This window comes from Mesorhizobium monacense, from assembly GCF_056781675.1.
Window position 1 is genome coordinate 4,503,049 of the sequence record NZ_CM165567.1, and the last position, 54,953, is coordinate 4,558,001.

55 protein-coding genes and 7 pseudogenes (2 of these 62 only partly in view) are annotated in these 54,953 nt (G+C 61.5%); 39 read left to right on the top strand and 23 right to left on the bottom strand.

From position 1 onward, the window contains the following. From AC1RUK_RS21740 to AC1RUK_RS21750, 3 genes and pseudogenes are all read left to right on the top strand, one after another. Positions 1 to 767 carry the 3' portion of a family 16 glycosylhydrolase gene (locus AC1RUK_RS21740; RefSeq protein WP_481840103.1) on the top strand. The gene continues 1,282 nt to the left of window position 1, outside the view, so 767 of the gene's 2,049 nt are visible here — the last part of the coding sequence; its start codon lies off the left edge, out of view; its stop codon occupies positions 765 to 767. 199 nt (positions 768 to 966) lie between these two features. Further along, positions 967 to 1,221, top strand: a pseudogene (locus AC1RUK_RS21745) (leucine zipper domain-containing protein); the annotation flags it as partial. Positions 1,222 to 1,432: 211 nt separating this feature from the next. Next, positions 1,433 to 1,963, top strand: a complete 531-nt coding sequence (locus tag AC1RUK_RS21750; RefSeq protein WP_481839007.1) for a hypothetical protein — start codon at positions 1,433 to 1,435, stop codon at positions 1,961 to 1,963. A gap of 155 nt (positions 1,964 to 2,118) precedes the next feature. Here the strand turns inward: AC1RUK_RS21750 and AC1RUK_RS21755 are convergent, their stop codons facing one another. After that, the gene (locus AC1RUK_RS21755; protein WP_481839006.1) at positions 2,119 to 2,325 is read right to left on the bottom strand and encodes a hypothetical protein; all 207 of its coding nucleotides are present in this window, start codon (positions 2,323 to 2,325) and stop codon (positions 2,119 to 2,121) included. 116 nt (positions 2,326 to 2,441) lie between these two features. On the opposite strand from AC1RUK_RS21755, the pseudogene AC1RUK_RS21760 reads away from it, so the two are divergent. From AC1RUK_RS21760 to nuoG, 15 genes and pseudogenes are all read left to right on the top strand, one after another. Beyond that, positions 2,442 to 2,768: pseudogene (locus tag AC1RUK_RS21760) on the top strand (GYD domain-containing protein). A gap of 450 nt (positions 2,769 to 3,218) precedes the next feature. After that, positions 3,219 to 3,719: an NADH-quinone oxidoreductase subunit J family protein gene (locus AC1RUK_RS21765; protein ID WP_436174970.1), complete on the top strand. Its 501-nt coding sequence runs from the start codon at positions 3,219 to 3,221 to the stop codon at positions 3,717 to 3,719. Further along, on the top strand, positions 3,719 to 4,021 hold the full coding sequence (gene nuoK / locus AC1RUK_RS21770) for an NADH-quinone oxidoreductase subunit NuoK (RefSeq protein WP_481840104.1): 303 nt from the start codon (positions 3,719 to 3,721) through the stop codon (positions 4,019 to 4,021). The genes AC1RUK_RS21765 and nuoK overlap by 1 nt, the downstream gene beginning before the upstream one ends. 3 nt (positions 4,022 to 4,024) lie before the next feature. Beyond that, positions 4,025 to 5,479 carry a monovalent cation/H+ antiporter subunit D family protein gene (locus tag AC1RUK_RS21775; protein WP_481839005.1) on the top strand — a complete coding sequence of 485 codons (1,455 nt, stop codon included), beginning with the start codon at positions 4,025 to 4,027 and terminating at the stop codon, positions 5,477 to 5,479. Then, entirely contained in the window at positions 5,476 to 5,730 is a 255-nt protein-coding gene (locus AC1RUK_RS21780) for a hypothetical protein (protein ID WP_436174967.1), read from the top strand. The genes AC1RUK_RS21775 and AC1RUK_RS21780 overlap by 4 nt, the downstream gene beginning before the upstream one ends. Further along, positions 5,723 to 7,483, top strand: a complete 1,761-nt coding sequence (locus AC1RUK_RS21785; protein WP_481839004.1) for a Na(+)/H(+) antiporter subunit D — start codon at positions 5,723 to 5,725, stop codon at positions 7,481 to 7,483. Before AC1RUK_RS21780 ends, AC1RUK_RS21785 begins: the two co-directional genes overlap by 8 nt. An 8-nt stretch (positions 7,484 to 7,491) precedes the next feature. Beyond that, positions 7,492 to 8,967 carry an NADH-quinone oxidoreductase subunit M gene (locus AC1RUK_RS21790; RefSeq protein WP_481839003.1) on the top strand — a complete coding sequence of 492 codons (1,476 nt, stop codon included), beginning with the start codon at positions 7,492 to 7,494 and terminating at the stop codon, positions 8,965 to 8,967. Further along, positions 8,964 to 10,403, top strand: a complete 1,440-nt coding sequence (locus tag AC1RUK_RS21795) for an NADH-quinone oxidoreductase subunit N (protein WP_481839002.1) — start codon at positions 8,964 to 8,966, stop codon at positions 10,401 to 10,403. The genes AC1RUK_RS21790 and AC1RUK_RS21795 overlap by 4 nt, the downstream gene beginning before the upstream one ends. A gap of 154 nt (positions 10,404 to 10,557) precedes the next feature. Beyond that, on the top strand, positions 10,558 to 10,923 hold the full coding sequence (locus AC1RUK_RS21800; RefSeq protein ID WP_120018878.1) for an NADH-quinone oxidoreductase subunit A: 366 nt from the start codon (positions 10,558 to 10,560) through the stop codon (positions 10,921 to 10,923). Continuing rightward, complete coding sequence (locus tag AC1RUK_RS21805; RefSeq protein WP_111547966.1) at positions 10,911 to 11,414, top strand: NuoB/complex I 20 kDa subunit family protein; 504 nt, start codon at positions 10,911 to 10,913, stop codon at positions 11,412 to 11,414. The genes AC1RUK_RS21800 and AC1RUK_RS21805 overlap by 13 nt, the downstream gene beginning before the upstream one ends. Further along, positions 11,411 to 11,947 carry an NADH-quinone oxidoreductase subunit C gene (locus AC1RUK_RS21810; protein ID WP_481839001.1) on the top strand — a complete coding sequence of 179 codons (537 nt, stop codon included), beginning with the start codon at positions 11,411 to 11,413 and terminating at the stop codon, positions 11,945 to 11,947. The genes AC1RUK_RS21805 and AC1RUK_RS21810 overlap by 4 nt, the downstream gene beginning before the upstream one ends. 26 nt (positions 11,948 to 11,973) lie before the next feature. Next, on the top strand, positions 11,974 to 13,188 hold the full coding sequence (gene nuoD / locus AC1RUK_RS21815) for an NADH dehydrogenase (quinone) subunit D (protein ID WP_481839000.1): 1,215 nt from the start codon (positions 11,974 to 11,976) through the stop codon (positions 13,186 to 13,188). 16 nt (positions 13,189 to 13,204) lie between these two features. Beyond that, entirely contained in the window at positions 13,205 to 13,717 is a 513-nt protein-coding gene (locus tag AC1RUK_RS21820) for an NADH-quinone oxidoreductase subunit NuoE (protein WP_481838999.1), read from the top strand. A 4-nt stretch (positions 13,718 to 13,721) separates the two neighbouring features. Beyond that, positions 13,722 to 14,987, top strand: a complete 1,266-nt coding sequence (gene nuoF / locus AC1RUK_RS21825; protein WP_481840105.1) for an NADH-quinone oxidoreductase subunit NuoF — start codon at positions 13,722 to 13,724, stop codon at positions 14,985 to 14,987. A gap of 33 nt (positions 14,988 to 15,020) precedes the next feature. Next, positions 15,021 to 17,609, top strand: coding sequence for an NADH-quinone oxidoreductase subunit NuoG (nuoG, locus tag AC1RUK_RS21830; RefSeq protein WP_481838997.1), 2,589 nt, complete (start codon positions 15,021 to 15,023; stop codon positions 17,607 to 17,609). Between the two features lie 58 nt (positions 17,610 to 17,667). On the opposite strand, the gene AC1RUK_RS21835 is transcribed toward nuoG, so the two are convergent. Genes AC1RUK_RS21835 through nuoH form a run of 3 tightly spaced genes read right to left on the bottom strand, consistent with a single transcriptional unit; the run spans position 17,668 to position 19,740 of the window. Then, complete coding sequence (locus tag AC1RUK_RS21835; RefSeq protein ID WP_481838996.1) at positions 17,668 to 18,111, bottom strand: CBS domain-containing protein; 444 nt, start codon at positions 18,109 to 18,111, stop codon at positions 17,668 to 17,670. A 45-nt stretch (positions 18,112 to 18,156) separates the two neighbouring features. Beyond that, entirely contained in the window at positions 18,157 to 18,723 is a 567-nt protein-coding gene (locus AC1RUK_RS21840) for an NADH-quinone oxidoreductase subunit I (protein WP_481838995.1), read from the bottom strand. 30 nt (positions 18,724 to 18,753) lie between these two features. Then, complete coding sequence (nuoH, locus tag AC1RUK_RS21845) at positions 18,754 to 19,740, bottom strand: NADH-quinone oxidoreductase subunit NuoH (RefSeq protein WP_481838994.1); 987 nt, start codon at positions 19,738 to 19,740, stop codon at positions 18,754 to 18,756. Positions 19,741 to 20,107: 367 nt separating this feature from the next. Between nuoH and AC1RUK_RS21850 the strand changes: the two genes are divergently transcribed. The 7 genes and pseudogenes from AC1RUK_RS21850 to AC1RUK_RS21880 all read left to right on the top strand — a co-directional run bounded on the left by AC1RUK_RS21850 (position 20,108) and on the right by AC1RUK_RS21880 (position 23,020). Then, the gene (locus tag AC1RUK_RS21850) at positions 20,108 to 20,551 is read left to right on the top strand and encodes a YbhB/YbcL family Raf kinase inhibitor-like protein (protein ID WP_481838993.1); all 444 of its coding nucleotides are present in this window, start codon (positions 20,108 to 20,110) and stop codon (positions 20,549 to 20,551) included. Between the two features lie 443 nt (positions 20,552 to 20,994). Beyond that, positions 20,995 to 21,531 (top strand): annotated as a pseudogene (locus AC1RUK_RS21855) (oxygenase MpaB family protein); the annotation flags it as partial. Positions 21,532 to 21,721: 190 nt separating this feature from the next. After that, positions 21,722 to 21,958, top strand: a pseudogene (locus tag AC1RUK_RS21860) (SAM-dependent chlorinase/fluorinase); the annotation flags it as partial. After that, positions 21,915 to 22,082 (top strand): annotated as a pseudogene (locus AC1RUK_RS21865) (hypothetical protein); the annotation flags it as partial. The pseudogenes AC1RUK_RS21860 and AC1RUK_RS21865, both read left to right, overlap by 44 nt. A 30-nt stretch (positions 22,083 to 22,112) precedes the next feature. Continuing rightward, positions 22,113 to 22,445, top strand: coding sequence for an SAM hydroxide adenosyltransferase (locus AC1RUK_RS21870; RefSeq protein ID WP_481839433.1), 333 nt, complete (start codon positions 22,113 to 22,115; stop codon positions 22,443 to 22,445). Positions 22,446 to 22,483: 38 nt separating this feature from the next. Next, positions 22,484 to 22,639 carry a hypothetical protein gene (locus tag AC1RUK_RS21875; RefSeq protein WP_481838992.1) on the top strand — a complete coding sequence of 52 codons (156 nt, stop codon included), beginning with the start codon at positions 22,484 to 22,486 and terminating at the stop codon, positions 22,637 to 22,639. A 45-nt stretch (positions 22,640 to 22,684) separates the two neighbouring features. Beyond that, positions 22,685 to 23,020, top strand: coding sequence for a 4a-hydroxytetrahydrobiopterin dehydratase (locus tag AC1RUK_RS21880; RefSeq protein ID WP_481838991.1), 336 nt, complete (start codon positions 22,685 to 22,687; stop codon positions 23,018 to 23,020). 120 nt (positions 23,021 to 23,140) lie between these two features. Here the strand turns inward: AC1RUK_RS21880 and AC1RUK_RS21885 are convergent, their stop codons facing one another. After that, a complete protein-coding gene (locus tag AC1RUK_RS21885; protein ID WP_436174951.1) occupies positions 23,141 to 24,061 on the bottom strand; it encodes a complex I NDUFA9 subunit family protein in 921 nt (306 codons plus the stop codon). A gap of 1,332 nt (positions 24,062 to 25,393) precedes the next feature. Here AC1RUK_RS21885 and AC1RUK_RS21890 point away from each other — a divergent pair. The 4 genes from AC1RUK_RS21890 (at position 25,394) to AC1RUK_RS21905 (ending at position 26,964) form a co-directional block, all read left to right on the top strand. After that, the gene (locus AC1RUK_RS21890; protein ID WP_481838990.1) at positions 25,394 to 25,537 is read left to right on the top strand and encodes a hypothetical protein; all 144 of its coding nucleotides are present in this window, start codon (positions 25,394 to 25,396) and stop codon (positions 25,535 to 25,537) included. 121 nt (positions 25,538 to 25,658) lie between these two features. After that, the gene (locus AC1RUK_RS21895) at positions 25,659 to 25,862 is read left to right on the top strand and encodes a hypothetical protein (protein WP_192183193.1); all 204 of its coding nucleotides are present in this window, start codon (positions 25,659 to 25,661) and stop codon (positions 25,860 to 25,862) included. Positions 25,863 to 26,018: 156 nt separating this feature from the next. Beyond that, positions 26,019 to 26,207: a hypothetical protein gene (locus AC1RUK_RS21900; protein WP_481838989.1), complete on the top strand. Its 189-nt coding sequence runs from the start codon at positions 26,019 to 26,021 to the stop codon at positions 26,205 to 26,207. A 424-nt stretch (positions 26,208 to 26,631) separates the two neighbouring features. After that, a complete protein-coding gene (locus AC1RUK_RS21905) occupies positions 26,632 to 26,964 on the top strand; it encodes a hypothetical protein (protein ID WP_481838988.1) in 333 nt (110 codons plus the stop codon). Positions 26,965 to 27,496: 532 nt separating this feature from the next. Here the strand turns inward: AC1RUK_RS21905 and AC1RUK_RS21910 are convergent. Further along, positions 27,497 to 28,387 (bottom strand): adenylate/guanylate cyclase domain-containing protein, encoded by an 891-nt coding sequence (locus tag AC1RUK_RS21910; RefSeq protein WP_481838987.1) that lies wholly within the window; start codon positions 28,385 to 28,387, stop codon positions 27,497 to 27,499. Between the two features lie 776 nt (positions 28,388 to 29,163). Here AC1RUK_RS21910 and AC1RUK_RS21915 point away from each other — a divergent pair. After that, entirely contained in the window at positions 29,164 to 30,057 is an 894-nt protein-coding gene (locus tag AC1RUK_RS21915; protein WP_481839432.1) for an adenylate/guanylate cyclase domain-containing protein, read from the top strand. Here AC1RUK_RS21915 and AC1RUK_RS21920 read toward each other — a convergent pair. Both AC1RUK_RS21920 and AC1RUK_RS21925 read right to left on the bottom strand, forming a co-directional pair. Beyond that, positions 29,999 to 30,184: pseudogene (locus AC1RUK_RS21920) on the bottom strand (nucleotidyl transferase AbiEii/AbiGii toxin family protein); the annotation flags it as partial. The gene AC1RUK_RS21915 and the pseudogene AC1RUK_RS21920 overlap by 59 nt on opposite strands. Beyond that, positions 30,177 to 30,795, bottom strand: a pseudogene (locus AC1RUK_RS21925) (type IV toxin-antitoxin system AbiEi family antitoxin domain-containing protein). The pseudogenes AC1RUK_RS21925 and AC1RUK_RS21920, both read right to left, overlap by 8 nt. 153 nt (positions 30,796 to 30,948) lie before the next feature. On the opposite strand from AC1RUK_RS21925, the gene AC1RUK_RS21930 reads away from it, so the two are divergent. After that, positions 30,949 to 31,320, top strand: a complete 372-nt coding sequence (locus AC1RUK_RS21930) for a helix-turn-helix transcriptional regulator (protein ID WP_481838985.1) — start codon at positions 30,949 to 30,951, stop codon at positions 31,318 to 31,320. Positions 31,321 to 31,493: 173 nt separating this feature from the next. Here the strand turns inward: AC1RUK_RS21930 and AC1RUK_RS21935 are convergent, their stop codons facing one another. The 8 genes from AC1RUK_RS21935 to AC1RUK_RS21970 form a co-directional block, all read right to left on the bottom strand. Then, positions 31,494 to 32,822 carry an aspartate aminotransferase family protein gene (locus tag AC1RUK_RS21935; protein WP_481838984.1) on the bottom strand — a complete coding sequence of 443 codons (1,329 nt, stop codon included), beginning with the start codon at positions 32,820 to 32,822 and terminating at the stop codon, positions 31,494 to 31,496. A gap of 52 nt (positions 32,823 to 32,874) precedes the next feature. Beyond that, complete coding sequence (locus tag AC1RUK_RS21940; protein WP_481838983.1) at positions 32,875 to 34,020, bottom strand: phosphotransferase enzyme family protein; 1,146 nt, start codon at positions 34,018 to 34,020, stop codon at positions 32,875 to 32,877. A 103-nt stretch (positions 34,021 to 34,123) separates the two neighbouring features. Beyond that, a complete protein-coding gene (locus tag AC1RUK_RS21945; RefSeq protein ID WP_481838982.1) occupies positions 34,124 to 34,792 on the bottom strand; it encodes a haloacid dehalogenase type II in 669 nt (222 codons plus the stop codon). 265 nt (positions 34,793 to 35,057) lie between these two features. Beyond that, positions 35,058 to 35,696 carry a 3-oxo-tetronate 4-phosphate decarboxylase gene (otnC, locus tag AC1RUK_RS21950; RefSeq protein ID WP_481838981.1) on the bottom strand — a complete coding sequence of 213 codons (639 nt, stop codon included), beginning with the start codon at positions 35,694 to 35,696 and terminating at the stop codon, positions 35,058 to 35,060. After that, positions 35,693 to 36,961 (bottom strand): 3-oxo-tetronate kinase, encoded by a 1,269-nt coding sequence (gene otnK, locus AC1RUK_RS21955; RefSeq protein ID WP_481838980.1) that lies wholly within the window; start codon positions 36,959 to 36,961, stop codon positions 35,693 to 35,695. Before otnK ends, otnC begins: the two co-directional genes overlap by 4 nt. Then, on the bottom strand, positions 36,961 to 37,650 hold the full coding sequence (locus AC1RUK_RS21960) for an aspartate/glutamate racemase family protein (protein WP_481839431.1): 690 nt from the start codon (positions 37,648 to 37,650) through the stop codon (positions 36,961 to 36,963). Before AC1RUK_RS21960 ends, otnK begins: the two co-directional genes overlap by 1 nt. A 104-nt stretch (positions 37,651 to 37,754) precedes the next feature. Next, the gene (locus tag AC1RUK_RS21965; protein WP_481838979.1) at positions 37,755 to 39,080 is read right to left on the bottom strand and encodes an NAD(P)/FAD-dependent oxidoreductase; all 1,326 of its coding nucleotides are present in this window, start codon (positions 39,078 to 39,080) and stop codon (positions 37,755 to 37,757) included. A 283-nt stretch (positions 39,081 to 39,363) separates the two neighbouring features. Next, positions 39,364 to 40,251 (bottom strand): LysR family transcriptional regulator, encoded by an 888-nt coding sequence (locus AC1RUK_RS21970; RefSeq protein WP_481838978.1) that lies wholly within the window; start codon positions 40,249 to 40,251, stop codon positions 39,364 to 39,366. 73 nt (positions 40,252 to 40,324) lie between these two features. On the opposite strand from AC1RUK_RS21970, the gene AC1RUK_RS21975 reads away from it, so the two are divergent. The 7 genes from AC1RUK_RS21975 (at position 40,325) to AC1RUK_RS22005 (ending at position 46,445) form a co-directional block, all read left to right on the top strand. Further along, positions 40,325 to 41,371 (top strand): four-carbon acid sugar kinase family protein, encoded by a 1,047-nt coding sequence (locus AC1RUK_RS21975; protein WP_481838977.1) that lies wholly within the window; start codon positions 40,325 to 40,327, stop codon positions 41,369 to 41,371. Beyond that, positions 41,368 to 42,360, top strand: coding sequence for a 4-hydroxythreonine-4-phosphate dehydrogenase PdxA (gene pdxA / locus AC1RUK_RS21980; protein WP_481838976.1), 993 nt, complete (start codon positions 41,368 to 41,370; stop codon positions 42,358 to 42,360). Before AC1RUK_RS21975 ends, pdxA begins: the two co-directional genes overlap by 4 nt. A gap of 20 nt (positions 42,361 to 42,380) precedes the next feature. Beyond that, positions 42,381 to 43,445 (top strand): cupin domain-containing protein, encoded by a 1,065-nt coding sequence (locus AC1RUK_RS21985; protein WP_481838975.1) that lies wholly within the window; start codon positions 42,381 to 42,383, stop codon positions 43,443 to 43,445. A gap of 60 nt (positions 43,446 to 43,505) precedes the next feature. After that, positions 43,506 to 44,225, top strand: a complete 720-nt coding sequence (locus AC1RUK_RS21990) for a cupin domain-containing protein (RefSeq protein ID WP_481838974.1) — start codon at positions 43,506 to 43,508, stop codon at positions 44,223 to 44,225. Between the two features lie 20 nt (positions 44,226 to 44,245). Next, entirely contained in the window at positions 44,246 to 45,571 is a 1,326-nt protein-coding gene (locus AC1RUK_RS21995) for an NAD(P)/FAD-dependent oxidoreductase (RefSeq protein WP_481838973.1), read from the top strand. Between the two features lie 140 nt (positions 45,572 to 45,711). After that, on the top strand, positions 45,712 to 45,972 hold the full coding sequence (locus AC1RUK_RS22000; protein WP_481838972.1) for a hypothetical protein: 261 nt from the start codon (positions 45,712 to 45,714) through the stop codon (positions 45,970 to 45,972). Next, on the top strand, positions 45,969 to 46,445 hold the full coding sequence (locus AC1RUK_RS22005; RefSeq protein WP_481838971.1) for an Lrp/AsnC family transcriptional regulator: 477 nt from the start codon (positions 45,969 to 45,971) through the stop codon (positions 46,443 to 46,445). Before AC1RUK_RS22000 ends, AC1RUK_RS22005 begins: the two co-directional genes overlap by 4 nt. Before the next feature lie 338 nt (positions 46,446 to 46,783). On the opposite strand, the gene AC1RUK_RS22010 is transcribed toward AC1RUK_RS22005, so the two are convergent. The 5 genes from AC1RUK_RS22010 to AC1RUK_RS22030 all read right to left on the bottom strand — a co-directional run bounded on the left by AC1RUK_RS22010 (position 46,784) and on the right by AC1RUK_RS22030 (position 52,022). Beyond that, positions 46,784 to 46,984 carry an integrase core domain-containing protein gene (locus tag AC1RUK_RS22010; protein ID WP_481838970.1) on the bottom strand — a complete coding sequence of 67 codons (201 nt, stop codon included), beginning with the start codon at positions 46,982 to 46,984 and terminating at the stop codon, positions 46,784 to 46,786. A 249-nt stretch (positions 46,985 to 47,233) separates the two neighbouring features. Further along, on the bottom strand, positions 47,234 to 48,688 hold the full coding sequence (locus AC1RUK_RS22015) for an aldehyde dehydrogenase family protein (RefSeq protein ID WP_481838969.1): 1,455 nt from the start codon (positions 48,686 to 48,688) through the stop codon (positions 47,234 to 47,236). Beyond that, positions 48,685 to 49,959: an NAD(P)/FAD-dependent oxidoreductase gene (locus AC1RUK_RS22020; protein WP_481838968.1), complete on the bottom strand. Its 1,275-nt coding sequence runs from the start codon at positions 49,957 to 49,959 to the stop codon at positions 48,685 to 48,687. The genes AC1RUK_RS22015 and AC1RUK_RS22020 overlap by 4 nt, the downstream gene beginning before the upstream one ends. Next, on the bottom strand, positions 49,956 to 51,143 hold the full coding sequence (locus AC1RUK_RS22025) for an alanine racemase (protein ID WP_481838967.1): 1,188 nt from the start codon (positions 51,141 to 51,143) through the stop codon (positions 49,956 to 49,958). Before AC1RUK_RS22025 ends, AC1RUK_RS22020 begins: the two co-directional genes overlap by 4 nt. 12 nt (positions 51,144 to 51,155) lie before the next feature. Continuing rightward, entirely contained in the window at positions 51,156 to 52,022 is an 867-nt protein-coding gene (locus AC1RUK_RS22030; protein WP_481838966.1) for a GNAT family N-acetyltransferase, read from the bottom strand. Positions 52,023 to 52,332: 310 nt separating this feature from the next. On the opposite strand from AC1RUK_RS22030, the gene AC1RUK_RS22035 reads away from it, so the two are divergent. Beyond that, positions 52,333 to 53,274, top strand: a complete 942-nt coding sequence (locus tag AC1RUK_RS22035) for an ornithine cyclodeaminase family protein (protein WP_481838965.1) — start codon at positions 52,333 to 52,335, stop codon at positions 53,272 to 53,274. 158 nt (positions 53,275 to 53,432) lie between these two features. On the opposite strand, the gene AC1RUK_RS22040 is transcribed toward AC1RUK_RS22035, so the two are convergent. Continuing rightward, a complete protein-coding gene (locus AC1RUK_RS22040) occupies positions 53,433 to 54,740 on the bottom strand; it encodes an NAD(P)/FAD-dependent oxidoreductase (RefSeq protein WP_481838964.1) in 1,308 nt (435 codons plus the stop codon). A 207-nt stretch (positions 54,741 to 54,947) separates the two neighbouring features. Next, positions 54,948 to 54,953, bottom strand: the end of a protein-coding gene (gene tdh / locus AC1RUK_RS22045) for an L-threonine 3-dehydrogenase (RefSeq protein WP_481838963.1). The gene runs 1,029 nt beyond the window's last position; only the last 6 of its 1,035 coding nucleotides appear in the window; its start codon lies off the right edge, out of view; its stop codon occupies positions 54,948 to 54,950.

Below are 54,953 nucleotides of genomic sequence, written 5' to 3' on the forward strand. Positions count from 1 at the left end.
CTCTCATGGGCGTCGCCAACATCAACGCCCAAGGCAATTCTTCCGACAACGAGCTGACCGGGAACAATGGGAACAACCGGTTATATAGCTATGATGGCGCGGACCGGCTCGATGGCGGGACCGGGGCCGACCTGTTGAATGGCGGTGCCGGCAACGATACCTATTATGTCGACAATGTACTGGACAACGTCATCGACGAAGCGGGCCTCGACCAGATTTTCAGCTTGGTCACGTACTCACTGGCGGCCGATGGCCGGCTGGTAGAAAATCTGCGTCTGACCGGAAACGCCAACGTCGGAGCCACGGGAAATTCCCTCGACAACGTGCTCGACGGCAACGCCAGCGACAATAAACTGGACGGCGGCCGAGGCAATGATTCCGTGCTTGGGCGGGGTGGCAACGATGCACTAACGGGCGGACTGGGCATTGACCGGCTTACTGGTGGCGCCGGCAACGATTCTTTCGTTTTCAGCGCGCCGCTCTCAGTGGCCAACCGCGACGTTATCACGGATTTCAACCATACGGCCAACTCAATCAGGCTCCAAAATGCGTATATGCAGGCGCTTGGAGCCACCACCGGGGCCCTCGACCCAGACTACTTCTTCGCTGGAACCGGCGCCCACGACGCCGACGACCACATCATCTATAACAAGGTTACGGGTGAGTTGTTTTACGATTCCAACGGAATTGCAGCAGGTGGCGTGACACAGCTCGCGACGCTGACGAACAGGCCGACGCTGCTCGCCGACGATTTTTTCGTGATCTGATCCGGCGCCTACAGCGGTGCGCGTGAAAACGAGATCACGCGCACCAGGCGTAGCTTCCGCGCTGGAGGTCGCGGTTGCGGCAGGAGCGGACGTCGCTTCTCAGCACACGGCCTAGGTGTGAGCTTTCAGGAGGTTGTCCATTCGGACCGGACCGAGGAGACTGGAGTTACCAGGCTTCAGCACTCACCGGAGGGTCCGAATGAACATCCACAAGAATGCCCGTCTCACGCCGCTGCGTCGAGAGGAGATGGCACTGGCGAGGATAGAGGGCGGTTTTTCCAAAGCCCATGCGGCGCGGACGTATGGCGTGTCGGCCAAGATCGTGGCTCGCTGGGTCGAGCGCTACAAGGCCGAGGGCCACGCGGGCATGGCCGACCGTTCGTCACGGCCCAACGTCATGCCGGGTCTGACCGGCCAGGCCGTGGCCGAGCGCATCGTCGTCCTGCGCCGCCAATGACTGACCGGCAAGCACGAGCGGGCAATATGGGAAGGTCCGTCAATCGGTCCGTCAACGCCAATCTCTGCGTACCGATAGCTGCCGATTGTCTCTGGAATGATTTATTTTCATTTTCAATAGGTTATGGCGAAGATCGGCCTGTGTTTGGCGGCGATTGGATAGGCCTGAATCATTCCCCGAATATGTCAACCGGGCCTGGCGGACGGCGATGTCCGGCCGCCCCGGCCCGGTGGTTCTGGTCTTGCCGGAAGACGTGCTCAAGGCCGAATGCGACACGCCCGACCTGCAATCGGCGATGACGACACCTGTCGCGCCATTGCCCGCCGACATGGTCGAGATCGCAACCATGCTGGCGCGCTCGAAGCGGCCGCTGCTGTTGCTTGGTGGCACCAACTGGACGCAGGCTGGCCATGCCGCCATCTGGATCAATCAGGAGAAGCGTGTCGCATTCTCCTTCATCGCGGCTAAGGAGCCCCGTCATCTGATCGTGGCTGGTTACGAAGTTGAGCCGGTCGTGCGCCTCTTTCAGGGCAGCATGCGACCTCTCCAACTTGTCACATGTATCCTGGATCGTTTCGGACTGGGCGAAGATGTAGGCACTGACCGGCATTCCGATCAGAATGGGAATGAAGGTGCATTCGACCCAACTCAGCCAGTCGATCGGCATCTGCAACGCAAGCCTAGCCGTAAACGACAGACCGAAGGTCGCAACGACTGCAATTGTCGTCACGACCAATGATTTGCCCAGAATACGCTTGGTGCGCGGCGTCATATTGTTTGTTTAGCCATTGGCGCTGAATAGGCCGTTACCAAGTCGATTAAGATTATTCTGGCCTCGATGAGGGCGGTGATTTTTGCGATGGTTAAAATTCGAGTTTTTCGAATCTGCCGGCGTTAGTTTTCAAATGCTACCCCTTGAATATGCGTGGCCCAGGTTGGATTAGAGACATACGGCAGGCTGAAGCTCAGCAGGTGCGAGATCGAATCGCTCAGCTTGAATGCGAACTGATCAGTGCGTCCGCCGCCAGAGGCAAAGCCAAGTTGCAAAACGTTGGTCACGAGCTTCGCTGGCAGAAAGCTCAGCTGGAACGCCTCGAACAATGCATAGCCTGGATGCCTAAGCGGTTATGATATTGCGCTTAAAGCTTGAGCGCATATTTCGTCACCCGGTGAACCTACCCCGCAAGCCGGTTAGGCGGCGACCCAGGAGGCGAACCATGCCAATGTATCTCTCGCGATTCAGCTATACGCCCGAGACCTGGGCGCGCTTGATCAAAAACCCCTAGGATCGACGCGAGGCGGCCCGTTCGTACATCGAGTCGGTGGGCGGAAAGGTGCACGGGTTCTGGTACACCTTCGGAGAGCATGATGGCTGGAATCTGTGGGAGGCGCCAGACAACGTGTCGATGGCATCGGTCGTGCTTGCCATCGGTGCGGGGGGAGCGCTCAGCTCTCACGAGACCACCGTCCTCCTAGGCGTCGAAGAGACTATGGAAGCTCTTGGGAAGGCGAAGTCGATCCGGTATCGCCCGCCGGGAGCGTAATGGGCGGGCAGAGCGGCAATCTCGTCACAGGACTCGCCATCGGCCTTGGCATTGCGGTCGGGCTGGCCCTGCCCTGGCGGAGCCCGGCGGCACTATGATGCTGACGCCGGCGCAGTTGGCCATGCTCATCGAAGGCATAGACTGGCGTGCGCCGAACCCCCGTCCAACGCCCACCTTGCATGGCAACCGTTTGATATCAGCGCCGCTTCCAAGCCTAGTGTTTGCTGGCAACAGTACCCTCGCGAACACCCAACTCTTCCGAGGCAACCCGGAAACTGAGCTGGCGCACTGCGCTCTCGATTATGTGCAGTGAGTTTAGCGTAGCGCCAAACCACGATAATCTTGTGAAAAATCCGATACTAGGGCACAATTCGTGAACGGAAGTGGACAGCTATCTCAAGTCCGGCCCTGTCGCGCCAAGTGACAGTTCGCGTCGGAGGAGCGGCGTCGATGGATCAGGGGTTCTTTCTTCTGTTCGCTGCGGCGTCCGTAGTCGCGGCTCTGACCTTGGTCCTGGCGCGGAATCCAGTTCATAGCGCATTGGCGCTGATGGCGTGTTTCCTGCAGGTATCGGCGATCTTCGTCTTGCTCGAGGCGCCGTTGCTCGCGGTCATCCAAATTTTCGTCTATGTCGGCGCGATCATGGTCCTGTTCCTATTCGTGATCATGATGATTGATGTGCGCGAAGCGGTGTTGCAGCGGTTCTTGCCGGGCAGCAACCTGCCTGTTCTGGTGCTGCTCGGCCTGCTTGGGATCGAGATGCTTGTACTGGTGCTCAGGAGCGACCGTTTTTCGGTCGCGGAGCCCGTCGCAATGCGCACCGGCGGTGAGGTCAGGCAACTCAGCACGACGCTTTTCGCCGACTATCTCCTGCCGTTTGAAGTCGCCTCCGTCATCCTGCTGGCGGCCCTGATAGGCGCCATCGTGCTGGCGCGTAAGGAGCCGCAGTGATGGTGCCGCTCTGGTGGTATATCGTGCTCGGAGTGGTCCTGTTCGTGATCGGTGCGGCGGGCGTTCTGCTCAGACGCAATATCCTGGTCGTGCTGATGTCGCTGGAACTGCTGCTCAACTCGGTCAACATCAATTTCATCGCTTTCGGGCACTACCACGACGACTTCCGCGGGCAGATTTTTGCAATCTTCGTCATCGCTATCACTGCGGCGGAGGTTGCCGTTGCCCTCGGTATCTTAGTCGCCCTCGCGAGGAACAAGGCCATCCTCAAGGTCGACGAAGTGACCATGATGAAAGGATAGCCGGTGATATCGATCCGGCCGCTGCTGGTCGTTGCCGTCGCAGTTCTGGCGGCCCTTGCAGTTCTCCTTCTAAACAAACGCGAGAAACTTCGCGATGCCGTCTCGCCGTTAGCCGCGATCGCCATGTTCGCAATTGTCGCGTCAATGGCGCCCACGGTGCTGGCGGGCGGGACAGTCGATTTGCGCCTGTTCGAGATTCTGCCGGGGATCGACTTCGCTTTCCGTGTCGATGCGCTCGGCATGGTATTTGCCACCGTCTCATCGCTGCTGTGGATCGTGGCGTCGATCTATTCCATAGGCTACATGCGGCACTTGAATGAGCATGCGCAGACCCGGTTCTTCGCCTGCTTCGCCGCCAGCCTCGCGGCGGCCGCCGGGGGCGCCTTTGCCGCCAATCTGTTCACGTTGGTGATCTTCTACGAGGTACTGAGCCTCGTTACCTATCCGCTTGTCTACCACCACGAGGACGAGGAGGGATGGGCGGGCAGCCGCAAGTACCTCGTCTATTTGATGGGCGCGTCGAAAAGCGTACTTCTGGCCGCGCTGGCGTTGACTTACCACATTGCGGGGTCGCTCGACTTTGTGCCGGGGGGACTGCTGGCGGGGGTCGACGCCTCGGCACCGCTGCTGACCATTGTCTATTTCTGCTACGTCTTCGGCTTCGCCAAGGCCGCGGTGATGCCGATGCACGCCTGGCTGCCTGCCGCGATGGTGGCGCCGACACCGGTTAGCGCGCTCTTGCATGCGGTGGCCGTCGTCAAGATGGGTGTGTTCTGCGTGCTGCGCGTGGTGTTCCACGTCTTCGGCACAGGACTGGTGGGCGGGCTGGGGCTAGGCATCGCCACGGCCTATGTGGTCTCGTTCACGATCCTGATGGCGTCCATCTACGCCCTGACGCGGGACGACCTGAAGGCACGGCTCGCCTATTCGACGGTCAGCCAGCTCTCCTACATCGTGCTGGGCGCGGTCCTGCTGTCGCCGGCCGCGATGGTCGGCGGGATCATCCACATCGCGGCGCATGCATTCTCGAAGATCACGCTCTTTTTCTGTGCCGGGGCGATCTATTGCGCGTCTGGCAAGCGGAACATCAGCGACATGGCCGGCATCGGCCGCAGACTGCCCTGGACGATGGGGGCGTTCTTCATCGGTTCGCTCAGCATGATCGGGGTGCCGCCGACTGGGGGCTTTATCAGCAAGTGGTATCTGGCGCTCGGCTCGGTGGAGGCCGGGGAGACCCCGTTCCTTATCGTGCTCTTGGTAAGTTCGGTCCTTAACGCCGCCTACTTCCTGCCGGTCAGTTATGTCGCCTTTTTCGGGACGGAGGCGCAGGAACGCCCGGCGACCGTTCGTGAAAATCCGATGTTGACGGTCCCGCTGGTCGCGACCGCCATCCTGTCGGTGGCGATGGGCATCTTCCCGGACTATTTCCTCGCCCTGGCGGAAAGGGTCGTCAGATGATCAAGCGCGTCGTCGATTTCTTTGGCGATGAGAGACATGCGAAAAGGCGTCGCCGGCTATTCTATCTGGTGCTCGTCCTGATCATCATCGCCGACTTTCTGGTCTTCCGCGAACACGCCGAATACCTGTGGGAGCGGCTGCCTGGCTGGTCTGCCCTCTACGGCTTCGGCTCCTGTGTGCTTCTGATCTTCGTGTCCAAGTTTTTTGGCCATCAGTGCGGGCTGATGCGGCGCGAGGACTATTATGACTGACTTCGTCCATCCCGGCCTGCTGTTCATTCTCGGCGCGCTTCCTATCCCCCTCTTAAAAGGGTCAGTCCGCAAGGCCTATGTGCTGCTGATCCCAACGCTGGCGATCCTGGCCGTGCTCACGATGCAGCCTGGCGACTACGGCGCGGCGCAGTTCATCCAGCAGGAAATCATTGTTGCGAAGGTCGACAAGCTTAGCATCCTCTTCGCCACCGTTTTCAGCATCATGGCATTGATCGGCATGGTCTATGCCTTGCATCTGACGCACGCAGGACAGCATGTGGCGGCGTTCGTCTACGTCGGCAGCGCGCTCGGGGTAGTGTTCGCCGGCGACTACCTGACCCTGTTCCTGTTCTGGGAGGGTATGACGTTTGCCTCTGCCTACCTGGTCTTTGCCCAGCGCAGCGATCAGGCGCTCCGCGCAGGGTTCCGCTACCTCATGATCCATATCACCGGCAGCATTGCCCTGCTCGGCGGCATCATTCTCCATGGGTTCGCCACCGGTTCGCTGCTCTTCGGCCCGATCGAGGGGGGGCTGGGCTTGGCCACCTGCCTTATCCTTGCCGGGTTCTTGCTTAACGCCGCGGTCCCGCCACTCAACGCCTGGCTGACCGACGCCTACCCGGAAGCGACCGTCACCGGGGCCGTATTCATGAGCGCCTTCACCACGAAGACCGCCGTCTATGTGCTGGCGCGGGCGTTTCCGGGGACCGATCTTCTTGTCTGGCTCGGCATTGTGATGGCGCTTTACGGCGTTATCTACGCCGTGCTGGAGAACGATTGCCGGCGGCTCTTGGCCTATCACATCGTCAGTCAGGTGGGCTACATGGTGGCGGGCATCGGCATCGGAACCGAGATGGCGGTGAACGGCGCCGTCAGCCATGCCTTCGCGCATATCCTCTACAAGGCGCTCCTCTTCATGGGCGCGGGGGCGGTGATCCACGTCACCGGGCGGCGCAAGCTCACCGAACTCGGAGGGCTCTACAAAACCATGCCGGTAACCCTTGCGCTCTACATGGTTGGCGCCTTCGCGATCTCGGCATTCCCGTTCTTTTCAGGCTTCGTCACCAAGTCGATGGTGGTGGCCGCCGCCGGACAGGATCATCGCGCGCTGGTCGTGCTGGCGTTGACAATGGCGTCGGCAGGGACGTTCCTGCACACCGGGCTCAAGCTCCCCTACTACATGTTCTTCGGTACGGACCAAGGACTGGAAGCGCGAGAACCGCCGCGTAACATGCTGGTTGCGATGGGGATGGCAGCGGTGCTCTGCATTGCGATCGGGGTGTTCCCCCAGACGCTCTACGCGCTTCTGCCCCATCCGGTCGACTTCGAACCCTACATCGGCGTCCATGTCACCGAGAGCCTTGGCGTGCTGATGTTCACCGCCTTGGGCTTTGTTATCTTCCTCAGGGCGCTCGACCCCGAGAATACGATCAGCATCGATACCGACTGGTTCTACCGCATGGGCGCGCGGCGCTTCATGTGGCTCGCCGAAAAACCGCTGGCGCGCTACGAGAAGGCGGTGAGCGATGTGTCCGAGACTGCGGCGCTGCCCTTTCTGCATGGGATGGCACGGGCAGGGCTGCGGATCGATCTCCACGGCGTGGACGCTTTCGTGAACGCCGTCGCTCGCGCGATTCTGCTCGGCGGTGGGGCGCTGCGGCGGCTCCAGAGCGGCGTCGTGACCCATTACGCGCTGGCGATGATTGTTGGTGTGATCGCGGGGATCGCCGTATTCGCAGTGGCGTGGCGGTAGGGGGCGCGATGACGATCCCTTTGCTTAGCCTCATCGTGTTCACGCCAGCCGTCGGGGCGGCGGCGCTGATGTTTATCCGGAACGACGATGTGGTGCGGTGGATGGCACTGGGTGTCACTGTCCTCGACTTCGCGCTTTGCATCGCCATGCTGGGCGGCCTTGACACCTCTACCCATGAGATGCAGTTCACCGAGACGCGCCCGTGGGTGCCCGCGCTAGGGATCACATACGCACTTGGCATCGACGGGATCAGCGCACCCTTCGTGTTCCTGACCGCGCTGTTGGGCTGGATCTGCGTGCTTGCCTCGTGGGTTGCGATCGACCGCAAGGTGAAGGAGTTCATGGTCAGCCTGCTGGCCATGCAGGCACTGATGCTTGGCGTGTTCTGCGCGCTGGACCTGTTCCTGTTCTACGTCTTCTGGGAGGCGATGCTGATCCCGATGTACCTGATCATCGGCGTCTGGGGTGGCGACGGCCGGGTCTATGCGGCGTTCAAGTTCTTCCTCTACACGCTGGCAGGCAGCCTGATGTTCCTGATCGGTGTCATCGTACTCTATTTCCACGGTGGTGAGACCTTCGACATCCGCACCCTGATGGCGCAGGATTTGCCGTTCCAGATCCAGTCATGGCTGTTCTTCGCCTTTCTGATCGCCTTCGCGGTCAAGGTGCCGATGGTCCCGGTCCATACCTGGCTGCCGGACGCCCATGTGCAGGCACCGACGGCCGGCAGCATCATCCTCGCCGCCGTGCTCCTCAAGATGGGCGCCTACGGATTCCTGCGGTTCTCGCTGCCAATGCTGCCCGAGGCGACGGTGCATTATTCGACGCTGATGCAGGGCCTTTCGGCTGTTGCTATCGTCTATGGCGGGTTGCTCGCCTTGGCGCAGGACGACCTGAAGAAGCTGGTGGCCTATTCCAGCATCAGCCACATGGGCTTGGTAACGCTGGGGATTTTCACGCTGAACCTCCGTGGACTCGAGGGCGGCATCCTGCAGATGTTCAATCATGGCGTGACGACGGGCGCGTTGTTCCTGTCCGTGGGTCTTATCTACGAGCGGACCCATACACGCAGCATCTCGGATTATGGCGGGCTGATGAAGGCGGCGCCGGTCTATACGGCGTTTCTTGCACTATTCGCCCTGTCGTCGATGGCGCTGCCGGGGACGAATTCGTTCGTGGGCGAGTTGCTGGTGCTGTCAGGCGCGTTCGCAGCCAACCTCGCTGTCGGCGCCGCCGCCGTTCTGGGGGCCTTGCTGGGAGCGGCCTATCTGCTTGGCATGTATAGGAAAGTCGCGCTTGGTCCGGCCAGCATCGGCGTGCGGTTCAAGATCCGAGACGTGAACGCCCGCGAGATAGCGGCGATCCTGCCGCTAGCCGTCTTCGTTGTCTGGATCGGACTCTATCCCAAGCCCTTTCTCGAAATCATCGACGCCTCGGTGAAGCATCTACTAGCGCAGGTGCACGGCAAGGGGGGCGCCCAGTGACCGCCGCCGCGCTTTTCCAGTCGATTCTGGCGAGCCTGCCCGAGATCGTGGTGGTTACCGGGGCCTGCATCCTGCTGATCCTAGGGCAGTTTGTACGGAAGGAGCAGGAGCATTTCCTTGTCTGGGCTTCAGTCGCGGTCGTGCTGACTGCCGCCTTGGGAACACTCATGCTGGCGGGCGAAGTCCGGCCGGCCTACTCGGGCATGTTCGTCGCCGACTGCTTCGCGGTCTTCTTCAAGGTCGTGTTCTACCTGGCTACAGTTCTGACATTCCTTCTTTCGCGAAGATATGCCGAGATCGAAGGGATCGGGAGCAGTGAATACTATGTACTGCTGCTCTTGGCGCTTTCGGGAATGATGATCATGGCCTCGGCGACCGACCTCCTGTCGATCTATGTAGGCCTCGAACTGATGGTGCTCTGCACCTATGTGCTGACCGGCTTCCTGCGGCTGCAGCGGCGGTCGAACGAAGCGGCGCTGAAATACGTGATTCTTGGCGGGGTCTCGACCGGGATTTTCCTTTACGGCGTTTCGCTGATCTACGGGCTCACCGGCACGACGCAGTTGGACAGGATGGCTGCGGCGGTGACTGGTGATCCGCTCGATCCCGGATTGCTCCTGGCTGTGGTCTTTATCGTCGCGGGGCTGGTATTCAAGGTCGGCGCAGTGCCGTTCCATATGTGGGTGCCGGACGTCTATGAAGGCGCGCCGACGACGATCACTGCCTTCATGTCGGTGGGGCCCAAGGCAGCCGGGTTCGCTGTGATCCTGCGGGTGTTCCTCAACCCACTGGTCGCAGCCTCGGACGTCTGGATCATCGTCGCGGTCATCGCAGTAGTGACGATGGCGCTCGGCAGTTTCGTGGCGCTGGTGCAGGACAATTTCAAGCGCCTCTTGGCCTATTCCAGCATCGCCCATGCCGGGTTCGCCATGTTCGGCGTGGCGGCCGGCGGTGCGGACGGGGTTGCCAGCGTGATGCTCTATTTGCTGATCTATGCGTTCATGAACCTCGGCATCTTCGGCATCGTCATCATGATGCGGAACGGCGATTTCTCGGGCGAGGTCATCGAGCACTACGCTGGTTTCGCCAAATCGCATCGCGGACTGGCGCTTCTGATGCTGCTTTATCTGTTCTCGCTGGCCGGCATTCCGCCGACAGCCGGGTTCTTCGCCAAGTTCTACGTGCTGGTCGCACTCGTCGAGCGGGGTTTCGTCATGCTGGCGGTGATCGCAGTGCTGCTGAGCGCCGTTGCCGCCTACTTCTATATCCGCATCGTGATGGTGATCTACATGCGCGAGCCGGAGGGCACATTCGACCCGGCGCTGACGCCCGCGGTCGGCGCCACACTCGCCTTCACCGCTGCCGGTACCATCGGCATCGGCCTATTTCCGGCGTGGTTTCTGGGGCTTGCTCAACATGCCGCGGTTGGCGGCTGATCGATTGGATTTGCAATGATCTGGCCGACGGAATACTCTGGCCGTGCAAGAAAGGAATGCCCAAGTTGCTTGCCAGGGCGCCCGCATCACCGGTCCCAGACGGATCGGTAGCGGCCTGAGCAAAGCCCTCGGTAGGTGACCGGGGCTACGCGACGTGACCGGAATGGAGTTCCTGCCGGTTCTTTTCATGGTCGCCGGAATTGTTCTGGTGGCGATGGTTACGCTTTTTGTCTCCTCGCTACTGCGCCCATCCAATCCCTATCCCGCGAAGAACATGCCCTATGAATGCGGCATGGACCCGGCGGGCGAAGCCGCCGGAGGCCGCTTCAGGGTGCAGTTCTTCATCATCGCAATTCTATTTGTCGTCTTCGATGTCGAGACGATGTTCCTTTTTCCCTGGGCCGTTGTCCTGAAAGAGATCGGGCTGGTCGGCTATGTCGAGATGTTCATCTTCATTTTGCTGCTTCTCGTGGGCTTCGCCTACGCCTGGCTGAAGGGAGCGCTGGAATGGGAGGCGTAAACAACGCGATCCGCGATAGCGTGCTGTTCACTACGGCCGACAGCCTGATCAGCTGGAGCCGAAGGTCGGCGCTGTGGCCCGAAACCTTCGGCATTGCGTGCTGCGCCATCGAGATGATCTCGGCGGGGTGTGCCCGCTACGATCTCGACCGCTTCGGCGTGGTGTTCCGGCCTTCGCCGCGCCAGTCCGACGTGATGATCATCGCCGGCACCATAACGCGGAAATTCGCGCCCGTGGTGCGCCGGCTCTACGACCAGATGCCGGAGCCGCGCTGGGTCATCGCCATGGGCACCTGCGCCATCTCGGGCGGGGTCTACAACACCTATGCGGTGGTGCAGGGGGCGGAGACCTTCGTGCCGGTGGACGTGCATGTGCCTGGCTGCCCGCCGCGGCCCGAGGCGCTGATGCACGGCTTCCTTCTGCTTCAGGAGAAGATCAAGAAATCCAGGGCGCTGGCCGGGACGCCTCTGGACCGGGTCGCGGTACCATGAGCGCGGAGACGTCCCTCATCCGCACCCTGATCGCGGAACGTTTCGGGGAGGCAATCGAGGAGCTTGGCTTCTCGCATGGGGTTCACGCTTTCGCCGTTCCGCCTGACATGATCGTCGAGCTTTGCCGGTTCCTCAAGGAACACCCGGCGCTGCGGTTCGATTTCCTGTCCGACATCTGCGGGGTCGATCATTACCCCGAGATGCCCCGCTACGAGGCGGTGTACCACCTCTATTCGCTGCCGAACAAATGGCGCGTTCGCATCAAGTGCCGCCTTGGCGATCCACCGCGGGTCCCGTCGGTGACGGGGGTCTGGCGCACTGCCAATTGGCACGAGCGCGAGGCCTGGGACATGTACGGGATCAGGTTCGAGGGCCACCCCGACCTGCGCCGGATCTATATGTGGGAAGGGTTCGAGGGCTTCCCGCAGCGCAAGGACTTTCCGCTCCGGGGCTACAAGGACAAGCTGAACCCGTTTGGCGCCGAAGGTCCGCAGCCGACACAGCCCGACCTTGCCACCAAGGACATTCCATAGGAGGCCGTTCCCCACCGGGACTTGAGATGACCGAAGTCACGGAACTGAGCTTGCCAGAAGCCGATGCGCCCCACACCAGGGAGGTGCTTCTCAACCTCGGCCCGCAGCATCCCAGCACGCATGGGGTGCTGCGGCTCGTCCTCGAGTTGGACGGCGAATATGTCGCGCGCGTGGACCCGCATATCGGCTACCTCCACCGCGGCACCGAAAAACTGGCCGAGAGCTTCACCTACACCCAGATCTTCCCGCTGACCGACCGGCTCGACTACCTCTGCCCGCCCTCGAACAACTTGGCCTTCGCGCTTGCAGTGGAGAAGCTCATGGGCATTCGAGCGCCGATCCGCGCGCAATATATCCGCGTGTTGATGGCCGAACTGGCGCGGATCTCCGGTCATCTCCTGATCATCGGCGCGCTCCCGATGGACCTGGGCGCCATGACGGCGTTGCTTTACGCCATGCGCGAGCGGGAAATGATCATGGACCTGATGGAGATGATCAGCGGGGCGCGCATGCACACCTCCTTCTGCCGGGTCGGCGGTGTGCGCGAGGACCTGCCCGACGGGTTTTTCCCCAAGATCAGGGAGTTCTGCGATATCTTCCCGAACCGGATACGCGACTATGAACGGCTGCTTGAGAACAACCGCGTGTTCCTGAAGCGCACGCAGGGGATCGGCGTGATCTCCGCCGCCGACGGCATCGATCTGGGCCTGAGTGGCCCGAACCTGCGCGCCTCGGGCGTCGACTGGGACATCCGCCGCGACGAGCCTTACGAGATCTACGACCGGCTCGCGTTCAACGTTATTACCCGCGATGAAGGCGATTGCTATGCGCGCTGGCGATGCCGGGTTGAGGAGATGCGCGAGAGCGTCCGGATGATCGAACAATGCCTCGACCAGATGCCCGAGGGGCCGTTCCAGATCGACATGCCGACAGTCGCCTTCCCGGTGGACAAGGATCGGGTGCACTGCTCGATGGAGGCGCTGATCCAGCATTTCGACCTGTCGGCCTATGGCTTCAAGGTGCCGAAGGGCGAGGTCTATTCGGCGATCGAGGCGCCAAAGGGCGAGCTCGGCTTCTACATCATCAGCGACGGGTCGCCAAAACCGTTCCGCATGAAGGTCCGGGCACCCTCGTTCGTCAACCTTCAGGCACTTTTCGGGGTCACCAACGCGCGCTACCTGGCGGACATGATCGCCGTGCTCGGCAGCCTCGACCCCGTGATGGCGGAGGTAGACAAGTAGCAGGGATTTGGACGCGATGACCATGCGCGAAAAGATCGAAGAGGCAGCGGCGCGATATCCCGACCAGCGCTCGGCGATCATGCCGGCGCTTCTGATCGCGCAGAAGGAACATGGTCATCTGCCCGGCCCGGTGTTGGAAGAGGTCGCCGACATCCTCAGTGTCGAACGGATCTGGGTCTACGAACTGGCGACCTTCTACACCCTCTTCCATACCGAGCCGATGGGTATGTTCCACCTGCAACTCTGCGACAACGTCTCCTGCATGCTGTGCCGATCCGAGGACCTGCTAAGGCACCTAGAGGCTGTGCTGGGCATCAAGAACGGCGGCACGACCCCGGACGGGCTGTTCACGCTTTCGACCGTCGAATGCCTCGGCGCTTGCGAGATGGCCCCGGTGATGCAGGTCGGCGACGACTATCACGGCGACCTCGACATCACGCGGATCGACGCGCTCCTGGACAGGCTGCGCGCGACGGTGCGGCAGGCGACTGGCGCCGATCTTGCCGCCGCAGGACCGCCGGGAGAATAGCGCCATGTTCGAACCGGTCCTTCTCAGGAACGTGGACGTGCCGGATGGCCATCTGCTCACGACCTATGAGGCCGGCGGCGGCTACCAGGCGCTGGCCAAGGCGCTGCGGGAGCACACGCCCGACGAGATCATCGACCTCGTCAAGAAATCCAACCTGCGCGGGCGCGGCGGAGCCGGATTCCCAACCGGGGCGAAATGGAGCTTCGTGCCTAAGCGTGCTGGCAAGCCGAAATACCTGTGCTGCAACGCCGATGAGGGCGAGCCGGGCACCTTCAAGGACCGGATCATCATGGAGCGTGACCCGCACCAACTGATCGAGGGCATGGCGATCAGCGCCTACGCGATAGGAGCGGAAACCGCCTATGTCTACATCCGCGGGGAATACACGCTGGCGATCTGCCGGCTGGAGCGGGCGATCGCCGAGGCTCATGCGAAGGGTTATCTAGGAACGCGGATTCTGGGCTCGGATTTCAGTTTCGTCGTGCACATCCATTGCGGCGCCGGCGCCTATATCTGCGGCGAGGAGACCGCGATGCTCGACTCGCTCGAAGGCAAGCGGGCGCAGCCGCGTCTGAAACCGCCATTTCCGGCGGTCGAAGGGCTCTACGCCAGCCCGACGGTGATCAACAACGTCGAGACGCTGGCCTGCGTACCGCATATCGTGGCGAGAGGGCCGGACTGGTTCCGCGGCATCGGCCCGGACAAGAGCCCCGGCCCGAAGCTCTATTGCCTCAGCGGACAGGTGCGGAAACCGGGCCTTTACGAGCTGCCGATGGGGATACCGCTGCGCGAACTGATCGAGGACTGCGCCGGCGGGCCGCTACCGGGGCGCAAGCTCAAGGCGGTGATCCCAGGCGGGGTCTCGGCGCCGCTGATCCCGGAGCGCGGGCTGGACGTGCGGATGGACTTCGACTCGCTGGCCGCCGCTGGCTCGATGCTCGGCTCGGCCGGGGTGATCGTGATCGACAACTCGACCTGCATTGTCAAAGTCGCCACCCGGATCATCGAGTTCTTCCACCACGAGTCCTGCGGCAAGTGCACCCCCTGCCGCGAGGGGCTGAACTGGGTCGTGAAAGTGCTGCGCCGGGTCGAGACTGGCCAGGGCGCGCCGGGCGATCTGGAACAGCTGGAGGCGCTCTGCAAGGGCATTTTCGGCAACACGTTCTGCGCTCTGGGCGACGGCGCGGCGATGGGCCTGCGGGCAGCACTGGCGCATTTCGAGCATGAATTCGTCGCGCATATCGAAGAGCGGAGGTGCCCGTTTCACTGAGGAGGACGCAGCGAGAGGACCGCGAGGAAAGCCATGGTTAGCGTGACAATCGATGAACGAATGCTGGAAGTGGAGGCCGGCTCTACGGTGCTCCAGGCCGCCGAGCGTTTGGGCATCGACATCCCGACCTTCTGCTATCTGAAGCGGCTGCCGGCGCTGGCCTCCTGCCGCATGTGCTTGGTGGAGATTGAGGGGCAGCGGCGGCTACAACCTTCTTGCGCCACCGCGGTCACTGACGGCATGGTGGTGCGGACGAACACGCTGCTGATCGACGAAACCCGCTCTTCCATGCTCGACATGCTGCTCGCCAACCACCCCCTCGACTGCCCAATCTGCGACAAGGGCGGCGAGTGCGAGCTTCAAGACATGGTGATGGCATACGGGCCCCGCACAAGCCGGTTCCGCGATGCCAAGCGTGTGTTCCATTCCGAGGACATCCGTCTCAGCCCGGTCATCATCATGAACGTCAACCGCTGCATCCAGTGCCAGCGCTGCGTCAGGATGTGCGAAGAAGTCGTCGGCGCGGTAGCCTTGGGCACCGTCGAAAAAGGTATGGATACCGCCATCACTGGCTTCGAGGGCAGTCTCGCGAGTTGCGATCAATGCGGCAATTGCGTCGAGGTCTGCCCAGTCGGCGCGCTGATGAGCTTCCCCTATCGCTACAAGGCGCGGCCCTGGGATCTGGTCGAGACCGACACGGTCTGCCCGCATTGCGGCACCGGCTGCCAACTGACCGTCGGCGCGCGCAAAGGCGAGTTCATGCGAGTCCGCTCGAAGGTGGAGCACGGGGTCAACCGCGAAACGCTCTGCGTGCGCGGGCGCTTCGGTCTGGACTTCGTCGGGAGCCAGGACCGGATCAAGCGGCCGATGATCCGTCGTGACGGGGTCCTGGTTCCGGCTTCCTGGGACGAAGCGGGGGACTACCTCCGCCGGCGGCTGTCGGCCGTCGCCAGCAAGGCTGCGGGTGGGCTGGCCTCCCCGCGCCTGCCCAACGAGGTGCTTTATCAGTTCCAGAAGCTGATGCGGACAGCATTCCAGACCAACAATATCGACTGCTCCTCGCGCTGGTGCACGCCCTTTGATGCGCTCGGCCCGTTGGTGGCCGCCTTCTACACCCGCACGCCGCTGGAGGAGGTGATCGGCAACGACTGTGTGCTTGTCGTCGGTGGCAACGTGACGGACGAAAACCCAGTCACCGAATATTTGCTACGAGACTGTGTACGGCGGCGACAGACCAGGTTACTCATGCTCTCGGCGCGGCCATCCCGTCTGGACGCCGATGCGCGGGCGGTCGTTCGCGTGCCGCCGGGCGGTGAGGCTCAGGGCCTTGCCACGGTGGTGAGCGGACTGGGGGCGGCTGGTCAGGCACTGCCGGGCGACGTTTTTACGGACATCGGCGCAACAACCGGCCGGCCAGCAGCGGCCACCGACAGCGACGGTCCGGACCGCCTGGCCGCAGCGCTGCTGGAAGGCAGGAGCGTCACCGTGCTTGTCAGCGCCGACCTCTTGAGATCACCCCTAGCGCGCGCGACGTTGTACCAGCTCAACAACCTTTTGCAGGTTCTGCGCGCACTCGGTAAGGGGCTGGCGATGCAGTTCCTCTTCGACCGTGCCAACCAACTGGGCGCCTGGGACATGGGCGTTCTGCCGGCGGCGCTGCCGGGGCTGCGCGCGCTCGCCAATGATGCGGCGCGCGCAACTCTCGAACGGGCCTGGGGCGCCGAAATCCCGTCTGAACCGGGTGTGGATTTCGATGCCATGCTGGAGCTCTGTGACAGGAAGCGAATGGGTGCGCTCTATATCGCCGGAAGCGACCCCCTGATGTCTTATCCCGACCGGGGATTCGTGCAGCGGGCGCTTCGTGCCGCCGATCTCCTGATCGTGCAGGACGCGTTCCTCACGGATACGGCGGGCCTGGCGGATGTCGTGCTGCCTGCGGCGAGTTATGGCGAGGAATCCGGTACGTTCACCAACAACGAAGGCCGCACACAGAAGGTCTGCAAGTTCCGCGAACCCGCCCTCGAGGCGCGACATAATCTGGCGATATTCGACTTCGTTGCGGCGCTTCGCGGCCAAGCGTTGCGGCCGTCGATCCATGGCGAAATCTTCGGCGAGATTGCCCGGTTGGTTCCGGCCTACCAAGGGTTGACGCAGGACGGGCTTGGCGCCGACGGAGCTTTCACGAAGGCGGCCCTTGCGCCACCGGTTGGCGAGTTCTTCGCCCTCCCGCCTGCCCCCATTTCAGCCGACCGGCTCATGCTGGTCACCGGCAACTGCCTGTTCCACAACGGATATCTTTCCGAGCGCTCGGAGATCCTGAATACGGTCGCGGATAACCCATATGTCGAGATGAGCGCGCCGGATGCAGCGCAGCTTGGCCTAGCGGATGGCGATCAGGTGGTCGTGCGATCCGCCCAGGGCGAACTGACGGCGAAGCTCAAGGTCAACAAGCGTTTCCCCACGGGCCTCGTGTTCGTTCCCGAGAACTACAGATCCCTGCGTCTCAACGGCCTGATGCGGCGAGGCGAATACCCATGTCCGGTGGAAGTTCAAATGGCGCACGCGGCCTTCGAGATCGCCACTGTCGCCGGGGTCGAGGCGCGTCCTGAGAATCTGGGCTGAGGCACTACGCACTCCCCACCGGCAGCCCACCCGCCCCTGCACACTTGAGCTGGCGTCGTCAGTGATAACCTGTCCCGGCAATGTAATCGTGCAGCACCTGCTCGTTGTTCAGCAATTCGTCGAGCCGGTGCTTGACCACGTCGCCGATGCTCACCACGCCGACAGTGGCGCCGCCATCCATGACCAGCACATGGCGCGTGCGCCGGTTGGTCATGGTCGCCATCACCGAGGGCAGCAAATCCTGTATCGAACAGGTCGCCACAGTGCGGTTCATGATGTCGGCGACCCGCATAATGGGCGCCTTGGTTCCGTGTTCAGCCACGGCATTGCAGCAGTCCCGTTCCGACAGCGTGCCCAGGCAATCCCCTCCGGGGAAACGGCTGACGACCACGAAGCCTATGTTGTTCTCCCGAAACAGCCGTAGCACTTCCACCATCGTCTGACTTGGAGTGACCGAGATGACCTCGGGAGCCTTGGTCTTCAAGATTTGGCAGACCAGCATATGAGCCTCCTGTCTGCGCGCTCCGGCTTGCCAGCTGGCGCGCACTCACGTTCGTCGGATATTCCGCCACCAGTTGTACCCCTGCGGCTCGCTCGTCTCGACCAGAACGTCCTGCTTTGTGTTCAGGCGTGCAGCGACCACGCCGCCGCCGGTCGTCGCCTTGCCCGGCTTGCCGAGCAGATCGTCACGCCCGATCACCAGGTCACGCGAGGAAAAACTCGAGAATTCGTACTGTTGGCCAAGCGCGATCGCGTCCGCCGGGCAGGCGTCCTCGCACAGCCCGCAGAATAGGCACCGGGCCATGTCGATCTCGAATTTTGCCGGGCGTCGGTTGCCCTTCTCGTCCTCGTAGGGGATGACTTCGATGCAGTAGCAGGGACAAATCCGCGCGCAGAGTTCGCAGGCCACGCATTTGATCTCGCCCTCTTCGTCGCGCTTAAGGAAGTGATGCCCGCGGTAACGCGAATAGGGCAACCATTTTTCCTTGTCCGGATACTGCATAGTCACGGATTTGGAGAACATGTAGCCGAAGGTCAGCGCCAAGCCGTTCGCCAGATCGGCGAAGAACGCCCAGCCGATCCATGTTCCAATTCTGTCCAGTGCGCGCGACATCGTCGCCCCGCTGCGGAGCCGCTGCGGCCCCTAAAGGAAAGCAACACCGGTTATGATTATGTTCGCCATTGACAGTGGAAGCAAGACCTTCCACCCGATCGCCATCAGTTGGTCGTAGCGGTAGCGTGGGAAAGTGAAGCGGAACCAGATAAACACATAAACGAAGAACGCGACCTTGAGCACGAACCAGAGGATCGGTGGCAACGGGACCAGCACGCCGTTCCAGCCGCCGAAGAACAGGATCACCGCCAGGACCGACGTCAGAAGCATGATGGCGTATTCGCTGACCATGAAGAACGCAAAGCGGATACCGCTGTATTCGGTATGGAACCCGGCCCCCAGATCGCCTTCCGCTTCAGCCAGGTCGAAGGGAATGCGCTGCGCTTGGGCCAGCCCGGCGACGAAGAACACGAAGAACCCGACCGGTTGGTAGACGATGTTCCAGACATTGGCTTGCGCCCGCACGATCTCGAGCAGGCTCATGGATTGCGCAAGCATTACCACCCCGATGACCGCGAACCCCATCGGGATCTCGTAGCTGATCATCTGAGCGCAGGTCCTGAGGCTGCCCAGGACAGCGTATTTGCTGTTCGCCGCCCAGCCGCCGAAGATGACGCCATAGACCTCAATCCCGATCACGGCAAAGACGAAAAGGAGCGCCACGTTCATGTTGGAGACGTAAAGAGTGATCTCAGTGCCGAGGACCGAGACCGATTCGCCGAAGGGGACCGCGACGAACACCACGAAGGGCGGAGCGAGCGCCAGGATTGGCGCCAATTTGAACAGGAAGCGGTCGGCCTCGGCCGGGATGTGGTCCTCTTTGGTCAGGAGCTTGACCCCGTCCGCCACCGGCTGCAGCAGCCCATGCCATCCCACACGCATCGGCCCCATCCTCTGCTGGATGTGCCCCGCGATCTTGCGTTCCAGCCAGGTTAGCGGCAAGGGCAGCAGCAGCAAGATCGCAATCAGCAACGCGACCTTGAAGACGATCAGACCAAGAGCAACGACGAGTTCCATGATCCGAGGCCACTCGTTCAACGGGACGAGACCCGCGACTCGATTAGCACTGCGCAGTTGTCAGGTTGCGCGGGCATGGCAATTGCCAACGGCGGCGCAACTTGTGCGATGGTATCACAGCCTTGCCGTCACTGGCTACGATGTGTGACGTTCGGCGCTTAAACGGGATGGCAGGGCGAAACGAACTGCCATTCAATATTGTCTCGTACATTTTCGATAGAGTGCTTATCCTTACGCCCGATCAACCGTGAAGCTCGTGTCGGAACGCAGCCTCAAGGCGACGCCCGCGCTTCCTGCCAGTTCTGCCTGGCACCTGGCGTTTGGGGACGAGTGCTGCGCGGCGCGGCAATAGCGTCAGAGGTGACCCATGCAGCTCATTTCAAATGGCTTTGCGGACGGTACGACGATCCCGCGGCGTTTCACTTGCGACGGTCAGGACCTTTCCCCGCCGCTCGGCTGGACCGGCGCTCCGGCAGGAACCCGCAGTTTTGTCCTTCTCTGCGATGATCCCGACGCCCCGGCGGGGATCTGGCATCACTGGGCGGCCTATGACATTGCGGCCGATTGTATGGAGTTGGCCGAAGGCGGCAAGCAAGGCCTCAAGCAGGCAACCAACGATTTCCGGCGACCAGGTTACGGTGGTCCCTGCCCACCGCATCGCCACGGCCCACACCGCTATCACTTCCGGCTGCTTGCGCTGTCGATCGATCACCTGCCGCTCGGCAACGACCCATCGTGTCAGGGGGTCGAACGAGAAGCGCGCAGGCATCTCCTCGCCGAGGCGGTTCTCGTCGGAGTGTATGAGCGATGATAGTCTTCGTTCGTGTGAACTCTGGCAACTTGACGAGGGCCTGCGAGTCATGAGCGGCATCACTGGTCGTAATGGCCCCCGCGGCTGTCGCGGCGTCCGCTCGGGGTGGGCACTGTCATCCAATTGAGCTATTGTGCGCGATCGAGCACCGCAGAAAGTGGCCGTAGTGTCTCCAAGCGCATCCAGCGGCCCAACTTCGCTGCTGGGTGCGCGCGTTTTTTGTGAATGGCGCTCGTGCCATGACCACGCCGATCGTCCTGCCTTGGCCGTTGCAAAGCCTCTTGGAGGCCTTAGCGCGGGCGGTGCTGCAACCTGGCGACCGGCCTCACATCGATTTCTCGCGACCGATCGGCGAGGCCGGACTGGTATCGTCGGACTCCGTGTCGTGGCGCGTGTTCAAGAACCCGCTTTCGTTGTTCATCGGCGGCGTCACCGCCGTGATAATGGAGCTTGCAGACCCGCGCGTGCGCACTGGCGTATGGGAACATACGTCGTTCCGTCAGAATCCAATTCGGCGACTGCACAGCACGGGGCTCGCTGCCATGGTGACGATCTACGGCTCCCGCACCAGGGCCGAGGCCATGATCGCACGTGTTCGGCAGATGCACGACCGGGTCGCAGGCGTGACATCATCAGGCGAGACGTATTGCGCCAATGACCCCGACCTTCTGAACTGGGTTCAGGGCACGGCAACATACGGCTTTGTCCAAGCTTATCACGTCTATGTGCGGCAGCTCTCTGCATCGGAGCGCGACCGCTGTTATGCCGAGGGCGTTCCCGCTGCGCGCCTTTTCGGCGCCACAGGCGCACCGGGATCGGAAGGCGAGCTTGAAGCGCTGTTCCATGCGACAGCCGGACGGCTGGAGCGCTCGGCCATTGTGCTCGAATTTCTCGCGATCATGCGTTCGGCGCCTATCCTGCCGCTGCCGCTGAGGCCGGCACAGCACCTACTGGTAGCGGCTGCCGTCGATCTGGTGCCTTCTCAGGTCCAGGCCCTGGTGGGGCTCTCCGGGCACGGCTTGCACGGTTGGGAAGCCGAGGCAGTCCGGCAGGCAGGGGCTCTGGCGGATCGCCTCGTTATGGAAACCAACCCGGCCGTTCAGGCCTGCCGGCGGATGCGCCTGCCGCCGACTATTTATATGTCCAGCGCAGCGCAGTCGGCGCCCGTCTATGATTGTCTTGTTCACGGATTTCGGCTTGCACGGCCCCTACACGGGTCAGGTGAAGGCTGTGTTGCACCAGATGGCGCCGGGCATCCCCGCGATCGACCTCTTCTCCGATGCGCCGGTCGGCAATCCCAAGGCGTCGGCCTACCTGCTGGCAGTCTACGCGCAGTGGTTTCCTGCGGGAACCGTCTTTCTCTGTGTCGTCGATCCAGGCGTCGGAGGGACCCGGCCGTCCGTCATCGTCGAGGCCGACAGTCGCTGGTACGTCGGTCCCTGCAACGGCCGAGCTGATCCAGCGCCGCGCAGCCGAGACGTTCAGCTGGGACATCGACTGGAAGCCAGAGCGCCTGTCTGCCAGCTTCCACGGGCGTGACCTATTTGCCCCGGTCGCTGCCATGCTGGCACGCGGTGAGCGGCCGCCCGGCAGGCCGCGCCGGGATGAAGCAGATCGCCGTAGAGACTGGCCGGAGGACCCCGCCGAGATCGTCTATATCGACCATTTCGGCAATGCCATGACCGGCCTGAGGGCGGCCAGGCTGCCGGCAGGCGCAAGGCTCGCCGCAGCAGATCGCGTGCTGGATGGCGCGACGACCTTCAGTAATCGGCCGCCTGGCACGGCCTTTTGGTACGAGAACTCGAACGGGCCTGCCGAGATTGCGGTCAATCAAGGGCGCGCGGACGGCGAGCTCGGTCTTGCGATCGGCAGTCCTGTGGAGATCGTCCCTTGAACGAAACCGGTTGTCCGTGACGGCGTTGATCTATTGCGATGCGCAAATCAACGAAACGAGGCCCGGGCGCCGATCTGCCGAAGCCGCAAAAAGGCGATGACAAGGTGCGGGCGACGACCGGCAACAAGCGCCTTGCCGAGCAGATTCGCAAGGCGCTCGCCAAGCATTATGCGAGCAAATACCGGGCGAGGTGAAAAACGCGAACGCTACACCCGGAATGAGCACGAAGGGAGGTTGTCATGACCGATGGTATTGCTCAGAAAACCTGTACGCCCTGCCGCGGCGGCGTCGCGCCGCTGACGCAGGAGGCAGCCGAGGGCTATCTGTCCCAGACCGCTGGCTGGGAACTAGAGGAGGCGCGCCTGCTAAGCCGCAAATTCAAATTTGCGGACTTCCATCAATCGCTCGGCTTCGTCGACAAAGTTGCCCGATTGGCGGAAGAAGAACGGCATCATCCCGACATCTGCTTCGGCTGGGGTTATGCGGCAGTCTCGCTGCAGACTCACAAGATCAAGGGATTGCACGAGAACGACTTCATCATGGCCGCGAAGATCAACCTGCTCGCCGGTTCATAGAGGCACTCGGCACCCCACCGGAACGTGTCCCAAAGTTCGCATTCATAGTTGGCCGGTTGGCGCGATTTCCGGACACTCAATCGTGGCGCGCCTGAGAGCAGTACCGAAGAGGCTCATTGTTCAGTGATCGCGCAACATCTCCTGGAGTATTTCCTCGACTTGGTGCGGCGAAACGCCAAGTTCTTCAAATCCGGGCATCTGCGGCGATGACACATTGTCGACCTGCATCAGCTCGACTTGATTCCGAGTGACGGGCGGGCTCGCAAGCATTTCCGCGGCCCATGCCAGTGCGTGCCAAGCGGCAAATGGCACTGGGACTAGTCTGGGTCTAAGGCCGGCTTGGTGTGCAACGGCTCTGAGAAATTCCTCGTAAGAGTAGACCCGAGGACCGCCGCACTCATACGTGATCGCATGCGTTTCCGTCCCCTGCAGCGCTCTTGCGGTCGCCTCTGCCACATCGCCCACATAGGCCGGCTGCAATCTCGTCAGGCCGCGACCGAACATCGGATAGATTGGAAGCCGGCGGAGAAGTTTGAGGATAATGGTGAGAAATGCGTCATCCGGTCCGAACATCACCGCCGGGCGGATGATGGTGGCGTCAGCAAACGCGGCACGCACCGCCAGTTCGCCTTCGCCACGCTTGCGGATATAGAGCGACGGCGAGGCAACATCGGAGCCGATTCCTGAAACGTGAGCGAGCCGTTCGACGCCAGCTCGGTGTGCTTGGGCTGCAACCCGCCGAGCCGACTCGACATGCACGGAATGAAAGGTCTCCTGTCCCCGTTCGACATAAAGACTGACCGCATTTACAACACCGTAGGCACCGGCAAGTGCACGGGCGATCGCCCGCTCATCGTGGATATCGGCTTCGACCGATTGAAGTTGCGGATCATCAGAACCAAACAATTTCTTGGCCCGTTCCGGATGTCTTGATGCAATCCGAACGAAAAACTCACCATTGCGGAGATGCCGAACAACGCGGCGGCCGAGAAACCCGGTTCCACCGAACACGGTGACGACGCGATGGTTCATGGCAGCCATGGCTTAGACTTTGTCGGCTCATGTCAGCCGTCTCGACCCGGCGGTTCAGGTCACGTGGACGGCGCGCCTACTGACCACTATCTACCATCTGGGCTACCTGGTACAGATTGGATCGATCTCGTCCGTCAACTGATCGAAAATGACCCCACTCCTTGCGGAATTCCGGCGATTGATGAGCAGATCGCAGCAGATCGCGATTCTGCTATTGGACGTCGTTGACGATGCGCCGCCCGTCGAGGCTGCGATGCAGGCTGATTGAGATGAAGCCAGGCTGGCGCGCCATAAGCGCGCTCGCTCGGTCATGACGGACAATGCCTCGGCCTGCTACCCTACAGGGCCCTATCGGGTCGAGCACCATGGCAGCGACTATCTCGTCGCCCAGGGGGCTGGGCGCCGGCGAACCATGACGACGACCACGCGATGCTCGAGGTCGACGAGGGGGCCGTCATGAGGGTTAACAACGGAGGAGATATCGGAGATTTTCAAGGTGTGGGGAAAGGCTGTAGCGCTCTTCCAACTCGAACCCCCTCGACAGGCGAGCGAACGCGACGCCTAGGTGGATCTCTCTACGATGCCAATCTCTTTCATAAGCACACGCAATTCGGCTGGAGGCGCAAGACAGAAAGTTCGAAAAGCTTCCAAGAACCCCAGCCCAACCGGATGCGCCGTGGATAGCTTGTTTCCCCGAACTTCTTCCCATCACGGCAGCGGTCGTCGTTTCTGCAAGTAAATCAAAAGGCTGCCTGAAGACCGCGCAGTCTTCGCCTCGGTTCCAATCGCAGTTCGGCAGGACCAGATACAGAAGCCGCCGTTTCTCATGTGGAGGCTGCTATGATCTGCATGCGTTAAGTGTCGATTCAGCCTAGGGTGCGTCCCGCCGCTTTGCCGCCCTTTCTGTCCGTTTTCGCGACGACGACCAGGTGCGGCAAGTCACGTGCGTCTAGACCGAATGTCAGGAACGCGCCGATATCGTTCTCTAATGGGTCAAGGGCGGCTGCTCGGATACGAGCATTGTCGACGATTTTGGGTGCCTACGTTTTCTACGTGCTCATCGGCACTTGATGGGTTTAGCTGGGTATGGTGCACCAGGGCACTTATCGGCGACGAGGGCTATGACGCCGATTGGCTGCGCGCGGCGCTCGTCGCCCGTGGCATCAGGGTGGTCAAAATTGGACGCCGATTCACACCATATGAAGCCAGTTCAATGCCGATTGGGGCGCGCAGCCCTCAATTGGAGCACACCCTCAATCTAGCTAAGGCGGCTGGGGTCGGAGGAAATACGGTCAACCGTTTTGAGGCCGGCCAGGATCTCGTGTCAGCAGTGTCGACACGATGCGCACCGCCCTCGTATCGGCCGGCGTCGAGTTCATCCCGGAGAATGGCGGCGGCGCTGATGTGAGGCTGGCAAAGCCGCGGCCGCAGGCGGATCAGTTACCCGACGGCGAGGCCGGCATCATCGACAACAACAAGATGTAGGCGGTGCGGAGTTATATCGTTTTACACAATCCCTAGTTGCTAGACTCGCGCGACACACCGGCAGTTAATTTTACCTCTGCGCGAGGAGGAAAAAGGTCGCGAACTGGGGAGGATGTAGTCCATGAATGACGATTTCGGCATCGCCTATCCATCTGAAGATCAGCCTTACGAAGTTACGTCTTTCGCTAAAAAGCATGGCCTAACGATACGAGTTGCTGACGCCGTGCTTTTCGCCAAAGGCCCGTCGCGGATGGCTTGTGATGCTGCCGCATTGGCTTTCCTCTGTGCAGTCGCCCAATACGCTAAGAAACAACCGGCGCGCTAACCATGTCTGTGCAAAAAGAAGAAGACTATCGAACCAACAGAGCCGACTATGCGATTGCCGCGAGGCATGACCGAGCGACCGCTGATGGCGATCGCGATGAGCTACTGGCAAGAAAAAAGAAGTCCCTATGGCTAAGAGATCGGGAGCGTCCCAGCCGTGGCCTATACGGTGATTTGGTACGGGAGACACGGCATCGCTGAAAAGACCCCCTTCGATACCGAGAAAGCCGCACGAGACCACGCGCAGGCGACATTTCTTGCTCGAAAGCAGGGTGACGGTATCGTAGCGGTGGAAGTTCGCAAAGACGACGGGACGGTTGTTTTCAGCCAGGCCGGAGGCAATTAAAGCCTCTCATGACCCTAGATTAAAACGTCCAGCCCTTCCCATCAAGCGCTAGTGGTTGTCCAGTAGAATGGCTAGGTGCCTGGTAGCGGCGCTTTCCATAATCAGTTCCTCCAGCCATGTGTCGCCGACGCTCGATATGGGGACGCGACGTCTGACTATACGAAGCGCTTCAGAAATCGAAACTGCTGTGGATTTCGCGTGATCATCCAGGTAACGACCGACTTCAATCACGGCGTCTGCGTCTACGTTGGACGGCAATTCTCGCATGGCACACCCTCCTGCGGCATCCGAACCTTGCTGCCCAAAAGTATCGCGCTGAATAGCCAAAGAGTCGACACCGTCTTAAGGAGGTGGCAGAGCTGCTCTCCAGCGCGCGTTTCGCCCTAGTGTCTAGCGCCGCTTGTCCGGCGTCTTCGGATGGCCGGTGAACGCCAGGTTGCGATCTGGGCGCCCCACCTCTTGGCACGGCTGGCAGAACAGCACTTTGATCAAGGAGTTGGCATTTGTGTCGCAGCAGGTCGCACAATATGTGATACAAAAAGCGGCAATGTCAGGTCTTTTTAACGAAATTCCTCAACAAATTCAATTATTTAGCATTATGCCGATGGTACCGTTGGCTGCGATCGCTTACGACCCTATGATACTGTTTCTATTTGCTTTTTATCGGTTTCAGGGGCCGATTTGTATCACAATACGTAGCACATTTGCTGCTGCTTCTCGGGCGCAACCAGAGGTACGCGGTCGAAGCCGCCGCTAAATAGTGACATCCTCATCCAATGTCGACTCTACGCACATCCTGCTTCTTTCCGCCGCGCCGGGCTAGCTTCTTCCCAGCGATCTTCATGCCCGGTTGCTTAAGTAAGGCGCCAAGGATGCCAAGGCACTTGCTCGGCCTGCTCGAGGTGGATAGCCCTCGAAGCGGACAGGCCCTCTACGAGTAGTTCGTCGTGCAGATGCCCTGAAGGTGAGGGGGTAGTGCTGCCATCGCTTTCACACGCGAGAAAAAGCGAAGAGCAGAAGAAGCTGCCGTCACCGGTCTATCTGGTTCAATTTCCCAGGCCCGGAACTTGAAGGTTCTGGTCCGAAACTCTTTCGATCCTAAAGAACCTGGCCACGTCAGCGGCCAAGATGGTCACCAGACGTCGCTCAACCTGCTCCTCGGCCAATGCCTCGTCCCTCTCAATCGGCAACTATCCTATTCGATCCGGAAGCTAATGTGCAGCGCCCATCGCCGAAGCAGGTTGGAAGGTCTGGAAGTGGGCCGGTCGCGGCTAACGAGTCCGGCCGGGTCAGTCTGAGACAATTTCGTAGTGAAGAACCTGGGCGTCGCCGAGGGTCGACCTCAGTCCAGGCGAGATGACGCCGGAGCCGAAGAGGAGAATATCTTCGCGGCGTACGAATACTTCATGGCCGGGTCCCATCGACACAAATGTGCCCGACGAGCTTCGCTCGACAAGCCGGGCCCTGCCATTCGAAATAGTGAAGGTCGCGTGGTGCCTTGAAACCCAGGGCCGCTCGACGACAATATTGCATTCCGGAGATCGGCCGATGGTCACGAATTCGTTGTTTCGACAGGATCGCAACTGATCTCCATAGCGGATGACCAGATTGATCTGCCACGGCGAGGCGGAGCGCTTATCGGCAATGGTGCCCCGGCTGGTGATCTGCGTACCGAGCGCCCCATCGTCGCTCCACAGGGTATAGACATCGAAGAGTTCTTGCTTCCCTTTCAAGGCCATTTTGTCGAGGAGCCGTAATGCCTTGCGGCTTCTCGCGGAAAGGGCTTCGCAGAAGCTCTGGCTGATCAGCACCTCCCCGGGGTTGGCCGTGGTGGACAACCTTGCAGTGACATTGACAACGTCACCGAAGACCTCGCCCCGCGTGCGAATGACCGCGCCGAAATGCAATCCGATACGGGCGCTCAACGGCCCTTTCGTCAGTTGGCGGCTGATTTGGCAGACGGCCCTGAGCGCCGCCTCCGGGTTCTCGAACAGGCTGAATACGTCATCGCCTTTCGAGTGAATGAAATCACCGCCGTGCCGGGCGACGATCTCGCGCATCGCGTCCAGGCAATCCGAGACCTGTTGCAGAGCGGCATCGTCGCCGATGCGCTCATAGAGGGGCGTGCTGCCCACGACATCAGCTAAGAGGACTGCGGCTAGAAGTCTTTCCTGATCCATCGATCTCGTATCCGCACCGAGAACGCAGCGTATATAACACACCAAAGTTGCCTTTAACTCATCTAATTGCGCGCCTGGGGCCGGGGCGGTGCTTCGGCGTGATCGTCTCGGACGGACAAGCGTCTGCCTTCACTCATCTCGCCAAATCACGCGCTTTTCCCATCGGATCTGCACTAGGCGCCGGAAGCGGATCGTATGGGCCTGCTCCCCGCTCGGATGGAATAGCTGCGCACTCATCCACTCCCGACTCTTGCACTGCTGACAGCGTACTTTGTCCGCACATCGTCGATCGTCACGTTGCCGATCCTTCCCGTAGCTCGAGCGGCTTGTAGTAGCGAGTCAAGTTGCAGCGCGCGCAGCGGATGCCCGCCACCTGCCCCGCATCATGGGCATGCGACAGGGTCCGGGCGGCTGACGCCTTCAAGGCGGTCGACGAACTGGTCGTGAAGGCTGTCACGAATAAAGAACCGGTCGGGCGTCACCCAGACCTGGCCGGCTGTTGTAATCGCCGAGGCGATCCATCAGGGTATTGTCGACCAGCCGGCTTCCCGTTTCCCCATCGTTCCGTATGGTTCTGCGACCTGCCGTGCAGTCGAATTTCGCTACGATATGCTTCCTTAACGCCAATTCGGATACCAGGCACCCGAACAAGGGCTCGCTCACGCGGTTTCTTAGGCTAAGATTGTTCCAACTGGCGGGAGGTCCGTCCCTTGCGAGAAGAGCAACGCAGGCTTGCGGCGATCTTGGCTGCCGACGTGGCAGGTTACTCGCGGCTGATGGCGGCCGACGAGTCGGGAACGCTGGGACGGCTGAGGCGGCTCCGAGCTGAGGTGTTCAAGCCCAAAATCGCCCGGTTCCACGGACGCATCGTCGGCTCGGCCGGGGACAGCCTGCTGATCGAGTTTGGGAGCGCGGTTAACGCCGTGCAGTGTGCGATCGAGCTGCAGCGCGAGCTGGGCGGCGAGAACGCCGGGCTCCCCGAAAACCGGCGTATGGCGTTCCGTATGGGCGTAAACCTCGGCGACGTGATCGTCGAAGACGACACGATATACGGAGACGGTGTGAACATCGCGGCAAGGCTTGAAAAGCTCGCGGAGCCTGGCGGCGTTTGCATCGGGCGCGCCATTTACGATCAAGTAAAAGGCAAACTCGAATACGTCTATACGGATATCGGCGAGCAACGGGTTCACAACATTACGGAGCCGGTACGCGCTTACCGTGTCATGTCCATTGAGCAATCCCCCACCAGCTCGTCCGTGCCGTCGGCCAAGGATGCGCTTCCGTTCCGCAACCGACCATCGATCGCCGTGCTGCCTTTCACCAACATGAGCGGCGACCCAGAGCAGGAATACTTCTCTGACGGCATCACCGAGGACATCATTACGGACCTCAGCAAGGTCGGGGCGCTGGCAGTCACCGCGCGCAACACGACCTTTGCCCTCAAAGGCAAGTCGATGGACGTCAGCAAAGCGGCGCGGCAGTTGCGCGTTTCGCATGTGCTGGAAGGGAGCGTACGCAAGGCGGGTAGTCGCGTTCGCATCACCGCGCAGCTGATCGACGGGATGAGTGGGCATCATGTGTGGGCCGAGCGCTACGACCGTGATCTCAACGGCTCATCATCAGCATCGCGCCCTTCAGCACGAAACGGTCGGCGTGGGGTGACCGGCTGAGCCGAAAGAGCAGCCGCTCGAGGGCGAAGCGCGTCAGAACCAGGTCGAAGCTCTGGCCACTTGCCTTGGCGAGTTGCAGCAGGCGTGCGCGCATCGAGGCGCCGATATTCTTGATCTCCTTAGCCATTGGCAGTCAGCGCCTCCGAGATACGGCCGGATAACCGTAGCGACACCGCCACGCTCGGCCTGTCTGGCAATTTCACCAGCCGTGGTCTTACGCTGGCGCAGCGCCTCCCGGAGGCCCTCGATCGCAACCGACAGGCCGATCTTGTTCCGATATCGGAAGCAATCGGCGATCGTCTTGGCGACGCCGAAGACCTTTACGGGCACGCCCTCGACGGGGTGGGTTTCGACCCCCTCCCCGAGCAAGCGATCAGTGAAACGCACCAGCCGTATCGGCGTGCCGTCGGCCTTAGGGGGCCAATCTTTCTGCCTGATGGCAATCCATATCTGCCTCGGAAGCTGATCGGTGAGTTCGTGGAACGCCAGTGCGGAGACGAGGCAAATGACACCCTTCGGAATACGTTTTGCGGCCTCGGCGAGACTATGATGAGCGTCGAGCGTCGCATCAGGGAGTTGGTAAAGCCCTCGCGCGAGCCTAAGCACGTCGCCGTCCCGTTCCATGCGGCTCATGGTGGCGGCTGTCACGCCTGCATCGCGCAGCTCCGCCAGGCGCGCGATTCCGCGCGCAGCCAGGAGGGCGTGGGCAATTTGGCGCTGTGAGGTGGGTTTAGGCACGATATTAAAGCTCGGATTCTCAACTCTATTCTCCGAGACTTTGTATCACCCTTCCTGCTCCCGAGAAAGACACCTACTCGCGTGAAAGCTTCTTTGCGACGGTCGCAACGCGAGCCCGGTATCTGTCCTTCTTCCCAACCGCAAAGGACAGACATGACTTCGAAGAAACCAAGTCGAGTGCGCATTCTGATGATGCCATATCAAGAGAACGAGGACAGCGATCCCGTAGGCTACTCCGGTCCAGCAACGGTGTTGACGGGCCTGCCGCGAACCATCAGGCGGCATGAACTCAGGCTGATCGTCCCGCTCGCCGACAGCACGATCTATGAGATGGAGAAACGAGGCGAGTTCCCCCGTCGCTTCAATCTTACGCCCCGCTGCGTGGTGTGGGATCTGGCAGAGGTGGAGGCGTGGCTCGAACAGCGCCGACAGACCTATCTGGCCGGGCGCGCGAAGGTTGCTCCCGGCCCTGACGTCCGTCAGCGAAAGACCCGGCCGGTGAAAGCGCAGGAAGCGGACATCTAGTCAGAGCAGTTGGAAGCGATCGCACTATTCAAGCGCGGCAGCTTCCAACAACATAGCTGGACGTGGCCCGACAAGCGCGCGCCATACTGTCCAAAACGGTCGTTCCGGACCGATAGCGCCAATCTCGGCACACATTGGACTGAGACTTGGCTACCTGCTCGAAGGTATGCTGTCTAGCCTGCGACCTTGATGAGCGCGCGCTCAATGGACGCAAGGAAGAGGTCGACATGCTCGGCCAGGCAGACGAGCGGCGGGCGCACTTTCAGTGAATCCTCGTTGGCCCCCGTTGTGCTGATCAGCACACCGTCGTCCCGCATTGCGTTTACGACATCCAGCGCCATGGCACGCCGGCCTGCCGCGGCTGTGCCCTCTGACCCCATATCGACGCCAACGAAGAGACCGGCGTTGCGGATTGCACGGATTCCGGCCTGCTGCTTCGCGAGTTTCTCCAGCCCGGCCCGGAGGCGATGGCCCATGGCAAGCGCATTCTGGGGGATCTGGTCACGCTGCAGGATCGTCAGCACCGCGTCCGCTGTCGCGATGCCAATCGTATTTCCGGCGAAGGTGTTCGAATACCGCGCGGTATTGCCAAATCGGTCTATTGGTGCCCTGCGGCCAACGACAGCGCCGATCGGAAACCCATTGCCCATCGGCTTGCCGAGGGTCACCAGATCCGGAACGATCCCATGCCGCTCAAAGCCCCACATATGAGCGCCGGTCCGCCCGAATCCCGGCTGAACTTCGTCGGCGATGACGAGGCCACCTGCCTCGCGCACCGCCGCCACGCCGCCGGCGATGAAGCCAGGGGGATTCACCCAGACGCCATCGCTGGAAAAGATGCTGTCGATGAGCAGGGCCGCAACGCCAATGCCCCGGCGGTTCAGATCCACAATGGCCGCGCGAACTTGCGCCTCGAAAAAGTCCGCAGCCTGGCTGTCCGGCACGCCCGCCGGCCCGGGCAGGGAGACCATGCGCACGAATGGGCTGAGCTTGACCGCGTCGCCCAGATTCGGGGACACCGCGGCGACAGCCGCACTAGTGCCGTGGTACGCGTAGCTCGAGACGATCACGCCTTCGTTGCCGCTGGCAAATCGCGCGATACGCAGGGCCAGATCGTTGGACTCACTCCCCGTGCAGGTGAAAACCACCCGGTCGAGTTCTTCCGGAAAAGTCGCGACCAATCGCTCGGCGTAGTCGACGAGTCTTGGCTCGAGATAGCGGGTGTTGGCGCTGATCCGGCCCGCCTGCTCGCCCATTGCGGCATTCACTTCCGGGTGGCAATGGCCGAGCGACGGAACGTTATTGTAGAAATCAAGATAGGCCCGTCCGTCAGGATCGTAGAGCCACATGCCTTCGCCGCGAACGAAGTGGACCGGCCGGCGGTACTGCAGCCGATAGGAGGCGCCAAGAACATCGTCACGGCGCGCAATCAGTTCGGACTCGCGCTTGGGGAGATCGGATTCGCCGGGTTTGTAGCGATTAGGCATGAGATCTGTCGACATGTGCTGCAGCCTGTTTAAAGGAGTGCCTTGAACAATTCGCGCTTCGTCTTTTCTAGCGACCGCACTGGCACCACGACCGGGACGACGACACTACCGCCAGGACTGCCGCCTCGCCCGATGCGGTATCTAGAGGTACCAAGATGGAAAGCCCGTGCTCGGCGCGTGTGACATTCTTCTTGATGTACTCGGCGTCGGCCGGAAAAAGGTGAGAGCGCCAGTAGTTGACCAAGATCAACGCGCTTTGCCGCGCCCGCATTAGTCCCACGAGCAGTCTTGCTTCCAGCGCCGAAAGTGGAATGACGGAGGCATAGCCTGCGATAAGTTGTTCGGCCCCGCCCAAAGGAAGGGTTGGATCCTTCACGACGTGGCCTGCTGCGATCGCCAGATCCTGGATCCTGGGGCTCCAGCAGCCATCGCCAAAGTCGATGAAACCCATACCCTGGCCGGTCACCATCATATTGAATGGGCTGGGATCATTATGCGTGACCTGCCACGCAACGTTCGAGATGTGTGGCTCAACAAACTCCACATACTCCGCCATCGCGATCGCCACCTGCTCGGCAATGGGCGCGGAAGGCAGGTATTGCGCGAATTCCATCAGCCTCGGCCAGCAACCGATATGCCACAGGATGGGCCGGTCCGTTGCCGGCAGGCTGACGCGATCAAGAGCCAGGTCGAGGCGGGCCAGCGCACTGCCCGTTCGAAAGAGCAGGTCGGGCGCGGGCGGCGCCTGGTGCAGCGGACTGCCTTCGATCCGGGTCTGCAAGTACCCGCAAATTCCCTCATCCTCGAACATCAATGCGCCGCTGCGCGTCGGCAGCACCTCGGGAGCAACGAAGCCTGCGGCCCCTTGCAATCCCGCTATTGCGGCGGTCTGGAAACGAAAACTGTCGACCGCCTCCGGCCTTGTCGACGTCTTCAGGATCAGGCGGCGGCCTTCCGGCAGATCGACCGCAACGGTGCGCTCGATCTCGGAGGACAATGTCGCCAGCGATCCCGCCAAGCCATAGTGGCGCTCCAGCAGGGCCGCCGACATGTCCGGTTCGGAGCCCGGCCGCATGGCCAGGATTGCGGCGGCGGCGCGAAAATAGGCGTCGGTCGGAGCGGCGGGGCCAGTCGCCTGGTCGCGTGCTGCAGGTGCGGCAGCATCGCGCCGACCACCTGCTTCATTCGCGCCTGGATCACTGAGAGCAACCAATTCGAAAAATCCTCGCCGGTTGGGGACGGTTGTTCTTCATGCCGGGGATGCTGCAGCGCTCCAGCGATGAAGCGCCACAGCTCTTGCCAGGACCTCCGCTTGATCAGATGCCGAAAACGCCAGGTAGCTGCGTCACATCGCGGATTTCGGTGTATTCGTAAAAGGGATTGGCCGGTTCGTGGCCGCGATTGACCCAGACCTTACTCTTGATCCCCAGATCATAGGCGGACATCAGGTCGTGGCGGAAAGACGAGGACACATGCGTGATATCCTCCGGGCCGCAACCCAGCATGTCGAACATGTATTCGAACGCCTTGAAGTGCGGCTTGTAGGCGCCCGCCTCTTCAGCGGTCAAGACGGCATGAAAGGGCGCACCGAGCTTTGCCACGTTCGACGGAATCTGGGCCACCATGGAGTTCGTCAGGGTGACCAGCGGAATTTCCTTAGCCAGTTTGGCCAATCCCCCGGGAACGTCGGTATGCGGTCCCCACGTCGGGATGCGATTGTAGATCGTTTCAGCGTCTTCGGCACGGAATGCGACGTTGTTGCGGCGGCAGGCGCGTTCCAGGGCGTTGTGAACGACATCTGCATAAGGCTTCCAGTCCTGCAGCACCTCATCGAGACGGTAGCCCTGGAAGTTTCTGATGAATTCGTCCATGCGCGGCCCATCCAGAAGATGACCGAACAGATCTCGGGCGGCTTCCGCCATTTGGAAATTGATGAGGGTGCCGTGGCAATCAAAAGTCACGTATTTCGGCCGGAAGGGATCCATGTCCTTGGTTCCTGTCAATCTGTCCTATCAGCCGAGCATAATCGCAGGTGTTTGGCAGAATGTGCCGCAATGTATGGTCATTCAGCAGAAGGCCCTCCGGTCGACTGCCAAACCAGCACGCCCTTTCGCTGTGCGATCGTTCTCGCTTTTTTTGAGCCAGCGCTCTGAAGGAGGCACGCACGTTTTGGCAGGTCTTCCCGACCGGCTGGGGGTCTGGCTGGGTGACCCTCAGCGGAACTAGCAACGCAGGGCGCGTTGGCGACCGCTAAAATTCGAGCGGATAGCGCCTCTGGAGGTCGTCGACTTGCCCCTGGGTCAGTGGACGGGTTTCCATTCCTCTGAGAGCGAGGAACAGCTTTGCCGTTTCTTCCAGCTCCTCGGTCGCGTAGACTGCATCATCCAGGGTCTTTCCAGCCACCACGGGTCCGTGATTGGCCAGCAGCACCGCATGGTGCCGCGATGCGAGCTCGCCGACGGCCCTGGCCAGGTCAATATCTCCGGGAGCGAAGTACGGTATCAGAGGGAGCGTGCCGACGCGCATGACGTAGTAAGCGGTCAAGGGCGGCAGCACGTTGGAGTGGTCCACCCCACATAGGCATGAGACGGCGACTGAATGGGTGGAATGCAAATGAACGACCGCGCCGGCGCGAGGACGCCTGTCGTAGACAACCGTGTGAAGAAACGCTTCCTTCGTTGGCGGGTCCCCTCCAACCAGTTGCCCCGCAGCATCGATCTTCGCAAGCCGGGCAGGATCAATTGAACCGAGACTGGTTCCCGTCGGCGTCATCAGCCATCCATCGGCCAGCCTGACCGAGATGTTTCCCGACGACCCGAACGTCAGTCCTCGGTCAAACATCGATTTTCCAAGCAGGGCAATCTTCTCGCGGAGCGCGGTCTCGGTCACGGAAGCATTCCAAAAGCATCGCGGAAGAACGTCGGACCCCCAAAGTTGCCGGACTTGAGCGCCAGAGCCAGCGGCCGCTCGCTTCCGACAACTTCGCACCAGGGAACACCTGACGCGATTTCGGCGCCGATGCGCAGCGTTCTCACGCCGAGGGCGAGTGACACGGTGCCCGAGGTTTCGCCGCCTGCGACCACGATTCGGCTGAAACCTTCGTTCTGCAGCCGCGCTGCAAGACCACTGAGAATTTCCTCGACTTTTCTGCCGGCCTCCAGGGTTCCGTGTCTGGCTTGTGACTCCAGAAGCTCTTCGGGCGTCGCCGAAGCGTAGACGACGACCGGAAACGCGCTCGAATTGTCCCTTGCCCAATTCACCAACTGATCGACGAATTCCGGCCCTCCGGCTAGCTCGTCGATCGTGATCCTGCGTGACGGCCATTCATGGGTGACATCAGCCAACTGCGCCCGCGTCGTCGCCGAACAGCTTCCTGCAAGAACCAGTTCCCGACCCTGTGCGTCGGGCACCCATGTCGTGGCCGGCCTGGCCAGCAGCCCCTGGTCGCGGAAGTTTTGCGGCAGGCCCATGCCAACTCCCGAACCGCCGGTCACCAGCGGGAGATCCTTGATGGCGGCGCCAATGGTTAGCAGATCGTCATCGGTCAACGCATCCGTGACGGCATAGACGACGCCCTCGGCGCGAAGCATCGCCATGCATCTGGAAACCGCGGCGACTCCCGCACTTACCACAGCCAATGGTATCAGGCCTACGGAGCGGTCGGTTTGCCCAGCCATCAGGCGTATCAGGCTGGAATCGCGCATCGGGGTCAGGGGATGGTGCTTCATGGCGCTCTCCGACAACAGCTCGGTGCCCACGAAGAGGTGCCCCTGGTAGACCGTCCGCCGATTGGTCGGAAAGGCGGGGCATATGACAGTGAAGCTGTCTCCGGCCTCGTCCAGAAGTGCATCCGCCACCGGGCCGATGTTTCCCGTCGGGGTAGAATCGAAGGTGGAACAATATTTGAAGACGATCTGCTGCGCGCCGACTGACCTAAGCCAGCGATGCGCCGCAAGGGATTCAGCGACTGCCTCATCGGTCGGCGCCGTCCGTGATTTCAATGCGACAACGATGGCTTCCGCATCTTCGGCAACATTAGCGTCGTCGGGGACGCCGATGGTCTGGACGACCCGCAAACCCTGCCGTGCCCATGTGCTTGCGAGATCGGTGGCTCCGGTGAAATCGTCCGCGATGGCGCCAAGGACCACGGTCATCACAAGCCGGCCTGGCGCTCCAAACGCCGCTTTATGTTTTCGACCCCGAGCACGGGGCTTGTCAGAATTGGAAGACCCTGGGCCATGCCACGCACCACGCGCGCCATCGAAGCCTGCGCAAAGACAACCACATCCACCTTCTGCGACAGCTTTTCGAGAGACAGGCGGATTTGTGCGTCATGGCCTTCGACATCCCCGCCGGCAAGGAGCTGAAACGCTCCCTCCACAAGCACATCCTCGATCGCGACATCCTTGCCGGCCTCGCCTGCCTCGCGCTTCAAGAGCTCCACGGTCGGCACCAGCGTTGTGGACAGGGTCGCCAGCACACCGATGCGGTCTGCTTGTTCCACGGCGGCCTTTGCCATGCCTTCATCAATGCGGAACAGCGGCACCGGGCAAAGGGGCGCTATGGCGTCGACAGCGGGGCCGAGGGTCGAGCAGGTGACGACAACCGCATCCGCCCCGGCGTCGACCGCCGACCAGACATAGGTCGCGAGTCTGCGTTTCGTCAGATCGGAGAGCGACCCGCGGTCGATGGTATTTCTCAGGAGGCTCTCGTCGAGGATCGCGAAGGCCGTCCAACCGGGCAAATGTTCCCTAGCGAGCGCTTCGAACTCGGAAACAAGGCCGGAAACCGTATGGATGAAAGCCAGCTTTTTGACGGGAGCGATCGGCGTTTGAGCTGACATGTGGTTTTCCATCAAGTTGCTGCGAGCTGAGTTGGCGGCACCTCCAGAAAGGCAGATCCGCGATCGCTCCGCGCTCCTTGTTGTTGCCCCGTCGGTGAATTGCATCAGAAGTCGCCAACTTCAATTTTCGATCTATCCGTGAAGCGCGACAGGCGGAAGGGAGTCGGATCGACGCTTGCCGCGTCACCGGCGACGAGATCCGCCGCCAGATGGCCGAAACCGGGGCCGGCGCCGAAGCCATGTCCGGAACAGCCTGCAGCGACGAACATGCCGCCGATGCTGTCTACCGCTGAAATCACCGGCACCGCATCCGGTGTGGAGTCGATATACCCGCCCCAGGAGGACACGACGCCGGCTTCGGCGACGGTGGGGAACATGGCTTTGACCCGCGTCGTGATCGTCGCCAGCATCCGCTTGTCCGGAGCCGGATCGAGGACACGGATACGTTCAAAGGGGGTCGGCTTGTCGAGATGCCAGCGGCGCAATGAGTCCGGGCCGTCGAAGAACGAGCGGCCGATGCCGATCTCGACGGCCTTCAGCCGTTTCATGAACATCGGCAGGAACGGACGGACATAGCGGATACCCTGCGGCGTGATCTCGAGGGTCGCCCTGCCGCTGACGGCGATCGTGTAGCCGCCATCGAGCCGGCGCGTCATGGCAAAGTCGGGCGTATAGACTGCGCTGCCAAGATCCGGTCCCGGACCGGTCCGCAAGGCAGTCTGACGAACGCTGGCCTGCGGCATCGACACCGCATGCATGCGCAGAAAAGCGGAAGCCCACGCCCCGGCGGCACAGAGGACCGCGCGGGTGCGGATCAGGCCTTTCTCGGTGACGACGCCGCTCACTTGCCCATTGGTGATATCCAGGCCGCGTGCCGCGCAGTTCTGATGAATGGTCACACCATGCTTGCGCGCGCCCTCGGCGATTCGGGGGGCAGCGAGCGCGGGCTCCGCCTTGCCATCGTCTGCCGCGTGGACACCGCCCAGCCATTTGTGGCCGCCCGCCGCAGGAACGGCGGCAGCGGCCTCCTCGGCTGTCAGCATCCGCGTCGTGACATCGAACTGGCGGGCAACCTTGCGCCATTGGTCCCATTCGGCGAGTTGCTTTGGATCGTCGGTCGCATAGGTGAGCCCGCAACAGCGGAAGCCGAGGTCTTGCCCGATCTCTTCGGTAAGCTCGTCCCACAGCCGCATGGCCAGACTGGCAATCGGCATCTCGCGGGCATCGCGGTTCTGCCGCCGGCACCAGCCCCAATTCCGGCTTGACTGTTCGCAGCCGACATAGCCCTTTTCGATCAGTGCCACCGACAGGCCGCGCCGCGCCAGAAAATAGGCCGCGCTGGCGCCGACAATCCCGCCGCCGATCACCACGACGTCCGCCGACTTGGGCAGCGTTTCATCACTGTCGATGTGGTGGATAAGAGGGGACATAGAGCCTCGGCATTCAATGAGTGCCAGTAGTATCGGCGACTGGCGCCGCAGAATGCACCTACTGCAGCAGCTTTTCGGTATTTTGTGCCGAGTATCGCCTGCATTCAGCGTGGCCGCGCTCCATACCTCGCCATTGCCAAGGGGCTAGGTTCTGCGCCTTTGCCGCCAGCGCCGAGCGACTCAATCGACCTAGACTTGATCGCGCGTGACACGCCCCGAGTCGAGGCCAACCAGACGATCGGACATTCAACTCGGTGCGGATTGGAGCTGCCTTGCGCTCCTTTCAAATGCTATTTGGGCCTAGGCGGCTGAACTGCGCTTGGAGCCAGTCTGCGAGTTCGAACTCCACACCTTGTAGTTCACTCGACCCCAACCATATCAATCCATATTGACTGCCGTCAGGGTCAAAACCAACAGGTGCCGCCAGGCTTCCTCGTTCCACATCGTCAATGGCGAGGACGAGCGGACTGAGGGCTACACCCAAGCCCGCAGACGCAGCTTCGGCGATCAGGGCGTGGTTGTCGTAGTGCCGCAGTTCTGTGGGTCGACGCGCCGACGGATGGGTCTTTAGCCATTGCGCCCACGCGTCAGGTCGAGTCTTCGACCCGAGAGCGAGATAGTCGCCGCGTTCGAACTCTGGCACTAGTTCCGGCCTCATGACAGGCCCAACCTTTTCGGGGAAAAGGGTCCGGACGTTCCATGTCTCGGGCACAGCGAAGTCTAGACGTCGAATAGCGAGATCGACCTGCTTCTTATGAAAGTCCACAAGCCCTCCACCTACCGAGAGGTGGAGGGCCATGTTCGGATGCGCCACTTGAAGCGCCCCCAGCCGCGGAATGAGCCAACGCATGGCAACTGAAGGCTCGCAGGAGAGCACTAGGGCACTCTTCCCAGCATTGGTAGCACGCAGGCTTTGCACCGTGGCGGCCAACTCACCGAAGAACCTGCTGAGGGTGAGATTGAGTGTCTCGCCGGCCGGGGTGAGCCGCAGGCCTCGCCCATTCTTTTCAAACAACCTCACCCCGATGTCATTGGCGAGCTTGGTGATACGGCGACTGACGGCGCCGTGCGTGAGCGCAAGCGAGTCAGCTGCAAGCCTGACCGAGCCCAGCCGCGCTGTTGCTTCGAATGCTCGCAGGTCATCGAGCGACGGTATGTCTGAGCGATCCATTCGTGATAATCTATCACCTTTTTCTTCAGAAACTATCGCTATTCGTCCCCGGTAAGATGTTGTTAGTTGATGTATGCGCACCGATCATCAACCCAGCATAGCGGTCCTCGCCGATGACCTCACGAGCGCGGCAGATGGCGCAGCACCTTTCGTCGCCCGCGGCTTGACTGCCTCGATCGGCAGGGGCCAGCTTCCTAGCCAAGCGGCAGCGGTAATCGCAGTCGATAGCGGTTCGCGGTCTGCTACTCCGTCGCAAGCGTCCGAGCGGGTCGCTCGATTGACCGCCCGACTTGCCAGCCGTGCCGTACTCTACAAAACGGTGGACTCCACGCTACGCGGCCACATAACGGCGGAGCTTGAAGCGTGTTTTGCGGCGAGCGGCCGCAAAGCACTGCTGTTTGCACCGGCGTTCCCCCAAGCCGGTCGTACGACAGTGAGGGGCATTCAGCTCGTTGACGGCATTCCGGTCTCGGAAAGTGCATATGGCCATGACCCCGTGCATCCCGTGCGGCATTCCGCACTAGTCGACCTGGTCCCGAGCTGCATCAAGAATGTCACGCTGCTTGATGCAGAAACGCAGGAAGAACTCGACTCACAGATTGCTTCCATCGAGGATCCGGAGTCGATCCTTTGGGTTGGCTCTCCTGGAATGGCTGCAGCCCTATCGCGGCGTTTTGTGCCGGTGAAGACCCTACCGCCCCTGTTCGATGGCATCAGTAGCGATCTCTTGGTCGTCATTGGGAGCGCAAATCTGCGCAGTCATCGGCAGGCAGATCAACTCCAGGAGGTCAGCGGCGTCATGCTGCTGCGCGGACCAAGGGCGCGCGAGCGGGACTCGGCAGCGGTGCTGCGCCGTATCGCACAAGTCGCAGCGCGAGAGCTTCAAAGCCTACGCTTCGGCGCTTTGATCGCCACCGGCGGCGACACGATGGAAGCGATCCTAGACCTTCTCAACGTCCGTGAGTTCGAGATACTGCAGGAACTCGATCCCGGATTCCCGCTTGGTCTCGCCAGGCTTGGCGATGGACGCTCGCTCCTGCTCGCTATGAAGGCCGGTGGCTTTGGCAGTGACGACGCTGTGAAGCGCGCTGCCGCGCGGATACGTGGAGCAACCCAATGAAGAATACTTCCCCGCTTGCTCTCACGATGGGCGACGCATCCGGCATTGGGCCGGAGATCGTGGCGAAGCTGCTTGCGAAGGGCGGCGAACGCGTCGTCGTGTTCGGCAGCTATGTTGTCATGCAAGACATGGTGCGCCGGCTCGGGTTGAACATCGAGGTGTTACGCATCAACGCAGCCGATGCAGCTCAATTCCGGCCGCGGCGAATTGAAGTCATCGAAACCACCCGAATTACTGAACCTCCACTCATCGGGCGTATCAGCGCGATTTCCGGGCAGGCGGCCTTCGACTCCGTCGTTGCAGCAATCGCAGCAGCGAAGTCCGGAGAGGTGAGCGGCATCGTCACGGCGCCGATCAACAAAGAGGCGATGGCGAGCGCGGGAATCCGCTACCCCGGTCATACCGAAATTCTGGCCGACTACGGCGGCGTCGGGCGCGTGGCGATGATGCTTGCGAACGATGACATCCGCACGGTGCTCGTCACGATCCACACGTCACTGAGCAAGGCGATCGAACAAGGCGATTTCGACGCTCAGATATCCGCCATCCGGCTTGCCCACGAGGGTGGAAAGGCTCTCGGCTTCGCGACGCCGCGTATCGCCGTAGCGGGTCTCAACCCGCACGCCGGTGAAGGTGGCCTCTTCGGGGACGAGGAGATCCGTATCATACGACCTGCAATCGACGCGGCCCGCGCCGAGGGCATCGATGCCACTGGTCCTTATCCGGGCGACACCGTCTTCATGCAAGCACGTCAAGGTCGATTCGATATTGTGGTAGCGCAATACCACGATCAAGGACTGATCCCTGTGAAGTATCTCGGGCTGGAAAAAGGCGTGAACATCACGCTTGGCCTGCCCTTCGTCCGCACCAGCCCAGATCACGGCACTGCGTTCGACATCGCGGGCCGGGGGATTGCAGACCACGCAAGCTTGGAAACGGCACTTGCCTACGCCAAGCGCCTCGTGTTGGCGCAAACCAAGACGAACTAGATACGAAAGGAACCACACCTATGGGTTTACGCTTCATCTTCATGCTTACGCGCAACGACCGAACGGTTCCGGACGCGTCGCAGCAACTAAAAACCGCGCTTAGCCTCGGCGTGCGGCACATCGGGTTCAAGGACATCGGCTTGCCGCTCGAGCAGCTGATAGGCCTCAATGCAGCGATCAGGACGGGCGGTGCAACTTCCTACCTGGAAGTCGTGTCGCTGGACCGAGAAAGTGAAATTGTTTCGGCAAAGGCAGCTGCCGAAATCGGCGTTGACGTTCTTCTTGGTGGAACGCGGGTCGATGATGTGCTGCCGATCATCAAGGACACCGGCATCCAGTACTTCCCGTTTCCGGGTCGGATCGCCGGTCATCCGAGCGTGCTTGAAGGCGCCATCGACGAAATCGTCGAAAGTGCCATGACGATTGCAGGGCGCGATGGAGTGCATGGCCTGGACCTATTGGCATACCGTTCGGCGGAGAATGTGCCCGAGTTGATGAAGGCCGTCTGCGCTGCAGTCACCAAGCCTGTCTACATTGCAGGTTCGATCGATACCCCTGAACGAATCGCAGTCGTCCAAGGCGCCGGCGCAGCTGGTTTTACGATTGGGACTGCGGCTTTGGATGGCAAGTACCCGGCCAATGGGAATGACCTACCAAGCCAACTCACCGCAATCATTCGCGACGTCGCTGCCCTGAACAAGCACCTTTCGCCAATTCACAAGAAGAATTTGTCAATTGAGTTTGCCGGGCTGTACGCGCCTTGGGAGCCCAAAGTCGAGGTGCATGTCAACAACATGCAAGTCAAGGTCGCCATGTTCAGGGGAGCTTCTAGCTGGTCATTTCGACAGTACGACGATCAACTGTTCTTTGTTCACCGGGGACGCCTGCTCATGAAATTTCGTGACCGTGAAGAGACTATCGAGCCCGGAGAGTTCATCGTGGTCCCGTATGGCGTTGAGCACTGTGCGGTGGCTTTGGGCGTGGACGGATGTGAAGTGTTGCTGGCAACTACAGCCGCGCGACCCTGCTGCCCAGCCGCGGGAAATGATCTCACTCACTCTGAGCGATCCCAGTTGACTGCTTAGGGCGGCAGTGCCGTCTGCTAGGTTTTCAGTGAAATCATGGCGCAACGCGCAGGAGCAATCATGACCGTGCCTATAGTGCTGCATCGCGCCGACGGCGCACCCGTTGCAACCTCTTTCCGCAGGGCGGCTTTCGGCAAGGACGACCCTTTTGTGGAGCATCGCGAAATCGCCTGGGAAGGACCGGACGCGATGATCGTGGGCCGAACCAGCTTTATTGGTGAGCTCGAAGTCGCAAGCTTCCCCCACATCGAAACCATCGTCGTGGTAGAAGGAGAGCTGAGCCTGACGGCGGTCGGGGCGGCCCCGCTGGTGCTCGGTCCGCAAGCGGGTGCTGTCATCGGATGCGGCACCGCGCTTCGCATCCAGACCGGATCAGGCGTGCGGTTTTCGTTCTGCGCGGCCGCTTGCGTCAAACCGGCGAAGGGCGGCCTGGTCCGGTTGCGCGCCGACGCCGACTTCAAGCCCTCTGCTTCGCTACCGGCGGAGGTGCTGTTGGGCCCCGCCCCGCAATGCCGCAGCGACAATGTCTTCTCCAACGACGGGGCGGCGTACCGCGCGGGCACCTGGGATTCTACCCCGTACCACCGCGTTGTTCGCCCGCATCGCCAGAACGAGTTCATGCATCTGCTGGCCGGAAATGTGCGGTTCGCCGCGCCCGATGGCAGTGTGCTGTCGGCGGCCACCGGCGATGCACTTTTCGTGCCCCAGGGCGCATCGATCGGATGGGAAAGCAGCGATCGCGTAGCGAAGTTCTTCGTAGTCCAAAGCGTCCAGTCCTAAGACGTCGAGCGAGATCCATCATGTCCCCTCCGCTGAGGCACATCAACACATCGCCCAAACCGCCGATCGCCGCTGACGTCGTCGTGATCGGCGGCGGCATCATCGGCGTCTTCGCCGCCTACTACTTGGCCCAGCGCGGCGTTTCGGTCGCCCTGGTCGAAAAGGGAAGGATCGGCGCCGAACAGTCCAGCCGCAATTGGGGCTGGTGCCGACAGCAGAACCGGGATGCTCGCGAATTGCCGATAGCGAGCAAGAGCCTCGATCTCTGGGAACGTTTTGCCACCGAGAGCGGCGAAGACACGGGTTTTCATCGCTGCGGGCTGTTGTATCTCAGCAACGACGAGGCCGAATTGTCCGGCTGGGCCAGCTGGCATGATTTTGCGAAGACCGCGGGCGTAACCAGCCACATGCTGAGCAATCGCGAGGCCGCCGAACGGGGGCTTGCGACCGGCCGCGCGTGGAAGGGCGGCGTCTTCTCGCCCACCGATGGCACCGCAGATCCTGGCAAGGCTGCGCCGGCCGTGGCAGCTGCGCTTATCAAGCTCGGTGGCAGCGTGCACCAGAATTGTGCTGCCCGCGGCATCGAGACGGAAGGCGGGCGGGTCAGCGGCGTCGTGACGGAAGCCGGAGTCATCAAGACCAAGACGGCTGTGCTCGCCGGCGGGGCCTGGGCCTCCTCGTTCTGCCGCCAACTTGGCATCCGTTTTCCCCAGGCATCGATCCGCCAATCCATCCTTAGCGTGTCCCCTGTGGAACATTGCTTGCCGGACGCCCTGTTTACGGCGGGCGTGTCCGTCACGCGCCGTAGCGACGGACGCTATGCACTGGCAATCAGCGGCCGCGCACGCGTGGACGTGACGGCGCAGTTCATGCGATTCGCCCCGCATTTTGTGCCCATGTTTACCAGGCGCTGGCGCAGCCTTCTGCCGGGTGGCCTGCAAGGCATTCGGGGTGGGCACGAAACGCTGAAGCGGTGGCCGCTCGACGCGCCGACGCCCATGGAGCGGGTGCGCATCCTTGATCCGAAGCCCGATATGTCGACCGTCCGGGAGACCCACCGCCGTGCTGTCGAATTGCTGCCGCAACTCCGCGAAGCAAAGATCACGCACGCGTGGGCCGGCTTCGTCGACTGCACGCCGGACGGCGTTCCCTGTATCGGCGAGGTGCCGGCCGTGCCAGGCTTCATCCTGGCCGCTGGCTTTTCCGGGCACGGCTTCGGGATTGGCCCCGGCGCCGGCCGCCTGATCGCGGATCTTGCTACCGGAGTCGAACCGATCGTCGACCCCGTTCCGTATCGACCGGGACGCTTCAGCAACTCCGCATGGGGCAAGGTCGCTGAGTTTTAGGCCGTGCACGTAACGTGACGGAGAGTCCATGAGGAGTGGAGCAAACCAGTGGGTAACGGCTGAGGTGGGATCCGCTTGAGGCCCATTAAAGTAGCAGAATAGACACGGCAAATGGTGTCGCCTATGCGAGGAACTCGACCATGCCCAACAACAATGCTCAGTTGCTGCTTCTCGACGCCGGCACTGCTGAGCAGCTTCTGGAGCCGGACGAAGTCTTCGAGACGATGAAGCGCGCCTTTTCTCTCCATAGCCGGGGTGAGGGATGTGCTGAAGTCCCTAGACTAAACACGTTCGTCGCTATCGATCTTTATGCCGGTCTCTTGTCGATATTTAAAGGCGATCCCGCGGGACTGCTGATGCGCGCTCTGGATGCCGTGACGATTGAAGGAGTTTCCCCATGAAGCTCGATAAGATCGACATCAAGATTCTAAGCGAACTTCAGAAGAACGGGCGCATCTCGAACGTGGAGCTTGCCGACGTCGTTCATCTCTCGGCAAGTCCGTGCCTAACGCGGGTCAAGAAACTGCAGGCGGAGGGCTTCATCGTGGGCTACTCGGCCAAGATCGACGTGGCCAAGCTGGGCCAGGCTCTGACCGTGTTCACTGAGATCGCGCTCAAGAACCATCGCCAGATCGATTTTTCGCGATTTCTCACAACGGTTGACAAGATCGATTCCGTCATCGAGTGCCACCTGGTGTCGGGTGGCTACGACTATCTGGTGAAGTTCATCACGGCGGGTATCAGCGAGTATCAGACAATAATGGAGCGTCTGGTCGAGCTCGATATCGGAATCGATAAATATTTCAGCTTCGTGGTGCTGAAATCGCCCATCGTGAAAGCGCATCTGCCGCTCGACGCGATCTTTACCCGCTAGAGCTTAGAAGTGCCGGAATGGCCCTGCTCAAGGAGCGCGCCACTCCGAGGCGGGGCCACAGTCAGCCCTTCATCGCTGCCCGTACATCTTTGTCTTCGAGCGTTTGGTCGACCACCGCCTTGCGAGCCGCTCGTTCTCTCCTGAAGCTCTGTCAAATGCCGCAGTTGGTCATGGCTCAAGCGGCCAGACTGCTTGCGCCACCTATCGTAGGTTAGCTCCGAAACGCCCACCTGGCGCACTGCATCCGCCATCGGCATGCTGACCTCGCCGACGGGCATGGCCGAAAGCGACCCGGACGCATGTGCCAGGGCAGCCGAGGTCGAGCGCGTCTATGCATTCTACGCTCGAGATGGGGAACCTGGCTGGCTCGACTGCGCCGGGTGACCAATAGGTGATCGACGGAATTGGTCGGAGTTGCGTCGCAGCCGATCGTCCGTTGCGGTGCGATGGACGTAAGCCGCGGGAACAAAATAGGCCAGCGCGGAGTGCGGGCGGCGCTGGTTGTAGTTGCCGACCCACCTGTCGATTACCGTTCGCACGTGTCGAGGTCTTAGAAATCATCTCGTTCAAGAGCTCATCGCGCCAGGATCGGCACGGTCGCCATCATAAATCTCTCTCGGCATGACTCTCTGAACGCCGGGAATCGATCGAGTGTTCTCCCAAACAGCGGCGTGGTAACTCAGGGCCCGCCCATCCCAAAATGCCCGGGAATGGCGTCCACAGCCAACAGGGTGTCCGCCCGGCGATGCCGCAGACGGCACGCCCTCTGCGCGTGGCGAATGTGGCTCCTAGAAATAGCCGAGGATGGATTTGACCTCGAGATATTCCAGCATGCCCTCGAGGCCATACTCGCGTCCGTTTCCGGACTGCTTGAAACCGCCAAACGGGGCATGCGGATCCCAGGCCGGGTAGTTGAGATGTACCTGACCGGCGCGAATTCGTGACGCGACGTTCCTGGCAGTGTCCATGTCCGCGCCCTGCACATGAGCCCCCAGGCCGTAGACCGTGTCATTGGCGATGGTGACGGCTTCCTCGACGGTATCGTAGGGGATGATGCAGAGGACTGGCCCGAAGATCTCTTCCTGGGCGATGCGCATGCTGGTCAGCACGTCGGAAAAGATGGTCGGCTGCGCGTAGAGCCCGACGTTCAGGCCGCCTGGTCGACCCGCTCCGCCGATCAGGAGCTTGGCGCCCTCGGAAATTCCGGCGTCGATCATGGTTTGGATGCGGTCGAATTGGGCGCGGTTAGCGATTGCGCCGTGCGTGGTGATTTCCGACAGAGGATCGCCTACGACGATCTGCGCTGCGGCCCACTTGGCAATTGCCTCGATCTCGGGCAGACGCGCGCGGGGTACGATCATGCGCGTAGGGGCGCTGCAGGACTGGCCGAGATTGCGGAAGGCAGCGGCTACGCCCAGAGAAACGGCGCGATCGAGATCGGCATCCGGCAGGATGACGTTGGGCGACTTGCCACCGAGCTCCTGCGCGACACGCTTGACGGTCGGCGCTGCCGCCTGGGCCACCGCAATGCCGGCGCGGGTTGAGCCGGTGATGGAGATCATGTCGACATCGGGGTGAGAGGCCAGAGCCGCGCCCACGCCCGGACCATCGCCTTGCACGAGGTTGAAGACGCCGGCAGGGAAGCCGGCTTCCTCGACCGCCTCGGCAAACAGCAGCGCGCTCAAGGGCGAAAGTTCGCTCGGCTTCAGCACGATTGTGCATCCTGCGGCGAGGGCTGGCGAGACCTTGGCGGTGATCTGGTACAGCGGCCAGTTCCACGGGGTAATCAAGGCACAGACGCCGATCGGTTCGTGGGCAATGGCGGTCTGGCCGCGCTGCTTGACGAAGGGGAAGGCCGTCAGCACATCATGGGCGACTTTGACGTGGGCGATGGCCAGCGGCACCTGCGCGCTGCGCGCATAGCCAATGGCCGCGCCCATTTCGAGGGTCAGGCATTGCGCAAGCAGTTCGCGGCGCGCCTCAAGCAGCGCCTGCAGGCGGTCGAGCAGGCCCGCACGGTATTTCGGCGTGGTCCGACTCCAGGTGGCAAATGCCCGGCGCGCGGCGACAACGGCGGCGTCCACGTCTTCGCCATCGCCCAGAGGAAATCCGCCGACGGCCTCTTCCGTGGCGGGATTGACGACGACGCCCTTGGCTGCGCCGCGCGGGTCGACCCATTGGCCATCGATGAAGAACTTATCCAGGTGACCGTTGCGGGACAGGTGTTCGAGGGGCGTCATCACCCGACAAGGTCCTTCATGCGGTAATAGGCACCGACGATCGGCAGGAACCACGGGCGCCCGAAATAGCCGGGGATCGCCGGCCAGTCGAAGTCCTTCCAGGGATTGCGTCCAGGGTGCCCGTCCATGACGTCGGCCATGATGGTGCCCATCAGCGTCGCCATCTGCGTGCCGTGTCCGCTATAGCCCATGGAATAATAGATGCCGTCGCGCGCTCCGGCGCGTGGCAGGCGGTCGCGGGTCATATCGACCATGCCGCCCCAGCAATAGTCGATCCGGGTGCCGGCCAGCTCTGGATAGACTTCGACCATCGCAGCCTTGAGGATGCGACCGCTCTTCTCGTCCGACTGGGGATTGGATGCCGCAAACCGAGCTCGGCCGCCGAACAACAAGCGATTGTCCGGCGTCAGCCGCCAGTAGACCACCAGATTGCGCGCCACGACGACCATGCGACCAGTCGGCATCAGGCGCTTCAGCTGATCAGGCGACAGCGGTTCGGTCACGATCAGGAAGGCGCCGACCGGGATCATGCGCCGGCGGATCCAGCCGAGCGGGCCAACCTGGGAAATGCCGCTCGCCAGCAGCACCTGCTTGGCAACGATCTTGCCCTTCGGGGTGGTTACCTCATGCCCGCCGGACACCTTGTGCATCGCCGTGACGGGCGCATGTTCGTAGATCTCAGCGCCACGCTTGGCGGCGGCGGTCGCGAGACCTCGGACGAACCTGCCGACGTGCATGCCGGCGCCCTTGGGAAACAGCAATCCGCCATAGTAGCGGTCAGTGCCCACTTCGTCCCGCAGGTCGGCGCGCGCGATCATCCTCGTTTCGGGATCGACATTGGCGGCCAGCAGCTCCTGGCTGCGCGCCAGCACGTCATAATGCTCCGGCTTGTCGGCAAGCTTGAGCTTGCCCACGCGGGAGAAACTGCAGTCGATCTGTTCTTCCTCGACCAGCCGCTCGACCGTATCGACGCCAGAGTCGAAGGCCTTGTAGAGCGCATTGGCGGCCGGCTTGCCGTACTTGCCGGCAATGACGGCATAGTTCTGGGCGAAGCCGTTATTGCACATGCCGCCGTTGCGGCCGGACGCGGCATTGCCGATCGTTTCCGCCTCGAGGAGGGCGACGCACGCACCCTTCTTGGCGATGGCCAGGGCCGCGGAGGCTCCGGTCAGACCGCCACCGACAATCGCCACATCGTACTGGCCTTCGAGCGGTTTGGGCGACCCATTATTGAAAGGCTGCGACGTATCCAGCCAGTAAGAGGTAAGCTTCATTTCCCTGACTCCCAGCCGCGCATCCGCTCCCAGCGTGCTTCAACCACGGGGCTGTCGCCGTTGACGACGCTATAGAACTCATGCTGGGCGGCCATCGCGCAGGCATGGTTGGGCAAAATCCGAACTCGGGATCCGAGCGGCAAATCCGGCATGGACTTTCCAGAACCGGGCCGAATGGCGAGGATGCCGTGTTCCTGGCTGGCCTGGGCCACGATCACATCGTCGAGCACCCGCCCCTTGTCGTCGCAGACCACGCCATAGCCTTGGTCGATCCGCTGGTTGGCGGTTCCGCGGTCGCGCGAAAGCGCCATCCACCCAGCGTCGACCAGCACCCAGCCCTTTTCCGGCTTGGACCCGATCACCGTTGCCAGCACGGAGACCGCGATGTCGTCGAGGCTGCAGACCCCTACCCCGTGCTGGACGAGGTCGAAGAACATGTAGACCCCGGCGCGCAGCTCGGTGATCCCCTCCAGATTCTCGGCGAAATGGGCTGTCGGCGTGGAGCCGATACTGACGATCGGGCAGGCATGGCCATGGGCGCGCAGGATTTCGGCGGCGCGCACCGTGGCGGCACGCTCATTCTCCGCAGCCTTGACCAGCGCATCAGGCGCGCTCAAGCCGTAGGACTCCCCTGCATGAGCAAGAACGCCCACCAGCTTGGCACCGGCCGCGACGACCCTGCTGGCCACTTCGAGTAATTTCGGGTCGTCGGGCTTCAGACCGCCGCGATGGTCATCGCAGTCGAGTTCGATGAGGACCGATGGCGTCATGCCGGTGATCTCGCGCACGCCGGCCAGCGCGTCGGCCTGCTCCACCGAATCGAGCAATAATTTCAGATCGATGCTGCGACGACAAAGCTCCATGGCACGCCGCGCCGAAGCCGGCGAGATACCGACCGCATAGGTCATGTCCCTAAAGCCGTAGCCCGCGAAATACTCCGCCTCGGCGAGGGTCGAGACGGTGATCGGACCGGGCTCGCTTGGGAACACGCGTCGGGCGACGTTGATACTCTTGGCCGTCTTCATATGCGGACGCAGCACCACGCCAAGTTTCTCGGCGTGCTCGGCCAGACGCTGGACGTTGCGCTTGAGCCGTCCGCGATCCAGAAGCAGCGCCGGAGTGACCAGGGCGTCGATCGTCTCAGCCGTCTCGCTCACTGCCAGGTTTGCCGCCAACTTGTTCATGAATCTCGTTTCCTAAGTGAACGATTGGTTTGCCAGCGCGTACATGTGGGCCGACGCATGGGAGACCGGGCGCTGCCCTTTGACCATGGCGGTGGCACTGCTGACCCGCTGAAGGCCGAGGCTCTCAAGCCAGTCACCCAATCCATCTTCGGCGTAGACATCGATGCGAACGAATTGATCATGAAGCTTCGAAAGCTGGGCCAGGATCAGCAGCCGCGCGTCCTCAGCGCTTTCCGCCGCGCAAGGGCCGACGACATAGCCGCGGCCGAACCTCCTGCTGATGGCGTAGCCGACAATCCGGCCGCCGCGTTCGACTACGACGACCTTGCCCACCTCGGCGAGCGCCGCCACCATCGACGGCCGCGGCATCCCGGCAGCCTTCTCGTCGAAGGCCTGGATCGCCGCGAGGTCGGCGACCGTCGCCTGACGAACACCGTCGCCGGCACCCTGCGTCACCGCAGTGGTCAGCGGGCCCTGATGTTGGAGCACGGTGCCCCAGGCAGTGAAGCCGCATCGCTTGTAAAGCGCGAGCCCCTCCTCGGTCGACGTAAGCAGCACATTGCGACCCTGCGTCGCTTCAAGCAATCCATCAAAGAGCCGCGAACCGTTGCCACCGCCTTGCGCAGAACCTGTGACGATGATCATGCCGACCGAGGCATGGGCCTTGCCGTAAATCCACGACATGGCGGTACCAATCACCTGCCCTGCTCGCTCGAGAACCAGCCCGCTGCCGACAGTGGCGGCAAATTCCCAATCCTCCAAGCGATAGGGCCAGCCCATTTCCTGCGACAGCTTGAGCGCGCCCGGCAAATGACGGGCTTCCAATTTCATCAGCTCGATCGGGATGCTGACGATGTCTTGCTCAAGTTGAGGGGACATAAGTGTAACGCTGTCTCTTGGTCCGAGGTCGATTTGAAGTCCGACCTTAAAGTCGCGCCCGGCAGGCAGATTTCTCTGCTGTTTTGTCCTGCCAACTCAACGGGATCATTCGTTTTGAACCCGTCCCTCGGCATACAAAGTGGCGCAAATCGAGTGAAAACTACTCATCTACCACCCTGCGTCGCCCATCATGGTTGCCAGTCGGCGGGACGTCCGTACCTCTACACCGATGTAATCTCGGGCCTGACCAACGCCATGTGCCGAAACACTCTGCAGTGATGAACGGCTTGATGCCCACAAGGAAGTTTGGATGATCTACATCAGCGAAGAGGAGTCTGCCGCCCTCGTCACTCATGAACTTGCCTTCGAGGCTGCGCGGCAAGCTCTCGTGGCCGCAACTTCCAAGCAGAGCGGGGTCTTTCCCGCTGTTCTCGGGCGCGCGCGGGAAGCGACCAATACCTTCTCAATCAAATCCGGTTCGTCCGACCACCTGACCGGAGTGAAGATTGGCTCCTTCTGGTCGGGCAACCCGGCGCGTGGCCTTCCCCGCCACAACTCCACCATCGTGCTGCTCGATCCGCAGACAGGTCGGCTCGGCGCCGTAATCGAGGCCGGCAAAGTCAACGCTTACAGGACGGCCGCCGCCGACGCGGTTGCGGCCGATCTTCTTGCGCGAAAGCAAGCCAAGGTTCTGGCGATATTCGGCGCCGGCAACCAGGCGGACTTCGAGGTGATGGCGCTGGCACGCATCCGCCCAATCGAAACCGTGCTGGTCGTGGCCCGGCCTTCGCAGCGCCGCGACGCTTTCGTCGAACGTGTCAACGATGTGGGCCTGAAGGCGCGCGCGGTATCGGCCGAAGAAGCCGTGCGCACGGCCGACATCGTGGTGACGGCGACGCCCTCACGCGAACCGCTGTTCGCTGCCGCTTGGGTCGTACCCGGAACCCACATCGTCAGCATGGGGTCGGATGCTCCGGGCAAGCGCGAATTGCCGAGCGAATTGTTGTCGAGGGCAAGTCTGTTCTGCGACCTGCCCTCCCAGTCTCTTGAGATCGGCGAGTTTCAGCACGTGCGCGATGCGATCGACGCCGGTGTGCTTGCGGTAACATCAATCGGCGACGTCATTGAAAAGCGCGTGCCCGGACGCCGCTTCGACAACGAAATCACCGTCTTCGACAGTTCTGGCATCTCCCTGCAGGACCTGTACATGGCTGACGCATTGCTCCGCGCAAAAAAGGCGTCCCACCGCTGACCTAGCGTGCTAGCCCGCGGCGGCGCTGCACCAGGCACCACCGTTAACGATGGCGGCATGCGGCAAGACCATTCGGGCGTCGCTCAGGCGGGGTGCAATCCGGACCAAGCGACATCCTTCGATCCTGTGCCATGGCGTGTCCACGAGCCTAAGTAACGTCAATGCAATTTGAGGCGTGGACGGACAACGCGGTTGACATGGCCGACCAGGATAAGAGCCAAGCCCTTGACCCAGCCATGTATGGCCAGCAAGTGCATGCGGTACAAAGACACATAGATCATCCTGGCCAGCCGCCCCTCGATCGCCATCCGCCCTCCAACCAGGTTTCCCATTAAGCTGCCGACGGTGGAAAATCGGCTCAACGACACCAGCGAGCCCTTGTCACGATAAACAAATGGCTCGGGTGTTTCCCCGGCCATCAAACGAAGAATGTTACGATAAGCGGTCGATGCCATCTGGTGGGCAGCCTGAGCCCGTGGCGGCACCGGGCGGCCCGCGCCCTCTGGTTTGAAAAAGCAGCAATCGCCTAAAGCGAAGATGCGCTCGTCCCGGCTCGTTTGCAGGGTGGGGAGGACGACAAGTTGCCTGCTGCGCGCCAGTTCCAGTCCGTCGAGATCCTGCAGAATACGTGGCCCCTGCACTCCCGCAGCCCAGACGCAAATATTGGCGTGTATTTGCTCTCCGGTAGCGCACCTCAGTCCCGTTTCCATTGCTTCCGATACAGCTGTGTTTGCGAGCACCCGGACACCGAGGGCCTCAAGTTCCTGATGCGCTGCCTTTGCCAAAGCTTCTGGCAGAGCCGGAAGAATCCGCGGCCCTGCCTCAATCAAGGTGACCCTCAGCCGAGTCTCGTCGAAGACTTCCAGGCCATAATGCCGAAGAGATGATGCAGCATTGTAGAGTTCAGCAGCGAGTTCAACGCCTGTCGCACCGCCACCCACGATAGCTATGTCAACAGAAGCGTCCTCGGTTGGATTAGCGGACATCGTCCTCGAAACCCGAAGACAGTGATTCAACAACTTCAGTCGAAAGCGATCGGCTTGACGACGGTCTTCGAGGAAAAGGCAGTGATCCTTCACTCCCGGAGTCCCGAAATCGTTTGAAACCGACCCGATTGCGATAACGAGGTAATCGTACCGGAGCCGGTGTCGACCGACCAGTTCCGACCCGTCATCGTCGTAGATCGGCGCCACGATCACCTGCCGCGCTGTTCGATCGACGGACTCCAACGAGCCGTAGAAGAAGCGGTAGCCCCAACGATGTCCGTGGCTACGATAGCCAACTTCGTCAAGATTCGCATCGAGTGCTCCCGCCGCAACCTCATGGAGGAGCGGCTTCCAGACATGAGTGTGGTTCCGCTCCACAAGGATGATATCGAAATCCTTGCGGCCGAGCCGTGCTCCGAGCCGCCGCACGAGCTCCAGACCTCCAGCCCCACCGCCAACGACCACTATCTGAATCTTCATCCCGCTTGCCCGGTCCGTGGAGGAATGCCCGTCGGCACACCAAACCGCTGTCAGCGGCCGGCGCGCTAGATGGCAATCAAGTCTGGTTTCGATAGCCCTGAACAATAAAGCAGAGTCATCATCGCCCCAGGAACTCGAAAAATCGCGCTGCCCCGGGGCGTTCACGCCGCAGGTGCGGGCCCCTAGAGTCTCGCTCAAGCGCCGCTCTTACCA

What these genes read in the sequence shown, in the direction of transcription:
- nuoG (WP_481838997.1), top strand. Translation starts at nt 15,021, where the DNA reads ATGGTTAGCGTGACAATCGATGAACGAATGCTGGAAGTGGAGGCCGGC.
- AC1RUK_RS21970 (WP_481838978.1), bottom strand. Translation starts at nt 40,251, where the DNA reads ATGGATCGCTCAGACATACCGTCGCTCGATGACCTGCGAGCATTCGAA.
- pdxA (WP_481838976.1), top strand. Translation starts at nt 41,368, where the DNA reads ATGAAGAATACTTCCCCGCTTGCTCTCACGATGGGCGACGCATCCGGC.
- AC1RUK_RS21765 (WP_436174970.1), top strand. Translation starts at nt 3,219, where the DNA reads ATGGATCAGGGGTTCTTTCTTCTGTTCGCTGCGGCGTCCGTAGTCGCG.
- AC1RUK_RS21915 (WP_481839432.1), top strand. Translation starts at nt 29,164, where the DNA reads ATGGCGGCCGACGAGTCGGGAACGCTGGGACGGCTGAGGCGGCTCCGA.
- AC1RUK_RS21820 (WP_481838999.1), top strand. Translation starts at nt 13,205, where the DNA reads ATGACCATGCGCGAAAAGATCGAAGAGGCAGCGGCGCGATATCCCGAC.
- AC1RUK_RS22005 (WP_481838971.1), top strand. Translation starts at nt 45,969, where the DNA reads ATGAAGCTCGATAAGATCGACATCAAGATTCTAAGCGAACTTCAGAAG.
- AC1RUK_RS21885 (WP_436174951.1), bottom strand. Translation starts at nt 24,061, where the DNA reads ATGGCTGCCATGAACCATCGCGTCGTCACCGTGTTCGGTGGAACCGGG.
- AC1RUK_RS21805 (WP_111547966.1), top strand. Translation starts at nt 10,911, where the DNA reads ATGGGAGGCGTAAACAACGCGATCCGCGATAGCGTGCTGTTCACTACG.
- AC1RUK_RS21910 (WP_481838987.1), bottom strand. Translation starts at nt 28,387, where the DNA reads ATGGATCAGGAAAGACTTCTAGCCGCAGTCCTCTTAGCTGATGTCGTG.
- AC1RUK_RS21960 (WP_481839431.1), bottom strand. Translation starts at nt 37,650, where the DNA reads ATGTCAGCTCAAACGCCGATCGCTCCCGTCAAAAAGCTGGCTTTCATC.
- nuoF (WP_481840105.1), top strand. Translation starts at nt 13,722, where the DNA reads ATGTTCGAACCGGTCCTTCTCAGGAACGTGGACGTGCCGGATGGCCAT.
- AC1RUK_RS22030 (WP_481838966.1), bottom strand. Translation starts at nt 52,022, where the DNA reads ATGTCCCCTCAACTTGAGCAAGACATCGTCAGCATCCCGATCGAGCTG.
- AC1RUK_RS21975 (WP_481838977.1), top strand. Translation starts at nt 40,325, where the DNA reads ATGCGCACCGATCATCAACCCAGCATAGCGGTCCTCGCCGATGACCTC.
- AC1RUK_RS22000 (WP_481838972.1), top strand. Translation starts at nt 45,712, where the DNA reads ATGCCCAACAACAATGCTCAGTTGCTGCTTCTCGACGCCGGCACTGCT.
- AC1RUK_RS21840 (WP_481838995.1), bottom strand. Translation starts at nt 18,723, where the DNA reads ATGTCGCGCGCACTGGACAGAATTGGAACATGGATCGGCTGGGCGTTC.
- nuoH (WP_481838994.1), bottom strand. Translation starts at nt 19,740, where the DNA reads ATGGAACTCGTCGTTGCTCTTGGTCTGATCGTCTTCAAGGTCGCGTTG.
- AC1RUK_RS22025 (WP_481838967.1), bottom strand. Translation starts at nt 51,143, where the DNA reads ATGAACAAGTTGGCGGCAAACCTGGCAGTGAGCGAGACGGCTGAGACG.
- AC1RUK_RS21750 (WP_481839007.1), top strand. Translation starts at nt 1,433, where the DNA reads ATGTCCGGCCGCCCCGGCCCGGTGGTTCTGGTCTTGCCGGAAGACGTG.
- AC1RUK_RS21945 (WP_481838982.1), bottom strand. Translation starts at nt 34,792, where the DNA reads ATGGATCCCTTCCGGCCGAAATACGTGACTTTTGATTGCCACGGCACC.
- AC1RUK_RS21785 (WP_481839004.1), top strand. Translation starts at nt 5,723, where the DNA reads ATGACTGACTTCGTCCATCCCGGCCTGCTGTTCATTCTCGGCGCGCTT.
- AC1RUK_RS21850 (WP_481838993.1), top strand. Translation starts at nt 20,108, where the DNA reads ATGCAGCTCATTTCAAATGGCTTTGCGGACGGTACGACGATCCCGCGG.
- AC1RUK_RS21930 (WP_481838985.1), top strand. Translation starts at nt 30,949, where the DNA reads ATGACTTCGAAGAAACCAAGTCGAGTGCGCATTCTGATGATGCCATAT.
- AC1RUK_RS22035 (WP_481838965.1), top strand. Translation starts at nt 52,333, where the DNA reads ATGATCTACATCAGCGAAGAGGAGTCTGCCGCCCTCGTCACTCATGAA.
- AC1RUK_RS21985 (WP_481838975.1), top strand. Translation starts at nt 42,381, where the DNA reads ATGGGTTTACGCTTCATCTTCATGCTTACGCGCAACGACCGAACGGTT.
- AC1RUK_RS21995 (WP_481838973.1), top strand. Translation starts at nt 44,246, where the DNA reads ATGTCCCCTCCGCTGAGGCACATCAACACATCGCCCAAACCGCCGATC.
- AC1RUK_RS21895 (WP_192183193.1), top strand. Translation starts at nt 25,659, where the DNA reads ATGAATGACGATTTCGGCATCGCCTATCCATCTGAAGATCAGCCTTAC.
- otnK (WP_481838980.1), bottom strand. Translation starts at nt 36,961, where the DNA reads ATGACCGTGGTCCTTGGCGCCATCGCGGACGATTTCACCGGAGCCACC.
- AC1RUK_RS22040 (WP_481838964.1), bottom strand. Translation starts at nt 54,740, where the DNA reads ATGAAGATTCAGATAGTGGTCGTTGGCGGTGGGGCTGGAGGTCTGGAG.
- AC1RUK_RS21810 (WP_481839001.1), top strand. Translation starts at nt 11,411, where the DNA reads ATGAGCGCGGAGACGTCCCTCATCCGCACCCTGATCGCGGAACGTTTC.
- AC1RUK_RS21790 (WP_481839003.1), top strand. Translation starts at nt 7,492, where the DNA reads ATGACGATCCCTTTGCTTAGCCTCATCGTGTTCACGCCAGCCGTCGGG.
- nuoK (WP_481840104.1), top strand. Translation starts at nt 3,719, where the DNA reads ATGGTGCCGCTCTGGTGGTATATCGTGCTCGGAGTGGTCCTGTTCGTG.
- AC1RUK_RS21935 (WP_481838984.1), bottom strand. Translation starts at nt 32,822, where the DNA reads ATGTCGACAGATCTCATGCCTAATCGCTACAAACCCGGCGAATCCGAT.
- AC1RUK_RS21835 (WP_481838996.1), bottom strand. Translation starts at nt 18,111, where the DNA reads ATGCTGGTCTGCCAAATCTTGAAGACCAAGGCTCCCGAGGTCATCTCG.
- AC1RUK_RS21875 (WP_481838992.1), top strand. Translation starts at nt 22,484, where the DNA reads ATGCGCAAATCAACGAAACGAGGCCCGGGCGCCGATCTGCCGAAGCCG.
- AC1RUK_RS21880 (WP_481838991.1), top strand. Translation starts at nt 22,685, where the DNA reads ATGACCGATGGTATTGCTCAGAAAACCTGTACGCCCTGCCGCGGCGGC.
- AC1RUK_RS21780 (WP_436174967.1), top strand. Translation starts at nt 5,476, where the DNA reads ATGATCAAGCGCGTCGTCGATTTCTTTGGCGATGAGAGACATGCGAAA.
- AC1RUK_RS21870 (WP_481839433.1), top strand. Translation starts at nt 22,113, where the DNA reads ATGCTGGCACGCGGTGAGCGGCCGCCCGGCAGGCCGCGCCGGGATGAA.
- AC1RUK_RS22020 (WP_481838968.1), bottom strand. Translation starts at nt 49,959, where the DNA reads ATGAAGCTTACCTCTTACTGGCTGGATACGTCGCAGCCTTTCAATAAT.
- AC1RUK_RS21990 (WP_481838974.1), top strand. Translation starts at nt 43,506, where the DNA reads ATGACCGTGCCTATAGTGCTGCATCGCGCCGACGGCGCACCCGTTGCA.
- AC1RUK_RS21890 (WP_481838990.1), top strand. Translation starts at nt 25,394, where the DNA reads ATGCGCACCGCCCTCGTATCGGCCGGCGTCGAGTTCATCCCGGAGAAT.
- AC1RUK_RS21965 (WP_481838979.1), bottom strand. Translation starts at nt 39,080, where the DNA reads ATGTCCCCTCTTATCCACCACATCGACAGTGATGAAACGCTGCCCAAG.
- nuoD (WP_481839000.1), top strand. Translation starts at nt 11,974, where the DNA reads ATGACCGAAGTCACGGAACTGAGCTTGCCAGAAGCCGATGCGCCCCAC.